This window comes from Streptomyces sp. NPDC058198 (genome assembly GCF_042882605.1).
In the GTDB taxonomy this organism is placed as follows: Bacteria; Actinomycetota; Actinomycetes; order Streptomycetales; family Streptomycetaceae; genus Streptomyces.
Window position 1 is genome coordinate 339,711 of record NZ_JBHVVP010000004.1, and the last position, 55,794, is coordinate 395,504.

The following is a 55,794-nucleotide window of genomic DNA, read 5'->3' on the forward strand; positions in this document are numbered from 1 at the left end:
TGGAAGGGGATGCCGTACGAGGCGGCCAGCTCGGCGAAGTCCGTGTGGTTCGAGACGACCGCCACGATCTCCACCGGCAGCGCGCCGGTGCCGGCCCGGAAGAGCAGATCGTTCAGGCAGTGGCCGAACTTGCTGACCAGCAGGACGATCCGCATGCGCTCCTCCGCGCGGTGGATCTCCCAGTCCATCCGGAAGGAGTCACCGATGGCGGCGAAGCTCGCCCGCAGCTTCTCCACGGTCACCGGAGCGTCCGCCGAGAAGTGCACCCGCATGAAGAAGAGACCCGTGTCGTGGTCCCCGAACTGCTGGCTGTCCTCGATATTGCAGCCGGTCATGAAGAGATAGCTCGACACGGCGTGCACGATGCCCTGTTTGTCCGGGCAGGACAGCGTCAGGACGTACTGGTCGGACGGGGCGGCGGCGGGCCGCCGTGAGGTCGGCTGCGGAGCGGTGCTCATGACCCCAGAGGATCCCACACCTGCCACGCGCGGCCCGGAATCCGCCGGGCTCACGCCGCCCGCGTCATGAGCTCACGCCGACCGCGTCATGATCCGCAGCGTATCCAGCGACGTCGGCACCACGTCCGGGTCGTCCCCGTCGCTCGCCGCCAGCCGTACGTGCGCCTCGCGAGCCGCACGTACCGCCTCCGGCCAGCCATGATGCTCCAGATAGGCCGAGACGGGGGCGTCCGCCCCGACCTGGTGCATGATGCGCAGCACCCGGAGCACGGCGAGGTCGACGAGGGCGGCCTCCCCGGAGTCACGGAAGATCGTGCCGACGTATTTCTCGGCGGACCAGTTGTCCAGCCAGGTGTCCTCGACCAGCCGGTACACGGCGTCGGTGACGTCGCCGTACCCCTCGCGGCCGGCCAGCCAGTACTCCTGGTGGAAGACGGGATCGGAAAGCATGTGCAGCGCCGAGCGCACATTGCTGCGCCAGCGCCACCACGGCATGTCATTGAGCGGCATGCCGCCCATGGTGGGGGAGCGACGGGCGCGACGGGAAGAGTTCTCGGAACCTTGCTGCACAGTCCTCGACTTTACGGTCCCCGCGGAGGCGACGGTCCGGGCCCCCGTAATTCACCTCCGCGTCACCCGCCGTTGAACCATGCTCACTCCCGCGTTACTCGGGAGCCGGAAGTCTTCAGGACTATGACCGTTCGGCGACGCTCCTCGTGCCCACGTCCTTTCCCGGCCGGTGCGATACGCGCCCTGTGTACGGCGGTGGCCGGAGCCTCGCTCCTCACCGGCTGCGGTGTCCTCCCCGGCACCACGGGGGGTTCCCGGGAACCGGTCACGGTCATGACCTGGGCGCCGTCCGGCACCAATGCCACGAATCTGCCGGGTATGCCGGCCATGGCCAAGGCGTACGCCCGCTGGGTCAACGCGTCCGGCGGTATCGACGGCCACGAGCTGCGCGTCCTCACCTGCAACGAGCACAACGACACCGCGGGCGCCGCCACCTGCGCACGCCGGGCGGTCAAGGAGAAGGCCGTCGCGGTCGTCGGCTCGTACAGCCAGCACAGCCGGGAGTTCATGGCGCCGCTGGAGGCCACGTCCATCCCCTATCTGGGCGGGTACGGGATCACCGAGGAGGAGTTCTCCAGCTTCCTCTCCTACCCCGTCAACGGCGGCCAGGCGACGCTGCTGGCGGGCAACGGCCGGCAGCTGGCGCGCGGCTGCGAGCGGACCGCGCTGGTACGGCCCGACACGATCACCGGCGACGACCTTCCCGGGCTGCTCAACTCCGGCCTGAAGCAAGGCCGTCGCGGTCCCGCCGCCGACCTCCGCGCGGCGGAGGACGCGACCGACTACACCGGTGCGGCCGAGCAGGCGCGCGAGCGCGCGCAGGACGGTGGCTGCGTCACCGCGGTGCTCGGCGACCGCACGGAGACCTTCTTCGACTCCTTCCGCCGGGTTCCGGACGACGGCCGGGAGATCAGGGTCTCCTCGGTACTCGGCAGCGTCGGCCAGTCGCTCGTCGACCGTACGGGCGGCAAGAGCGGTCCCTTCGAGGGCGCGTACCTCACCGGCTGGTATCCGGTGGCGAGCGATCCGGCCTGGAAGCCGATGCGGAACGTGATCGAGAAGCACGCCTTCGGGGATGACGACATCGACCCGGCCAACCCCGGGGTGCAGACCACCTGGATCGCGTACACCGCCCTCAAGAAGGTCGTGGAGTCGATCAACGACAGCGTGATCACGCCGGGGAAGATCATGGACGCGCTCGACCGCGGTGTACGGGTGGACACCGGCGGCCTCACACCACCACTGCGCTGGCGCTACGAAGACATGCTGGGAGCACCGGGCTTCCCGCGCATCGTCAACGCGGACGTGACCTTCCAAGTGGTGCGCGCGGGACGACTCGTGGCAGACAAGAAGGGATTCGTCGACGTGGGCGAAACCCTGGGCGACACGACACACACGCCATAGCCAACCGCACCGCCCCCGGCGTCCCCCGGGAGGGGACGCCGGACAGGGCCTAAAGCTGTGTCGGTGCCCGCTTTGTGAGGCCGTACTCCGTCGCGATGCCGTTCCAGAGTCCCGAGGCCTTGTTCTTCGCCGCTGTGGCCTCGCCGCTTGCCCGGTCGCCCTGGGCGGACTGCTGGGTCCTGCGTGCCTGGCCGTCCTTGCAGCCCTTCTTGCCCTTGACCTGATTGGCCCACTGGGCGTAGCGGTCGTCCGCCGTGGCGGATGCCTGCCAGGCCTCGGTGAGGGAGGACGCCAGCTCGCCGTTGTTCGGCAGCTTGTCGATCGACAGGTCCTTCAGCCGCGTCACCAGGCCGCGGCGCTGCTCGGCGGCGGCGTGCAGATCGGTTGCCGCCTGGTCGAGGTTCTCGCAGGACTTGATGCTGTTGACCGCGCTGATCACGGAGGCGCGGCTGTCGTTGCTGTCCGCGAGCAGCTTGTCGAGCGATTCGGCCTGCGGCTTCGCCGGGTCGGGGGCGGTCTGCGTGGCGGGTTCTGTGGCGGGTGAACTCGCCGACGCGACGGGCTGCTTGCTGTCGCCCTGCTTGCTGTCGTCCCCGCCGCTCATCAGCGCGCCCGCGCCCAGGCCGAGGACGGCGCAGCCGACGACGACGCCCGCGATCAGCGGGGTGCGCGACGACTTGCGGCGGCCCGCGCCGCGGCCCTGGGGCTCCTGCGCCGCCCGTCCCGGGGGGTCGTACGAGCCGCGCTGCTGCTGGCCGTACGGAGCCGCCGGCTGCTGACCGTACGGGGCGGCCTGCGGCCGGCCGTGCGGCTGGGGGCGGCGGCCCGCGTCGAACTGGGGCAGCTGCTGCGTCGAGTCCGCGCCCTGCCCGCCGCCGGGTCCGTCCGTACGGAAGAGGTTGTCGAACTCCGGGGGCGGCTGCCGGTCGCCGGGGGCGCCGGGCCGGATGCCGTACGGAGCGCCCGGGGGCGCCGCCGGGATGTCGTGCGCGGGTACGGGCGCGATGTACTGCGTGGCGTCCGCGTCCCCGCCCTGCGGGGCCGGCGGTGTCGGCGGCAGGAACTGGGTGGCCTCGGCCGCGCTCTCGGGCGGCAGCATGCCGGGACCGGGACCGGGACCGGGGCCCTGCGGGACCGGAGCGATGAACTGCGTGGCGTCCGCGTCGCCCATGGCGGGCACGGGCGGCAGATACTGCGTGGCGTCCGCGCTCCCCGGCAGCGGCGGCTGCGCGGGCAGCGGCAGCGGCTGTCCCTGCGCGTACTGCTGCGGATCCTGCTGGTACGGCCGGCCCTGCGGCAGCTCGTGGTACGGCTGGCCCTGCGGCAGCTGGTGCCCCGGCTGGTACGGCCGGCCCTGCGGCGGCTCGTATCCCTGGACCGGCGGCAGCGGAGCGCCGTACGAGGCGCCCTCCGGCGGTCCGTACGACTGGGCACCCTCCGGCGGTCCGTACGACTGAGCGCCCTCCTGGGAGCCGTACGGCTGCGGCGCGGCGTCCGGCGCCTGGCCGTACCCGGGCTGCTCCTGGCGGCCGTCCTGCGGGCCCCAGGGCTGTCCCCACGGCTGCCCGCCCGCCGGAGCGGGCTGCTCCGCGGGCGTGCCGGGGATCCAGGGCTCACTGCCGTCGCCGGGCAGCACGACGCCTTCGTGCGCGGGCCGAGCGGCGTGGTCGTGCCGCTCATCCCCTTGTCCGCTGTGCGTCACCGGGACTCCTACGTGTGGAACGTGTGGACCTACGGAACCGTCGGCTCACGCTACCGGGTGAATCGAGACCTCTGCCACGCGCCTCGATCCAGTAACAGCCTGCCCCCTCAAGGCGCTGTTATCGGAGCTGAATCCACCCGTCCCCACCCGTACTTGATCACGATCACACGGTCACCGCGATGCCCCCGTGGCGCCCCCACATCCTCCTCACTCCGCCCTCACGGGCCCCCGTACGCGGCCGCCCGCCCGCGCCCTCCCGATCCGTCGTGTCTCCGTCACGCCGTCATGTCTCCGTCACGCCGCCTGAAGCTCCAGCCGTGCGGCGAACTCGCGCACCGCGGGCTCGTTCCCATACGGCTCCAGCCGCTGCTGGAGATCGTCGAGATACTCCGCGCCCCGGCTGGAGCGCAGCGTCCCGAGCAGCTCCACCGCGCGGGTGCCGGTGTGGCACGCCTGCTCCACCTCGCGCTGCTGGACCTGGGCCGTGGCCAGCAGGACCAGGCCGATCGCCCGACGCCGCGCCCGGGTCTCGGGGTGGCCCTCCAGCGCGTCCGAGGCATGCCGGCCGGCCGCCTCCGGCTGCCCCAGGTCCCGGTAGCAGTGCGCCAGCTCGTCGGCGAGATAGGCGCGGTCGAAATGCCCGATCCAGTCCGGGTCGTCGCCCGACGCGTCGTCCGCGCGCTCCAGACTGGTGACCGCCTTGCCCGCCACCGCCTCGCAGGTGCGGGTGTCGCCCATCAGCGCATGGCCACGGGCCTCGGCCGCGTAGAACATCGCCTCCGCGCGCGGGGTCACCTGCCCGCGCGCGCCTTCCTGCGCCGCCCGCGCCAACTGGGCGATCTCGCGCGGGTTTCCGAGCTGCGCGGCGAGATGGCTCATGGACGCGGCCAGCACATACCCGCCGTAGCCACGGTCCCCCGACGCCTGCGCGAGCCGCAGCGCCTGGATGTAGTAGCGCTGGGCCAGACCGGGCTGGCCGGTGTCGACCGCCATATAGCCGGCCAGCTCGGTCAGCCGGGACACGGCGGCGAAGAGCCGGCGGCCGACCGCTTCCCGGTACGCCCCCGACAGCAGGCCGGACACCACGCTGTTCAGGTAGTGGACGACGACCGGCCGGACATGACCGCTGCCGAAGCGGTGGTCCAGTTCGATCAGCGCGCGGGTCATGGCCCGCACCGCCTCGACGTCCGCATCCCCCACCCGCGCGCCGGTGTTGCGCGCGACGGTCGAGTCGGTGGCCGTGATCAGCCAGTCCCTGCTGGGCTCCACGAGCGCGGAGGACGCGACCGAGGAACCTGACAGGAAGTCACGGCGGCCCACATCGCTGCGCCACAGCTCGCAGACCTGCTCGATCGCGCCGAGGACGGTCGGCGCGAACTGGAGGCCGACGCCCGAGGCCAGATTCTTTCCGTTGGCCATTCCGATCTCGTCGATCGTGACCGTACGGCCCAGTTTCCGGCCCAGCGCCTCGGCGATGATGCCCGGAGCGCGGCCGCGTGGCTGCTGTCCGCGCAGCCAGCGCGCCACCGATGTCTTGTCGTAGCGCAGATCGAGCCCGCGTTCCGCCCCGACCATGTTGACCCGCCGGGCGAGCCCGGCATTGGAACACCCGGCTTCCTGGATGAGCGTCTGAAGTCTTTCGTTCGGCTGGCGCGCGACGAGAGGCCTGGCTGCCAATGGATACCCCCTGGTGCCGCAGTGATCAACTCAGTGATAACTGCCCGGCTGATATGCAGAGAATGCGCACGTTCGGCGATAACGGAACTATTCGAGGATTTTTCCGAAACATCGGTGAAATACGGCCAGTTTCCGCGCCGTACTTCCCACATGTTGTCGGACCCCCGGGGGTCGCTACCCGGATACCGCGCCACCGCGTCGTGCGCGCCCCCGCCCATGCATCCGTGCGCCCCGCATGCGGGATCACTGTGGCGCGGCGGGGCACGGCGCCGCCCGTAACCCGTGGTGGTGGCGGGAGTTGTGTTGTTCGTGGAAGAGACCATCGGAGTGACGGACACCGGACACATCCCCAAGCAGCGGGGCACCCTGCTGCTCGACAGCGCGGTGCGGTACGCGGAAGAGCGGCACTGGGACGTGTTCCCCGGCGCCTGGCTGGAGCCGGTGGAGGGCGGGGAGGAGTGCTCGTGCGGCCGGTTCGACTGCGCCTCCCCGGGGGCGCACGCGACCAGGCCGGACTGGGCGACCCAGGCGACGGGCAGCGCCGTCGTGGCGCGCAGGCTGTGGACGATGCAGCCCAAGGCGTCGATCCTGCTGCCGACGGGACGCACCTTCGACGCGCTCGACGTACCGGAGTCGGCCGGCTTCCTGGCGCTGGCCCGGATGGAGCGGATGGCCGTGATGCTCGGCCCGGTGACCTGCACCCCGGACCGGCGGATGCTGTTCTTCGTGCTGCCCGGCGGTGCGCTCAAGGTGGACGGACTCGTGCGGAAGCTCGGCTGGGCGCCGGCGACAATCGATCTGGTCGCGCGGGGTGAAGGGCAGTACGTGGCGGCCCCGCCGACCCGGGTCGGCGGCAGCGGCGCGGTGCAGTGGGCCTGCCGGCCCACGCCCGCGAACCGCTGGCTGCCGGACGCGGCCGAGCTGATCTGCCAGCTGGCATACGCCTGCGGCCGGGACGCCGCCGCCAAACGGGCACGGCGTACATAAGGTGTCCCTGTAGATACGGACACCGAAAGGCAGTCGCCATGCCGGACCAGGCACGGGAACAGACACCGGACCGGGCGCCGGACGGAGCGCCGGACCGAGCACCGGCGCCGGCCGGGGCGCGGAGTGCGGCGCCGGCCGAGGCGGGCGGCGCGGCGCCGGCCGAGGCGGGCGGCGCGGCGCCGCCCGCCGTACGCGTCGAGGGGCTGTGGAAGCGCTTCGGCGAGCAGATCGCCGTCGCGGGCATCGATCTCGAACTGCCCGCGGGCCAGTTCATCGGCCTGGTCGGGCCGAACGGCGCGGGCAAGACCACGACCCTGTCGATGGTGACCGGCCTGCTCCGGCCCGACCAGGGACGGGTGTGGGTCGCCGGACAGGACGTATGGCGCGACCCCGTCGAGGTCAAGGCGCGGATCGGCGTCCTGCCGGAGGGTCTGCGGCTCTTCGAGCGGCTCTCCGGCCGTGAACTCCTCGGCTACACGGGCCGGTTGCGGGGGCTGCCGGGCGCCGAGGTCGACAAGCGGGCCACCCAGCTCCTCGACGTACTGGACCTGGCGGGCGCGCAGCACAAGCTCGTCGTCGACTACTCGACCGGGATGCGGAAGAAGATCGGCCTCGCCGCCGCCCTCCTCCACAACCCCGAAGTGCTCTTCCTGGACGAGCCGTTCGAAGGGGTCGACCCGGTGTCCGCGCAGACGATCCGCGGGGTCCTCGAGCGCTACACCGGCTCCGGCGCGACCGTGGTCTTCTCCAGCCATGTGATGGAGCTGGTCGAGTCGCTGTGCGACTGGGTCGCGGTGATGGTGGGCGGCCGTATCCGCGCGCAGGGCACGCTCGCGGAGGTACGGGGCGAGGCGGCATCCCTGCAGAACGCCTTCCTGGAACTGGTGGGCGCGCAGGGGCGCGACACCGGCGAAACCCTGGACTGGCTGGGCGGCGCCCGATGAGCGGTACGGCGGCGACCACCGCCACCGGCACCGAGGCGGGGACCACCGCGCGCGCCACGGCGGGCGCCCCGGCCGGCACGGCCACGCTGGCGCCCGTCTTCGTACGGCTGAAGCTGTCCCTGCTGCGCAACGGGCTGCGGCAGTCGTCGGGCCGGCGGGCCGCGTACATCATGTCCGTCGTCGTGACCCTGCTCGTCGCGGCGGCGCAGCTCCTCGGGCTGATCGTGCTGCGCGGAAACGATCACGCGGGCACGGTCGTCGTGATGCTGACCGCCGTGCTCGCCCTGGGCTGGGCCGTGATGCCGCTGTTCTTCTCCAGCGGCGACGAGACGCTGGACCCGACCCGGCTGGTGATGCTGCCGCTGCGGCCGCGCCCGCTGACCGCGGCGCTGCTCGCGGCGTCGCTGGTGGGCATCGGGCCGCTGTTCACGCTCTGTCTGGTGGTCGGCTCGGCGGTGGCGACGGCGCACAGCGCGGTGGCCGCGCTCGTCTCGGTCGTCGCCGTACCGCTGGTCCTGCTGCTGTGCGTGGCGCTGGCGCGGGCGGTCGCGACGGCCAACATCCGGCTGCTGACCTCGCGCAAGGGCCGCGATCTGGCGGTCCTGAGCGGTCTGCTGATCGCGGTGGGCATCCAGGTCGTGAACTTCGGCGCGCAGCGGCTCAGCGACGCGGGCGGGCTCGCGGCGCTCGCCCCGGTGGCCCGGTTCGTACGGTGGCTGCCGCCGGCGTCGGCGATCGGCGCGGTGGACTCGGCGAGCGAGGGCGCGTACGGCCGGGCCGTGCTGCAACTGCTGCTGTCCGGCGTCGCGCTGGTGGCGGTGATGTACGTGTGGCAGCGGTCGATGGTGAAGCTGATGACGGCCCCGGACGGCTCGACGCTCGCTGCGGCCGAGCCGTCCCGCAAGGAGTCGGGGCGAGGGCTGGGACCGGCGCTGGCCCGGCTGCTGCCGGGACGGCTGCGGGCGGAGGGGCGAACGGGCCCGGTGGTGCTGCGCAGTCTGCGGTACGTGTGGCGCGACCCGAAGACGAAGGCGGCGTGGGTGACCTCGCTGGCCATCGGTCTGATCGTGCCGCTGTTCAACGCGCTTCAGGGCACCGGCACGATCTACTTCGCGTGCTTCGCGGCCGGCATGCTCGGCGTCCAGATGTACAACCAGTTCGGCCAGGACACCTCCGCCTTCTGGATGGTGGCCCTGACGATCTCCTCGACGCGGGACGCCTACCTCGAACTGCGGGCGCGGGCCCTGGCGCTGCTGGTGATCACCCTGCCGTACTCGGCGCTGGTCACGGCGGCCACGGCGGGCCTGCTGGGCGACTGGCGGGCCCTGCCGGAAGCGCTCGGCCTGTCCTTCGCGCTGCTCGGCGCGATGCTGGCGACGGGCGCGGTGTCCTCGGCCCGCTTCCCGTACTCGATCCCGCAGGACAGCACCTACAAGAACGTGGCACCGGGGCAGGCGGGTCTGGCCTGGCTCTCCATCTTCGGCGGCATGCTCGGCGCGGCCCTGCTGTGCGCGCCGGTGATCGCGCTGACGATCTGGCTCCATGTCTCGGATGCGGACGACTGGACCTGGCTCCTGCTGCCTGTCGGCACGGTGTACGGCGCGCTGGTCACCGCGGGCGGTCTGCGCCTGGCGGCCCCCCGGACGGCGGCGCGGCTCCCGGAGATCCTGACGGCGGTCAGCAAGGGGTGACGGGGTGGGCGGGGAGGGGAAGCGGGCCGGCGCCCCGCACGTCCGCCCCGCCCGTCGCTCAAGGCGTCAGCACACCGTCCAGGAAAGGCTCGATCACCGCTCTCCAGGCCTCCGGCTGGTCGTAGTGGACCAGGTGGCCGGCGTCCGTCACGTCCGCGTACTGGCCGCGGGGGAGCACGCGGACCATTTCCTGGGCCTCCGCGCGGCCCAGATTCCCGTCGAGGCCGCGGACCACCAGGGTGGGGCACTGGACCTGGGCCAGTTCCTCCCAGTGCGCGTTGTAGAACCAGGCCTTCCGGGACATCAGCATCTGGCGGCGCGAGAAGACCGGGCGCCAGCCGTCGGCTCGCTCCACCATGATCTCGGCGAAGAACTCACCGCGCGCCGGCGTGGGGCGCTCCACCCAGGGGTCGTCCTCGGCGAACCACTTCCGTACGTCGGCGAGCGTCGCGAACGGGACCGGCCAGGCGCGGAACCAGTCCTCCCATTCCCGCTGGGACGCCGCGCCCAGCGCCGAGGCGCGCATGTCGCAGATGATCAGGGCCCGGACCAGATCGGGGCGCTTGGCGGCCAGCTGCCACGCGGTGAGGGCGCCCATCGAGTGGCCGATGAGCGTCACGGGCGCCAGCCCGAGCTGCTCGATCGCGGCCTCCGCGTCGGCGACGTACGCCTCGCGCGTGAACGGACCCTCCGCCGGTTTGTCGCTCCGGCCATGACCTCGCTGGTCGAGCGCGACCGCCCGGTGCCGCTCGGCCAGCCAGCGCGCCGTGGAGGCCCAGTGCGAGGCCTGGCCCATGAGTCCATGGAGCAGTAAGACACCTGAGGCCCGCTCCGGCTCGCCGCCCTGCGCGGGCGGGTCGGCAAACTCCTCCCAGGCAGCGAGACGTACGCCGTCCGCTCCGGTCACGTCGATGCGCTGCACCATGCGTTCCGGCACCCCCTTCGATCCTGAGTGGTCGGTCCTGAGTGGTCGGTCGGTCCTGAGATCGGTCCAGAGTCGTCGAGTCGGATTCCGGCCGCGGCCCGACTCGGTACGGCCAGCCACGCCAGACTATCGAACTCCTATTCGAAAACCTGGTTCCCACTCGCAACACCGCTCGTTCGAGTGACCCCGCTCAAGGATTGCCGGACGCCGCCGAGGGGAGATCTTCTCCGGGAGGCGGGCCGATCGGGGATGACGGCCCGAGGGGACTGACCCTGGGAGCTCGGGGCTCCGGGTCAGCGCAGGGGAGGACAGGCTCCGGTGCCGCGAGGTGCCGGAGCCTTCTCCGTACAGGGAATACAGGCCGTACCGCAGGCGCGACGCACAGTGCCCACACCCGTACAGGCGCATAACCCTGCTCCCCTCCCCTACCGTGGGGCCGAGCCCCCGGCCGGCGCCCTCAGGTCATATGCCTCAGCTATAAGCGTGGCATGCGATCCGCCCGGCCGCTGCCGTTCGGCGGAAGCGCTTTCATCCTCAGCCGGAAATCGCCTTCACGCCCGTCACCTTCACACCGGACCCCGCCGTGGACTCCCCCGCCCCGGCGGACCCGGGCGCCCCCCACGCCCCGGTCGTCAACCCCGTACCCCGCGCAGAGCGCTAAGCGGTCAGCGCTCAGCAGTCAGTGCTCAGCGCTCAGTGCTCAGCGCTTGGCCACGAAGACATGCGAGGCCACTTCGGCCTGCAGCTCCGCCGCCTCGCCGCTGCTCCCGACCAGCACGCCGCCCGGGGACTCCGTCACGCTCACCACGGACCCGGGCTGCACGCCCGCGCGCCGCAGCGTGTACATCAGCTGGGCATCGGTCTGGATCGGCTCGCCGATCCGCCGCACCACCACCGTCTTGCCCTCCGAGCCCGGATCCAGATCGGCCAGGCTCACCATCCCCGCGTCCAGGAACGGGTCGGCCTCCGCCTTCTCGCCCAGCTCCGCCAGGCCCGGGATCGGGTTGCCGTACGGCGACTCCGTCGGGTGACGCAGCAGCTCGAGCACCCGCCGCTCCACCGCCTCGCTCATCACATGCTCCCAGCGGCACGCCTCGGCATGCACCTGCTCCCACTCCAGGCCGATCACATCGACCAGCAGACACTCGGCGAGCCTGTGCTTGCGCATGACACGGGTCGCCAGTCGGCGCCCTTCCTCCGTCAGCTCCAGATGCCGGTCGCCCGCGACCTGCACCAGACCGTCGCGCTCCATACGGGCCACGGTCTGGCTGACCGTCGGCCCGCTCTGGTCGAGCCGCTCGGCGATCCGGGCGCGCATCGGGACCACACCTTCCTCTTCGAGCTCGAGGATGGTGCGGAGATACATCTCCGTCGTGTCGATCAGTCCGGACATTCGTGCCCCTCGAATAAATCGTGCGCTGGCCCTGACCCAATTCTGACGCATACCACCGACAACCGTGCCGTGCCGGAGGAAGCCGAAGCGGCGAGGCGTGCCGTAAAGCGTCGGGCAGGTGTCGAGTAGGTGTATTGACAGAGCAATGGTCCAGACCTCAACGTGATCCGCGGCACAGGCATTCCCCCACCCCTGGAAGGGTCTCCTCGATGAGCGAGTCCAAGCTGGCCGGCCGGTTCTTCGATGCCGCGATCGGCCTGCTGCAGCGCGTACGCGACGAGGAGTCGGCGAACATCGCCGCGGCCGGCACGGTGATCGCCGACACCGTCGCCGCCGGCGGGCGGCTGTTCGCCTTCGGCGCCGGGCACTCCTCGCTCGCCGCGCAGGACGTCGTCTACCGCGCCGGCGGGTTCGCCCTGATGAACCTGCTCGCCGTGCCCGGCGTGGTGGGCGTCGATGTCATGCCGGCCACCCTCGGCTCCGCGCTGGAGCGGGTCGACGGTCTGGCGAGCGCCGTGCTCGAGTCCAGCCCCGCCGCCGCCGGGGACGTGCTGGTGATCATCTCCCTCTCCGGGCGCAACGCGATGCCCGTCGAGATGGCGATGAAAGCCCGGTCGCTGGGGCTGAAGGTCATCGGCGTGACATCGGTGGCGTACGCGACGGAGACCACGTCCCGGCACCTGACGGGGACGTATCTCAAGGACCACTGCGATGTCGTCCTCGACAACAGGATCGCGGTCGGTGACGCGGAGCTGACCGCCGACGGCATCGAGGCCCCGTTCGCCCCCGCCTCCACGGTCGTCACCAGCGCCCTGATGCAGGCGATGATGGCCGCCGCCGCCGAGGAACTCGTCGAGCGCGGCATCGAGCCTCCGCTGCTGCGGTCTGGCAATGTCGACGGCGGGCCCGAGTGGAACAGCCGGGTGATGACCGAATACGCCGACCGGATTTTCTACCGCCAGTAAAGACGTACCCCGGAGCCGTCGAGGGCTCAACGGCGCGACAGACGTAACCAGAGCAACCGAAGTAACCAAAGCAACTCTCGTAACAGAAGCGCCAGAAGTAACTGAAGAGACGGCAGCGAACGGCCGAGGCCTGCGGGAACCGCTCCCCGCGGGCCTCGGCCTTGCCCACGCCCTCGACCCGCCACTTTGCGTCACCAAAGGACCACTTGGCGGAATTTTGATCTTTCACCTGGAAGTAATGTTCGGGCAAAGTAGACGAAGCTGCGGTGTCCCATCATCGGAGCAGACAAACTTTCGCGCACACGACAGCGCGATCATCACGGCAGCTGTCTGCCGGCCTCCCGCGACTGCCGAGACCCGGCAGCGCGTGACGCCCGTACGGCACTGGCGTTCACACCCCCACTGACCCGACCACACCGCGCCCCGGCACGTCCGCGGGTGCAGGAGGCAGGCCATCATGAAGTCACTCATCGACCACGCCCGTACCTTCTCCGTCCAGGTGGCGGAGCGCTCCGAGGAGTTCCGCGAACTCGCGGCGGGACAGACGCCACAAGCGCTGTTCATCACCTGCTCGGACTCCCGTGTCATCCCGTCCCTCATCACCGGCGCGCGTCCGGGTGAGCTGTTCGAGCTGCGTACGGCGGGCAATATCGTCCCCCGCTACGACGCGGAGCGGCCCAGCGGCGAAGCAGCCACCATCGAGTACGCGTTACGTGTCCTCAACGTCCGCGACATCGTCGTGTGCGGCCACTCCCACTGCGGCGCCGTCGGCGCCCTCGTACGCGGTGACGATCTGTCAGCGGTCCCGGCCGTCCGCGGCTGGCTCGACCTCGGCGTCCCCTCGCTGCCGGCCGCCCACGGCCTCGCCCACGCGGTACGCCACCACGCCGCGGCCCAGCTCGACACCCTCCGCGGCTATCCCGCCGTACGGGAACGCCTCGTGGAGGGGCGTCTCTCGCTGCACGCCTGGTACTACGAAGTGGACACCGGCGCGATCAGCGCCCACCAGCCCCACCTGGGCGGGGATTTCAGACCTCTGTGACGGCGCCCTCAGCACCGCTCACTTCCCGCCCCTCGTCCGCTCGCGGACCGCACAGCTAGGAACACCCTTCATGCTCACCCTGTTGAGGGACAAACGTGTCCTGAGGCGCGACCTGCTCGCGTCCCTCGTCGTCTTTCTCGTCGCCCTGCCCCTGTGTGTGGGGGTGGCGGTCGCCTCCGGAGTGCCCGCCGAACTCGGTCTGGTCACCGGCATCGTCGGCGGACTCGTCGTGGGCTTCCTTCCCGGCAGCTCGCTGCAGGTCAGCGGCCCGGCGGCGGGACTGACCGTGCTGGTGTACGAAGCCGTCAAGGAGTTCGGCGTCGGCGCTCTCGGCGCCATCGTGCTCGTCTCGGGACTGCTCCAACTCACCCTCGGCGCGCTGCGTTTCGGCCGCTGGTTCCGGGCGATCTCGGTCGCCGTGGTCCAGGGGATGCTGGCGGGCATCGGCCTGGTGCTCGTACTGGGCCAGGTGTACGCCATGGCGGACACCGCTCCGCCGTCCGGCGGCCCCGGCAAGATCGCCGGACTGCCGGGACTGGCCGGCGGGATCGTCTCGGACGGTACGACGCTGACCGCGTTCCTCATCGGCGCCGGGACCGTGGCCGTTCTTGTCCTGTGGTCCAGGCTGCCGGCCCGGGTCCGGGTGGTTCCCGGACCGCTGGCCGCGGTGGCGCTGGCCACCGGCGCAGCAGTCCTGCTGGATCTGCCCGTCGCCAAGGTCGAGGTGCACGGGCTGCTGGAATCGATCAAGCCCCCTGGCCTCGACGACTTCGGGCAGCTGGCGGGGGTGGCCGCGATCGGCACCGTGCTCGCCTTCACCCTGATCGCCTCGGCGGAGTCCCTGTTCAGCGCGGCGGCGATCGACCGCATGCATGACGGGCCGCGCACCGACTACAACAAGGAACTCATGGCGCAGGGCGTGGGGAACACGGTCTGCGGGGCGCTCGGCGCGCTGCCGATGACCGCGGTCATCGTGCGCAGCGCCGCCAATGTCCAGGCGGGGGCACGGACCTCGCTCTCCCGGATCCTGCACGGGCTGTGGCTCCTGCTGTTCGCCGCGCTGCTGCCGGCCGCGATCGGGGTCATCCCGCTCGCGGCGCTGGCGGGCGTCCTGGTGCACGCAGGCTGCAAGCTGGTGCCCGTCAGGGACCTGGTCCCGCTGTGGCGGGAGCACCGCGGCGAGGCCGTGATCCTGGCCATCACGGCGGTGGCGGTCCTGGTCACCAATCTCTTCGAGGGAGTGGTCCTCGGGCTGCTGCTCGCGGTGGTCAAGACGGCCTGGGAGATCTCCCATCTCCATGTCGACGTACGGGAACTGACCGGCGGCAGGCTGGTGGTGTCCGTCACCGGCAACGCGACGTTCCTGCGACTGCCGCGGATAATGGAACAGTTGGAGGAGCTGCCGAAGGACCGCCCCATCGAGCTGGATCTGTCCGGCCTGCGCCACCTCGACCACGCGTGCCGTATCTCCCTGGAGAACTGGGCGCTGCGCCACAACGACGCGGAAACGGAACCGGTCAGGCTGCTGCCGCCGAAGGCGGCGTCCGTCCCTGAACCCAGGGGTACGGGGACGGACAGGACGGCGGCGCCCTGACGGACCGGGCAAAAGTGACAAGGGCAGCAGGGCCTCGGCCCTGCTGCCCGGCCGCGGATCAGCCACCGGCCGGCCGCGCGTCAGTCCGACAAGGTCCGGGACAGGTCCAGGGACGCCGCCATCCGGACCGTCACATCCTCCGCGTACACCGCGTCCGGCCGTTCGAACGCGACACGGCTCGCTCCCCGGAGAAACGTCACCACACCCAGCGAGCGGCCCCGGCAGCGCAGCACCGTGCACAGCGCGTGCACCGCGTCCGCCGGCCACTGGCGGGAGGCGGCCCAGGTCGAGGAGGGCACACCACCCGACGGGGCGCTGGCGCGGACCGATCCGATGCGGTCCATCGCCTGCAGCGCCGGATGCCCAGGTGCGTACCGCACGGGTATCCCGCCCGCCTCCACCGGCATGCTCGGACCCGACCCGCCGCCGGAGGGCGTCGCCACCGCCCGCACCAGCCGTACGGGGGCTTCCGCGGCCGAGACGGCGAAGGAACCGGTCGGCCCCTCCCCCACCACCAGATCTATCAGCGCGTGATCCGCGAAACCCGCCAGCGCGAAGTCCAGATAGACCGTCGCCGCCTCCATCGGGTCCTCGCACTCCGCGGCCGCCCGCCCCGCCCGGTGCAGCTGGCTGGAGCGGAACCGCAGCCGGTCCGCGTCCTGCGCGGCCAGCTTGATGTCCGTCACGTCCTGGAACATCCACCCCACACCCAGCGGCACCGGCTCCTCCGCCAGCGGGGACGCCAGCTGCAGGAAACCGCTCCGCCAGCAGCGCCGCTGCTCGCCGTCGCCGGTACGGACCGTCACCCACAGCTCGGCGGGCGACCTCGGCGGCCCTTCGGCGAGCACATGGTGGAGCGCGGCCTCCAGCTCCTCGACGCCCCGGACGAGCAGCTCACCGAGCGGCCGCCCCAGCACTGACGTACGCCCGGAGCCGAGCGCCCGCGCCGCATATCCGTTGACCACCGTCGGCCGTAGATCGACATCGACGAGGACGACACCCCAGGACGCTCCCTCGAAGAGCGCCTCGCTGAGCGCGATGGTCCGCTCCAGATCTATCTGCGCGTGGACCTCGCTGAAGGCGGAGTACACCCCGGCGGCCTTGCCGTCGGCCCCGCGCACCCGGGCCGACTGGGTCCGTACGAGCACCCTGCCGCCGTCCTTGCGCAGCAGCGCGAACTCGTCCACCTGCCGGCCGGGTATGTCCATCACGGCCATCAGCCGCGCCTGCACGTCGTCCGCGTCGGCGCTCCGCGCCGCCCAGCCGGCGAAGCCGTGCCGCCCGACGGCCTCCTCGGCCGACCAGCCGAGCACCCGCTCCGCCTCGCGGTTCCAGTGCGTGATCACGCCGTCCGCGTCAAAGGCGCAGAGCGCCGCGTCCATACCGTCGAGCAGGGCCGCGAGCAGATCCGCGCCCGGCCCGTCCCGCTCCGGCTCGGACCCCGCGTCCGGCCCGGACCCGGACGCGGAATCAGGCTCGTCCGGCCCGGGCGCGTTGGTGGTCTCGCTCCGAGAAGCACTCATCTCCGCACCCCCTGCAGGACGCCTCCGCCTGGCTGATGCATGCACGTCCAATCATTGAACTCGAACGTGACCCAGCACACACAAGGTTCCCCGAAATCGTCACGCCCCACAATTCTCTGCCCAGCGCGTACCCACCGCTACCAGCGGGAAAATGCGTGTGATGTACAGCCAAATTCGTCGCATTAATTCACTTGAGTGCTCCCGGAGCCGCGCCTAACGTGTGACGCACACCGAAAGGAGGTGATCCGGAAGATGTACTCAGTCCGGACAAGTGAGGTGGCTGCGGGCTAACGGCTCGCTGTCGCACTCTCGTAGTGCTCGGCCGGTCGACGGTCGAAATCCCAAGCAGTCACCCGACCCGCGGGCCGCCGGTATGTCCGGCCGGCTCCCTCTCCGGAGGGACCATGGCCCGCGGGTCGTCTGCGTGTCCGACGGGCTCCTGAGGGCCTCTGCGGGCAGAGCCGCTCCCTACGGGCAGAGCCGCTCGACCCGCCAGCCGTGTTCCTCGCCGCCGCCCTCGCGGCCGTGCTCCTCGCAGACGTAGCGCAGCCGGTCGTGCAGCCTGTTCTCGTGGCCCTGCCAGAACTCGACCGTCTCCGGGGTGACCCGGAAGCCGCCCCACTGCGGGGGCACCGGGACCTGTTCGTCGTCCGGATAGCGGGCCGCCAGCTCTTCGTAGCGCTGGAGGAGCGCCTCGCGGGAGGCGATCGGAGTGGACTGGTCACTGGCCCAGGCGCCCAGCTGGGATCCGTGCGGGCGGGTGCGGAAGTACGCGGCTGTCTCGTCGCGCCCGACGCGGGCCGCCGTGCCGGTGACGAGGACCTGGCGGGACAGCGGATGCCAGGGGAAGAGCAGCGAGACGAAGGGGTTCGACTCGATCTCGCCGCCCTTGCGGGACGTGTAGTTCGTGAAAAAGACGAAGCCGCGGTCGTCGTACCGCTTCAGCAGCACCGTGCGCGAGGACGGACGGCCGTCGGGCGTGGCGGTCGAGACCACCATCGCGTTCGGCTCGTGCAGGTCGGAGACCGCGACATCCTTGAACCAGCGGGCGAACTGGTCCATCGGGGTGGCGGCGAGGTCCGCCTCCAGCAGCGGGGTCGTGCGGTACTGCTCGCGCATGACAGCGGGATCCGGATTCTCGGGAGGCACGGAGGTCATCCTGCCGCAGGGCCGAGTCTGCCCGGCCCGGAGCTTCGCCAACCCTCGATGGAGGAAGTGAGGCAGTGTGCCGGTTATCACGCTTCCGCGCATCAGAGGAACCCGCCAAAATCTTGGGGCGGGCCACTGTGGCCTTCGTACACCGGGGACTATGGTTCCTGCCTCGCGCACACCGGGATCGACCTGCCCGGCCACCCGCCGAAACCGTCGCACACATCATGAGGAGCCGCCTGATGTCTGATTCCGCCACCTCCTTCGTCCCTGGGCTCGAAGGAGTCGTCGCGTTCGAGACGGAGATCGCCGAACCGGACAAGGAGGGCGGCTCGCTCCGCTACCGGGGCGTCGACATCGAGGACCTGGTGGGGCAGGTGTCCTTCGGGAACGTGTGGGGACTGCTGGTCGACGGGGCGTTCAATCCCGGCCTGCCGCCCGCCGAGCCGTTCCCGATCCCGGTCCACTCCGGTGACATCCGTGTCGATGTGCAGTCGGCGCTGGCCATGCTCGCGCCCGTATGGGGTCTGAAACCGCTCCTCGACATCGACGAGCGCACGGCCCGTGACGATCTGGCGCGTGCCGCGGTGATGGCCCTGTCGTACGTTGCCCAGTCGGCGCGCGGCCAGGGGCTGCCGATGGTGCCGCAGCGGGAGATCGACAAGGCGGAGTCGGTCGTCGAGCGCTTCATGATCCGCTGGCGCGGGGAGCCCGACCCCCGGCATGTGAAGGCCGTCGACGCCTACTGGACGTCGGCCGCCGAGCACGGCATGAACGCGTCGACGTTCACGGCCCGGGTGATCGCCTCGACCGGGGCCGATGTGGCGGCCGCGCTGTCGGGAGCGGTCGGTGCGATGTCGGGGCCGCTGCACGGCGGTGCGCCCTCGCGGGTCCTCGGCATGATCGAGGAGATCGAGCGCACCGGCGACGCGACGGCGTACGTCAAGCGGACCCTGGACAAGGGCGAGCGGCTGATGGGCTTCGGGCACCGCGTCTACCGGGCCGAGGACCCGCGGGCGCGGGTGCTGCGGCGTACGGCGAAGGAGCTGGCCGCGCCGCGGTTCGAGGTGGCGGAGGCGCTGGAGAAGGCCGCGCTGGAGGAGCTGCACGCGCGCAGGCCCGACCGGGTGCTGGCGACGAACGTGGAGTTCTGGGCGGCGATCATGCTGGACTTCGCCGAGGTCCCGGCGCACATGTTCACGTCGATGTTCACCTGTGCCCGTACAGCCGGCTGGTCGGCGCACATCCTGGAGCAGAAGCGCACGGGCCGTCTGGTGCGTCCGTCGGCCCGCTATGTGGGTCCGGGGACGCGGGATCCGCGGGAGATCGAGGGGTACGACGAGATCACCCACTGATCCGCTCTCTCCACGGCCGGACGGCTGTGGGGAACGGCGCCGCGCCCGGCGGGAACGGGAGCGGCGCCGCCGTACGTCCACGTCCCGTGGAGCCGGGCGGGCGTCAGCCCAGCACGCCGTCCAGGATCCGCGACCACTCGGCCACCACCCGCTCCCGCCGCTGCGTGTCATCCGTCAGCAGGGTCGCCAGGCCCAGTCCGCGCGCCATGTCCAGCAGCCCCTGGACGGTCTCCCGTACGCCGGGGACGGATTCGTCGGCGCCCAGCAGTTCCACCGCGATCCGGTGGGACTCCCGCCCCACCCGGGCCTCCAGCTCGGTGACCCGGGGGCGCAGCTGGTCCTCGTCGGAGGCCGCGACCCACAGTTGCAGCGCGGCCCGGAACAGCGGCCCGGTGTAGAGGGCGACGATCCCCTCGACGGCCTCGCGGCGGTGCGCGGGCCCCGCCGGGACCAGGTCGCGCAGCGCGGAGGACCGTTCCTCCGCCACGTACTCGACGGCCGCGGTGAACAGATCCTCACGGGTCGGGAAGTGGTGCTGGGCCGCGCCGCGCGAGACACCGGCCCGCTCGGCGACGACGGAGACCGTGGAGCCCGCCCAGCCGTGTTCGGCGAGGCAGGTCACGGCGGCCTCCAGCAGCCGCCGGCGCGTGGCGCGGCTGCGGTCCTGCTTGGGCGCGGACCCGGGCAGGATCCGCCGCGCGGGCCCTGGACGAGTCATTCCGAAGTCCCGTCTGCCCGGCCGCGCTCCGGGCGGACGACGCTACTTCGGAACGACTCGTCTAGAGCACCCACGCGGCGTCCCGTCGTTCCATGAACGCCGCGATGCCTTCGCGCGCCTCCGCCGTCACGAAGAGCGAGGCGGAGCGCTGGACGAGATCCTCCGCGTACAGGTCGAAGGCGTCCAGCACGCCGACGGTGAGCAGCTTCTTCGACTCCGCGAGCCCCTGCGGCGACGCCCTGCGCAGCCCGTCCAGTACGGGCGCGAGCGCGGCGTCCACGTCGTCGGCCGCCTCGGTGATCAGTCCGGCGGCGGCCGCGCGGTCCGCGTCGAACAGCTCCCCCGTGAGGGAGTACCGGGCCGCGGCGCGCGGCTCGACGCGCGGCAGGAGCGGCAGCGAGATCACGGCGGGGGCGACTCCGATCCGTACCTCCGTGAACGCGAAGTCCGAGCCGCGGTCGGCGAGGGCGAGGTCGCAGGCGCCGAGCAGCCCGAGCCCGCCGGCCCGCACATGGCCGCTGACGCGCGCGACGACCGGCTTGGGCAGCTCGACGATCTGCCGCATCAGGGCGACGAAGGTGTACGGGTTCGCCGGCGCCTTGAGGTCGGCGCCCGCGCTGAAGGTGCTGCCGGTGTGGGTGAGCAGCACGGCCCGTACGGAGGGGTCCTTGCCGCAGGCGGTGAGGGCGTCGCCGAGTGCGTCGACGAGCCGCGCCGACAGGGCGTTGCGGTTCGCCGGCGAGTCCAGGGTCAGGGTGGCGATGCCTCGCTCGTGCGCGGTCACGACCAGCCTCGCGGGGTCCGTCACGTGTTCTCCCTTTCGCGGTTCCGCGGTTCGCGGTCCCTCTGTTCACGGTCCCTCAGCTCACGTCTGAGGATCTTGCCGGAGGCGGCGCGGGGCACGCCCCCGATGAATTCGACCCGGCGGACCTTCTTGTACGGGGCGACGCGCTCGGCGACGAACGCCATGACGTCGGTCTCGGTGAGCGCCTCGGAACCGGGCCGGCGAACAATGTAAGCCTTCGGCACCTCGTTGCCGTCCGCGTCGTAGACACCGATCACCGCCGCGTCCGCTATGGACGTGTGGGTGAGCAGCACGGCTTCGAGGTCGGCCGGGGCGACCTGGAAGCCCTTGTACTTGATGAGTTCCTTGACGCGGTCGACGACGAAGAGCCAGCCGTCGGCGTCGACCCGGCCGACATCTCCGGTGTGCACCCAGCCGTCGGCGTCGATCATCTCGGCGGTGGCGTCGGGGCGGCCGAGGTAGCCCTTCATGACCTGCGGGCCGCGCAGGAGGATCTCGCCCTCGGCGCCGGGGTCCACGTCCTTGCCGGGGTCGGCCAGGGCGACGACGCGCATCTCGGTGCTGGGCAGGAGCTTGCCGACGGCGCCCGGGGGCGGGTCGGCGGCGGACAGCGGTACGACATGGGTGCCGGGTGACAGTTCGGTCATGCCGTACGCCTGCCGTACGGGCGGGAGGTTCAGCCGGGCCGAACAGGCGGCGGCGAGCCGCGCGTCCAGCGGGGCGGCGGCGCTGAGGATGTAGTCGAGCGACGACAGGTCGTACTGCGCGACGGTCGGGTGCTTGGCCAGGGCGAGGACGATGGGCGGGGCGACGTACAGGCCGTTGATGCGGTGCTTCTCGATCGCTCCGAGGAACTGGTCGAGGTCGAAGCGCGGCAGGACGACGACGGTCGCGCCATGGCTGAGGGGCGCGTTCATCAGGGCGGTGAGCCCGTAGATGTGGAAGAACGGCAGGACGGCGAGGATCCGGTCGCCGGGGCCCATGGGGACGACCGGTTCGAGCTGCGCGAGGTTGGTGGCGATCGACCGGTGCGTGAGCATGACGCCCTTGGGGAGGCCGGTGGTGCCCGAGGAGTACGGCAGGGCCGCGATGTCCTCGCCGGGGTCGATGGCGATGTCGGGCTCGGGGGCCGTCGACCCCGCCATGTCGAGGATCGAGCGGTGCCCCTCGGCCCGGTCGCAGACGAAGATCTCCTCGATCCCGCCGACGAGTTCGGCGGAGCGGCGGGCCACGTCGAGCAGCGCCGCGACGGTGACGATCCAGCGGGCGGCGGAGTCGCGCAGCTGGGTGGCGAGCTCCTCCGGCGTGGCGAGGGGGTGGGCGGTGGTGACGGAGGCGCCGGCGCGGGTGGCGGCGTAGAAGACGGCCGGGTACGCGACGGTGTTCGGGCTGTGCAGGGCGAGGACGTCGCCCTTGCGTACGCCGGCGTCGGTGAGGGCGGCGGCGATGCGGCGGTGGAAGGTGTCGAGCTGCGTATAAGTGATGCTCGTGCCGGCCGCGCCGTCGATGAGCGCGACGGTGTCGCCGTACTCGGCGGCGCGGCCGAGCACGGCCTCGTGGATGGGCAGATCAACGGCCGGGACATCTGCGTACTCGCTACGGAAGACCATGACGACCCCTTACGACGCGATGTGGACGGCCAGAATCGCCTGTCTCAGTAGGACTTGGGGAGACCCAGGGACTGGTGGGATACGTAGTTCAGGATCATCTCCCGGCTGACCGGCGCGATCCGGGCCACGCGGGCGGCGGTGACAAGGGACGCGAGGCCGTACTCACGGGTGAGGCCGTTGCCGCCGAGGGTGTGTACGGACTGATCGACGGCCTTCACACAGGCCTCGGCGGCGGCGTACTTGGCCATGTTGGCGGCCTCGCCGGCGCCGATGTCGTCACCCGCGTCGTAGAGGTACGCGGCCTTCCGCATCATCAGCCGGGCCAGTTCGAGTTCGATGTGCGCCTGAGCGAGGGGGTGGGCGATGGCCTGGTGGGCGCCGATGGGCTCCTTCCACACCTGGCGGGTCTTGGCGTACTCGACGGCTTTGCCAAGGGCGTAGCGGCCCATGCCGATTGCGAAGGCGGCGGTCATGATGCGTTCGGGGTTGAGGCCGGCGAAGAGCTGGAGCAGCCCGGCGTCCTCGTCGCCGATGAGGGCGTCGGCGGGCAGCCGGACGTCGTCGAGGACCAGCTCGAACTGCTTCTCGACGGCTTGGAGTTCCATGTCGATCTGCGAGCGCCGGAAGCCTTCGGCGTCGCGGGGGACGATGAAGAGGCAGGGCTTGAGCGTGCCGGTCCTCGCGTCCTCGGTACGGCTGACGACGAGGGTGGCGTCGGCGATGTCGACGCCGGAGACGAACACCTTGCGGCCGTTGAGTATCCAGCCGCCCGCGTCCTTCCTGGCCGTGGTGGTGATCCGGTGGGAGTTGGAGCCGGCGTCGGGTTCGGTGATGCCGAAGGCCATGGTGAGAGAGCCGTCGGAGAGGCCGGGCAGCCACTGCCGCTTCTGGGCGTCCGTACCGAACCGGGCGATCACCGTGCCGCAGATGGCGGGCGACACGATCATCAGCAGCAGCGGGCAGCCTTCCGCGCCCAACTCCTCAAGTACGAGGGAGAGTTCGACCATGCCGCCGCCTCCGCCGCCGTACGCCTCGGGGAGGTTCACGCCGAGGTAGCCGAGCTTGCCCGCCTCGCGCCAGAGGGTCTCCCGGTCGTAGCCGCGGCCGTGCCGGCGGCCGAGGGCGGCGACGGCGGTTCGCAGCGCCGTGTGCTCTTCGGTCTCGATGAGAAAGCTGCTGCTCATGAGGGTTGTTCCTCCTGTGCATCGGTGACGACGGTGTCCGTGACGACGGCGGTGTCGGTGACGACGGCGAGCAGGGCGCCGACCTCGACCTGGCGGCCGGGGACGGCGTGGAGCGCGGTGAGGGTGCCGGAGGCGGGCGCGGTGACGCGGTGTTCCATCTTCATGGCCTCCAGCCAGATGAGCGGCTGTCCCGCGGTGACCTCCGCGCCTTCGGCCAGTCCGTCCGCGATCCGTACGACGGTCCCGGGCATGGGCGCGAGCAGCGACCCGGGCTCGGTCCGCAGGCTCGGATCGGTGAACCGGGGCCGGGCGGTGAGGCGGTACGAGCCGGCGGCGCTGTCGACATGGACCTCGTCGCCGTACGCGGTGACGTCGAAGTGCCTTACGACTCCTTCGACTTCGAGGCTGACGCGGTGCGGCGCGGTGGCGATGACGCGTACGCCGTCGGCCTCGACGTCGAATCCGTCCCGGGTGGCCCGGTAGCGGACCTCGTGCTCGCCGTACGTCCCGCTCTGCGTCCGCGCCCCCACATTGCGCCAGCCCCCGAGCCGCGCGGGCACCGTGTCCCGGGTGGCGCGGGCGGCCGCGGCGGCGAGCGCGGCGGCCAGGGCGGCGTGCTCCTCGCCGGGGGCGGGCGCGGTGAGGCCGTCGAGGTGCCGCTCGTAGAACCCGGTGTCGGCCCGCCCGGCGACGACGTCCGGATGGAGCAGCGACCGTACGAGCAGCTCCCGGTTGGTCACAGGACCGTGCACCCGGGCCCGCCGCAGGGCGTACCGGAGGCCGCGCACGGCTTCGGCGCGGGTGGGAGCCCAGACGATGACCTTCGCGAGCATGGCGTCGTAGTGCACGCCGATCGTGTCGCCGTGGGTGTACCCGGTGTCGACACGCAGCCGGGGCGCGAGGGGACGGTCCGCGGGGGCGCCCGCCACCTCCAGCAGGTGCAGCGTGCCCGTCTGGGGCGCCCAGTTCCTGGCAGGGTCCTCCGCGTAGAGGCGGGCCTCCATCGCGTGGCCGCGCGCGGGCGGGGGCTCGGGCGGGAGTTCGGCGCCCTCCGCGATGCCGAGTTGCAGGGCGACCAGGTCCAGGCCGAACACCTCCTCCGTCACCGGGTGTTCGACCTGGAGGCGGGTGTTCATCTCCAGGAAGTACGCGCGGCCCTGCGGCGAGATCAGGAACTCGACCGTGCCCGCGCCCCGGTAGCCGACCGTGCGGGCCGCGGCCACCGCCGCCTCGCGCAGGGTGGCGCGCAGCCCGTCCGGAAGACCCGGCGCCGGGGACTCCTCGATCACCTTCTGGTGGCGCCGTTGCAGCGAGCAGTCGCGGGTGCCCAGCGCCCACACCGTGCCGTGCGCGTCGGCGAGGATCTGCACCTCCACATGCCGGCCGCGCTCCACGTACGGCTCCGCGAAGACCTCCCCGTCCCCGAAGGCGGACCGCGCCTCGGCCGACGCCGCCGTCATCTCCTCGGCCAGTGACGGGAGTTCGCGGACGATCCGCATGCCCCGGCCGCCGCCCCCCGCCGCCGCCTTCAGCAGCAGTGGCAGGTCGGAGGCGGTGGCGGAGGCCGGATCCACCGGCGCGAGCAGCGGCACCCCCGCCGCGCCCATCAGCTCCTTCGCGCGCGTCTTCGACGCCATCGCCTCGATCGCGCCCGGCGGCGGTCCGATCCACACCAGGCCCGCGTCCAGCACCGCCCGCGCGAACTCCGCGTTCTCGGACAGGAATCCGTACCCGGGATGCACGGCGTCCGCGCCCGCCGCGAGCGCCGCCTTCACGATCAGGTCGCCGCGCAGATACGTGTCGGCGGGCGCGGCCCCCGGCAGCCGTACGGCGGTGTCCGCCTCCCGGACGTGCAGGGCGCCCGCGTCGGCGTCCGAGAACACCGCGACCGTCGCGATCCCCAGCTCACGGCAGGTACGGAAGACGCGGCAGGCGATTTCGCCGCGGTTCGCGACCAGCACACTCTCGATCATCTGGTGACCTCACATCCGGAAGACGCCGAAGCCGCCCCGCACACCCTCGACCGGGGCGGTGTGGAGGGCGGACAGGCACAGGCCGAGGACGGTGCGGGTGTCGCGCGGGTCGATGACCCCGTCGTCGTACAGCCGTCCTGACAGGAACATCGGCAGGGACTCGGACTCGATCTGCTGCTCCACCATCGCGCGCAGCGCCGCGTCCCCCTCGTCGTCGTACGGCTGTCCCTTCGCCGCCGCCGAGGCCCGCGCCACGATCGACAGGACGCCCGCGAGCTGCTGCGGCCCCATCACCGCGGACTTGGCGCTCGGCCAGGCGAAGAGGAAGCGCGGATCGTAGGCGCGGCCGCACATGCCGTAGTGCCCGGCGCCGTACGACGCGCCCATCAGCACCGACAGATGCGGGACGGTGGAGTTCGACACGGCGTTGATCATCATCGCGCCGTGCTTGATGATGCCGCCCTGCTCGTACTCCTTGCCGACCATGTAGCCGGTGGTGTTGTGCAGGAAGAGCAGCGGGATGTCGCGCTGGTTGGCGAGCTGGATGAACTGCGCGGCCTTCTGCGACTCGGCGGAGAACAGCACGCCCTGCGCGTTGGCCAGCACCCCCACCGGATATCCGTGCAGCTCCGCCCAGCCGGTCACCAGGCTCGGCCCGTACAGCGGTTTGAACTCGTCGAAGTCCGAGCCGTCCACGATCCTGGCGATGACCTCGCGCGGGTCGAAGGGGATCTTCAGATCGCCGGGGACGATGCCGAGAAGCTCCTCCTCGTCGTACGCGGGCGGCTCGGCCGGGCCGGGATCGGCATGCGCCTTGCGCCAGTTGAGGCGGGCGACGATCCGCCGCGCCTGCCGGATCGCGTCCTGCTCGTCCACCGCGAAGTGGTCCGCGAGACCCGACGTACGGGCGTGCATCGCGGCGCCGCCGAGGGACTCGTCGTCGCTCTCCTCGCCGGTGGCCATCTTCACCAGCGGCGGTCCGCCGAGGAAGACCTTCGACCTGTCCTTGATCATGACGGTGTGGTCGGACATGCCGGGGACGTACGCCCCGCCCGCCGTGGAGTTGCCGAAGACCACCGCGACGGTCGGGATGCCGGCGGCGGAGAGCCGGGTGAGGTCGCGGAACAGGGCCCCGCCGGGGATGAAGATCTCCTTCTGGGAGGGGAGATCGGCGCCGCCCGACTCGACGAGGCTGATGCACGGAAGGCGGTTGGCGTACGCGATCTCGTTGGCGCGCAGGGCCTTCCTCAGGGTCCACGGATTGCTGGCCCCGCCGCGCACGGTCGGGTCGTTCGCGGTGATCAGGCACTCGACGCCCTCGACCACCCCGATGCCGGTGACCATGGACGCGCCGACGGGGTAGTCACTGCCCCAGGCGGCGAGCGGTGACAGCTCAAGGAACGGGGTGTCGGGGTCGAGGAGCAGCTCGATCCGTTCGCGGGCGAGGAGCTTGCCGCGCGCGCGGTGGCGGGCGACGTACTTCTCACCGCCGCCGGCCAGGGCCTTGGCGTGTTCGGTGTCGAGCAGCGCGAGCTTGGCGAGCATGGTCGCGCGGTGCGAGGCGTAGTCGGGGGACGTGATGTCGAGGGCCGACGGGAGCACGGTCACAGCAGGACCTCCGGGGACAGCGGTACCTCCGGGGACAGCGGTACCTCGGCGGACAGCGGCGCCTCGGTCGGCAGCAGTGCCTCGGGGATGTCGGCGTACCGGGACCGCAGCCACTCGCCGAGCGCCTTGGCCTGCGGGTCGAACCGGGCCTGGGCGGCGACGCCTTCCCCGAGGAGCCCTTCGACGGTGAAGTTGAGGGCGCGTAGATGGGGCAGGGTGTGCCGGACGACGGTCAGGTCCCGGCTCTCGGGGATCAGCTGCCGGAATCTCTCGGCCGTCAGCTCATGGACCAGCCACCGCCAGGCGTCCTCGCTCCTCGTCCACACGCCGACGTTCGCGTCGCCGCCCTTGTCGCCGCTGCGGGCGCCCGCGATCAGTCCGAGGGGCGCGGAGCGGGTGGGCAGACCGGCGGGCAGCGGCTCGGGGAGCCCGTCCGCCGGCTCCGGGACCGGCTCAAGCACCTTCGTACGTACGGGGGACGGCACCGCCACCCGCTCGCCGTCCGGCAGCACCGCCGTGTGCGCGACCCGCGCCGCGTCGACGTACGCCGCCTCGAAGACCCCGTACGGCGTGCCCTTCCCCGGCGGGGCCGTCACATGGAAGCCCGGGTAGCTGCCGAGCGCCAGCTCGATCGCCGCCCCGCTGACCGCCCGCCCCACCGCCTGCGGATCGCTGTCGCGCACCACGAGCCGCAGCAGGGCGCTCGCGGTCTCCTCGGTGTCCGCGTCGGTCCTGTCCGTACGGGCCAGCTCCCAGCGGACCTCCGCCGGGCGGCGTTCGCCGAGCGCGTCCTCCACCTGCGCGCGCACCAGCCGGGCCTTGGCGTCGATGTCGAGGCCGGTGAGGACGAAGACGACCTCGTTGCGCAGGCCGCCGATCCGGTTCAGCCCGACCTTCAGCGTGGGGGGCGGCGCCTCGCCCCGTACGCCGGAGATCCTGACCCGGTCGGGTCCTTCCTGGGCCAGCCGTACGGTGTCGAGGCGAGCGGTCACGTCCGGTCCCGCGTACCGGGCGCCCCCGGTCTCGTACAGCAGCTGGGCGGTGACGGTGCCGAGGTCGACCACTCCGCCCGTGCCGTCGTGCTTGGTGATGACCGCGGAGCCGTCGGCGTGGATCTCGGCGAGGGGGAAGCCGGGACGGCGCACGTCGTGCGCACGGAAGAAGGAGTAGTTCCCGCCGGTCGCCTGGGTGCCGCACTCCAGCACATGCCCGGCGACGACCGCGCCCGCGAGCGCGTCGAGGTCGTCCGGGCCCCAGCCGAAGCGGGCGGCCGCCGGGCCGGTCACGAGCGCCGCGTCGGTGACGCGTCCGGTGACCACGACATCGGCGCCGGCGCGCAGGCAGGCGGCGATCCCGGCGCCGCCGAGGTAGGCGTGGGCGGTGAGGACTCCCTCGCCCCAGCCGCCGTGCGCCGACAGGTCTCCGCGTGCCAGCAGGTCGTCGCCCTCGACATGGGCGACCCGTACCGGCACGCCCACCCGCTCGGCCAGCGCGCGCACGGCGGCGGCGAGTCCGGCCGGGTTCAGTCCGCCCGCGTTGGCGACGATCTTCACGCCCCGCTCGTGCGCGAGGCCGAGCCCCTCCTCCAGCTGCCGCAGGAACGTCTTCGCGTAGCCGGCGCCCGGGTCCTTCAGCCGGTCCCTGCCGAGGATGAGCATGGTCAGCTCGGCGAGATAGTCCCCGGTGAGGACATCGAGCGGGCCGCCGGTGAGCATCTCGCGCAGCGCGTCGAAACGGTCGCCGTAGAAGCCGGAGGCGTTCCCGATCCGCAGCACGTCGGCCGACGTGTCGACGGTCATCAGGCCCCCTCGGCACGACCGGCGGGCGCGCGGCCCGCGCCGGCCGGTCCCGCGAAGGCCTGCGCGATGTCCAGCCAGTGATCGGCCGCCGCGCCCTCCGCCTGTACGGCGAGATCCGCGCGGTGCGCCCGCTGTGTCACCAGCAGACAGAAGTCCAGCGCGGGCCCGGTGACGCGCTGGCTCGCGCCCTCGGGGCCGTACGTCCACAACTCCCCCGCCGGGCCGGTCAGTTCGACGCGGAACGGGTCGGTGGGCGGCTCCTCACCCCGTACGAAGTAGGCGTAGTCACGGGCCCGTACGCCGATCCACGCGACATGCCGCAGCCGCGCGGTCGGCTCGCGTGGGACGCTGAGCGCGTCGGCGACGTCCTGGCCGTGCGCCCAGGTCTCCATCAGCCGCGCCGTCGCCATCGAGGCGGCGCTCATCGGCGGCCCGTACCAGGGGAAACGCGCGCCGGGCGGTGCGGCCCGCAGCGCCTGCTGGAGCCGCTCGCGGCCGTCGCGCCAGCGGGCGAGCAGGTCGGCGGGCGGGAGTACGGCGCCGGCCGCCGCCCCCTCGTCCACGAAGGAGTCAGCGGCCGCGAGAGCCTTCCGCGCGTCCGCCGCGAATGCGCCCGGGTCGGTGACGGCGAGCAGGGCGGCCGCGTCGGTCCAGGTCAGATGAGCGATCTGATGGGCCACGGACCAGCCGGGGGCCGGCGTCGCGAGGGCCCAGCGGCCGGGGCCGAGCGGGCCCACCAGCCGGTCGAGTTCCTCGCTCTCGCTGCGCAGATCGTCGAGCACTGCGGCAGAGTCGGACACGGGTGCGCTCCCCTCGGGACACGGCGGTGTGCGTGTCCCGGAGCATGGCAGCGCCCGGAGAAACAAGCAAGCATGCTTGCTTTGGACCGTGCGACGGGGCCGTCCGGCGACAGGGGCCCTACTTCTTCTCGGCCTGTCGCCCCACCTGGGTCCGTACCGCGCCCATGCTCGCCACGATGACCAGCGCGATGGCCAGCGCGTCGGTGGCCGAGAGCGCCTGGTCCAGCAGGAGGAATCCGGCGGTCGCCGCGATGGCCGGTTCCAGACTCATCAGCACGGCGAAGGTCGGGGCGGGCAGCCGCCGCAGGGCGAGGAGTTCGAGGGTGTACGGGAGTACGGAGGACATCAACGCCACCGCCAGAGCCAGCCCCAGCGTCGACGGCACCAGCAGCTTCGACCCCGACTCCAGGATCCCCAGCGGCAGGGCCAGCAGCGCGCCGACCGCCATCGCCAGCGCCAGCCCGTCGGCCTGCGGGAAGCGCCGGCCGGTACCCGCGCTGAAGACGATGTACGCCGCCCACATGGCGCCCGCCCCGAGCGCGAACGCCGCGCCCACCGGGTCGAGACGGTCGAAGCCGCCGCCGCTGAGCAGGAGCACACCGCCGAGCGCGAGAACGGCCCACAGGACGTTGATCAGCCGCCGGGAGACGATCACGGAGAGCGTGAGCGGGCCGAGGACTTCGAGGGTGACGGCCACGCCCAGCGGGATGCGGTCGACCGCCTGATAGAAGAGGCCGTTCATGGCGGCGAGGGCGACGCCGAAGGCGACCACCGTCCCCCAGTCGGCGCGCGAGTAGCCGCGCAGGGTGGGGCGGCAGACGGCGAGCAGGACGATCGCGGCGAGCCCGAGCCGCAGCGAGACGACGCCGACGGCGCCGGTGCGCGGCATCAGCAGGACGGCGATGGCGGCGCCGAACTGTACGGAGAGCCCGCCGGCGACGACGAGGGCGACGGGGCCGAGGGTGCGCCTGGAGGCGGCGGGCCGGTCGCCGGGCTGGGCGAGGCCGCCGTCCGCGACCCCGGCGGCCTCCGGCAGCGAGACAGCGGCCGCGGCGGTGGTGGCCGCGGCGGTGGTGGCCGCGGCGGTGGTGGCCGCGGCGGTGGTGGTACGCGGCTCTTCCACCGGAAACCTCTCCTAGTTCACTTCACTGGACTGGAGGTCCAACATACTGCACCTCAACCGTCGGCATCCGCCGACATCCACCGTCACGCTACGACTCCGGCGCTCACCCTGTGAAATGCCGATTGGGCTGCCGTTATGCTCCACGCGCATGAGCATCGAGCTGCGCCACCTCCGCTGCTTCCTCGCCATCGCCGAGGAGTCGAGCGTGACCAGGGCGGCGACCCGGCTGCATCTCACCCAGCCCGCCGTCTCCCGCGCCCTCGCCACGCTGGAGAAACATCTCGGCGTGCGGCTGGCGGAACGCTCCACCCACCATCTCGCCCTGACCGCCGAGGGCCGCGCCTTCCGCGACAAGGCGGCCGTGGCGGTCGCCGCGTTCGACGACGCCCTCGACGCGGGGCGGCTGCGCCGCCGGCCGCTGCGGCTCGGGCACCCGTGGTCGGCTTTCGGCCCGTACACTACGCCGCTGCTCCGGCGCTGGCATCAGGAATATCCGGAGACCCCGCTGGAGCTGCTCAGGATCGACGACCGTACGGCGGGGCTGACCAGGGGCGAGGTCGACGCGGCGCTGCTGCGCGGGCCGGTGGGGACGCCGGGGCTGGTCAAGGAGCTGCTGTTCACGGAGCCCCGCATCGCGGCGGTCCCGGCCGACGGGCCGCTGGCCGCGCGTACGTCACTGACGCTGGCGGACCTGGCGTCCGAAGTGGTGATCGTGAACACGGTCTCGGGTACGACGACCCCGGCCCTGTGGCCGCCGCAGGCCGGCCCGGCGATCACGCTGACGGTCGCCAACACGGACGACTGGCTGGCGGCCATCGCCGCGGCGCGGGGCATCGGCGTCACCGGCACCTCGACGGCGGCCATGCACCCCCACCCGGGCGTCGCCTACCGCCCGTTGCCCGATGCCCCGCCCCTCCATGTCTTCCTGGCCTGGCGCGAAGGCACCACCCACCCGGCGATCCCCCAGCTGGCGGCACTGGCCCACGAGTTGGCGTCAGGAGCCTGAGGCACGGGCGTACAGCCACCTCACAGTCCCTCCGCCAGCACCTCCGCCAGGTGCCGGGCCCGGTAGCCGCCCAGCTGGTCGAGCTGGGTACGGCAGGAGAAGCCGTCCGCCAGGACCTCCGGGCCCTGCGATCCCTCCGCCGCCGCCTCTGCCGCCCTTACCGACGGCAGCAGTTGGTCCTCCGCGCAGGCCACCGACACCTCGTAGTGGCCGCGTTCGAAGCCGAAGTTGCCTGCCAGACCGCAGCAGCCGCCGCTCAGATCCCCCGTCAGGCCCGCGCGTTCACGCAGCCGGCGGTCCGCCTCGTCGCCCAGGACCGCGTGCTGGTGGCAGTGCGTCTGACCGGCCACCGCGCGGTCGAGGCGGGGCGGCTGCCAGTCGGGGGCGCACTCCTCCAGCGCCTGGGCGAAGGTACGGACCGACGCCGCGAGCCGCGCCGCGCGCGGGTCGTCGGCGAGCAGTTCCGGCAGGTCCGTGGTCAGCGCCGCCGCGCAGCTCGGTTCCAGGACGACGACCGGCAGGCCCAGGTCCAGCAGCGGTTCCATCCGGTCCAGGGTGCGGCGCATGACCGTACGTGCCCGGTCGAGCTGACCCGTCGAGACATAGGTCAGCCCGCAGCACACCCGGCCGCCCTGCGGCGACACGATGCCGATGCCGGCCGCCTCCATCACCCGTACCGCCGCCTGTCCGACCGATGGCGAGAGATGCTCCGTGAAGGTGTCCGGCCACAGGACCGCCGTACGGCCCTGCGGGAAGACACCCGTCCTGGCCGCCATGTGCCGCCGCAGCCACCGCCCGAACGTCTCCGGGGCCAGCCGCGGGATCGCCCGCTCCGGAGCGATGCCCCCCAGCCGCTTCGCGACCGCCGCCAGCGGCCGCACCCGCGCGGCCGCGTTCAGCACCCGGGCGAACGGCGCCGCCGCCCGTAGCCACAGCGGCAGCCAGCCCATCGCGTAGTGCTCCGCCGGCCGCAGCCGCCCCGCGTAGTGGTGGTGCAGGAACTCCGCCTTGTACGTGGCCATGTCCACGCCCACCGGGCAGTCGCTGCGGCAGCCCTTGCAGGACAGGCACAGGTCCAGCGCGTCCCGTACCTCCGTCGAGCGCCAGCCGTCCGTCACGATCTCGCCCGCGAGCATTTCGTGCAGCAGCCGCGCGCGCCCGCGTGTGGAGTGCTGTTCCTCGCCCGTCGCGCGGAACGACGGGCACATCACACCCGCACCCGTACTCGGCCCGGCCACCCGGCACTTGGCGACGCCGACACACCGGCGTACGGCCCCGGCGAAGTCCCCGCCCTGCGGACCGTCGTGCGGATAGCTGAACGCGACATCGACGGGCTCGCGCGGCAGTACCGCGAAGCGCAGGTCCGCGTCGAGCCGGGCGGGACGGGCCAGGACGCCGGGGTTCATGCCGCCCGCCGGATCCCACACGTCCTTGAACCGGCCGAAGAGACCGACCAGTTCCGCTCCGTACATCTTCGGCAGCAGCTCCGCGCGCGCCAGCCCGTCGCCGTGCTCCCCGGACAGCGAGCCGCCGTGCGCGACCACCAGCCCGGCCACGTCCTCCGAGAAGCGCCGGAAGCGCCGTACGCCGTCCTCGCTCAGCAGGTCGAAGTCGATACGGACATGGATGCAGCCGTCCCCGAAGTGACCGTACGGCGTGCCACGCAGACCGTGCTCGGCCAGCAGGGCGCGGAAATCGCGCAGATACGCCCCGAGCCGGGCCGGCGGCACCGCGCAGTCCTCCCAGCCGGGCCAGGCCTCGCTGCCGTCGGGCATCCGGGTGGCGGTGCCCGACGCGTCCTCCCGTACCCGCCACAGCGCCCGCTGCCCGGCCGGATCGTCCACCACCGTCCCGTCCAGCGCGTCGGCCGCACGGAGCATCGCCGACGCGGCGGCCCGCGCCTCCGCGGGCGTCGCGCCGCCAGTCTCCACGAAGAGCCAGGCCCCGCCGCGCGGCAGGTCGTGCCCGCTCCGTACGAGATCCTCGGCCATGCCCTCGACGGTCAGCGGACCGTACGGAAGCAGCCCGGACGCGGCTTCGGCGGCCGCGCTCTCGTCCGGATACCCCAGGACCGCGAGGGCACGGGCCGCGGGCGCCTCGACCAGCCGTACGGACGCTTCCGTGACGATCCCGAGCGTGCCCTCGCTGCCGCAGAAGGCGCGGGCCAGATCGACGCCCGCCTCGGGGAGCAGCGCGTCCAGCGCGTATCCGGAGATCCGCCGTGGCAGCCCCTGGGGGAAGCCCGTACGCAGCAGCGCGAGGTGGCTGTCGACCAGCGCGCGCAGTCCGGCGGGGGCGCCGTCCCAGCCCTGGCCGAGGCGCAGCGTGTCACCGCCGTACGTGGTGACGGACAGCCCGCGGACGTTGTCGGCCGTCGTGCCCCAGGCCACCGAGTGGGATCCGCACGAGTTGTTGCCGATCATTCCGCCGATCGTGCAGCGATTGTGCGTGGAGGGATCGGGCCCGAAGGTCAGGCCGTACGGCCGCACGGCGTCGCGCAGGTCGTCCATGACGACGCCGGGCTGTACGACCGCCGTACGCGCCTCGGGGTCCACCGACACGATCGACCGCAGATGGCGGGTGAGATCGAACACCACGCCCACGCCCGTGGCCTGCCCGGCGATCGAGGTCCCGGCGCCGCGTGGCACCACTGGCACCCCGTGCCGCCGGCACACCTCCAGCGCCGCCGCCACGTCCGCCGCGTCACGCGGGGTGACGACGCCCACCGGCACCCGCCGGTAGTTGGACGCGTCCATCGTCATCAGCGCCCGCGCCGCCGCGCCGAAGTCGACCTCACCGCGCACGGCTGCCTTCAGCTCGCGCGCCAGTGCCGTCGACGCCGCCGCCGTGGCCGCTTTCGTTGCCGCTGCGGCCTCCGTCGCCGCTGCCGCTTCTGTCGTTTTCCGCTGCTCCGCCTGCTCAGCCATAAGCCCAGGATGCCTCTGTTATCACCTCAGCCCCAGCTTTTCCCTACCTGCCACACCAGCAGCACACAAGAAATCAAACAGGAATCTCCCAAACTGATCGTCAATTCTCCTATAGTGACCACCGTTTGAGCATGATTCAACAGATGGACGCCTCGCGGCATCTGCTCGAAGCGGCCCCACCCGTGTCCCGCCCTGCCCCACCCCTCCCGCCCCTTCCCCCGTCTACGAGGTAGCCGACTTTGCGCCCCCCACTCCGGCCGACCGCACCGGCCCTGCTGATATCGGCTGCCGTCAGCGCCCTTCTCTGTGTGTGGGCGGTGTCCGCGGCACCCGATTCGGTACAGACCCCGCTGGCCTGGGGCGCGGGCACGGCCGCCGTGGCACTGACCGCGGCCGTCACCTTCGCCGCGCACGCCGTGGCGACCGGCCGGCAGCTCCGTGAGCGGAACGCGGCTCTCTCCGCGCACGCGGACCAGCTCGCCGCCGACGCCCAGCAGGCCGCGGAAGACGTCCGGCGCACCGTCACGGAGGCACGGCGTGCCGCCGAGGAGGCCGCCCGCAGCGAGAACAACCGCGCGGCCGCCGTCTCCGCCTGCGCCAACGCCGCAGGACGCATGCAGGCCCTCGCGACGAGCATGCTCGCCGACCTCCGCGAGATGGAGCACCGGCACACGGACGAGGACGTACTCGGCGATCTGCTGCACCTGGACCACCGCACCGCCCAGGCGGGCCGTCTCGCCGACTCCATCGCGGTACTGACCGGCGCACGCTCCGGCCGGCGCTGGGCGAAGCCGATCGTGATGGAGTCCATCCTGCGCGGCGCGATGGGCCGGATCAGCGGATATCAGCGAGTGCGGCTCCATTCGACGAGTGAAGCGGCCATCGCGGGGCATGCGGCCGAGGGTGTCATGCACGCTCTCGCGGAGCTCCTCGACAACGCGGCGAACTTCTCGCCGCCGACCGCCGAAGTCCATGTGTACGTGGAGGAGGTCCCGGCCGGGATCGTCATCACGGTCGAGGACAGCGGGCTGGTGATGAGTGATGTCCAACTGCGCCGCGCCGAGCGGGCCGTCACGACGGAACAGTCGGACCTCAGCGGTCTGTCCGGCACCCGGCTCGGTCTCGCGGTGGTCGGCAAGCTGGCCCGCAAGCACGGGCTGACGGTCTCCTTCCGGCCGTCCGCGCGGGGTGGCACGGGTGCGCTGGTGCTGCTGCCGCACGAGCTGATCGCGCGGCTGCGTACGGAGGTCCCGGGGCAGCCGCCCGTACAGGCCGCCCCCGCGTCCGAACCTGACGCCGTACCCGACGCCGCCCTCACCGGCGAACCGGCTGCGGAAACCCCGGCCGACACCACCCCGGAGCCGGCCCCGGAACCGGCCCCGGAGCCGGCCCCCGAATCGGCCGCCGAGCCGGCACCCGCAGCAGCCCCCGAGCCGACGTCCCCCGAGCTGGGTGCGAGCGGCCTGCCCAAGCGCCGCCGTGGCCGTACCCTCGCCGCCACCCTGCGCCGTACCGGCGGTGAAGGCTCCCGGTCCCGTCACAGCGCGGCCGCCGCACCCACCGCCGAGGCCCCCTCCGCCGACACCTCCGCGCCCGCCACCGAGTCCACGGCCCCGCCCGCCACCTCGCAGGCGGCCCGGTTCAGCAGCTTCCTGAAGGCTGTACGCGCCACCCCACCGCGCCCGGCGAACTCCACGCACCCGGAAGGCAACCCCCGATGACCGGCACCTCCACCGACGAGAAGCTCAACTGGCTGCTGGAGAACCTGCTCCAGCGCACGCCCGGCGCGCGCCATGCGCTGGTCCTGTCCCGGGACGGCCTCAGGCTGTGCCGTACCCCCGAGCTCTCCGTCGACCAGGCCGACCAGCTCGCCGCCATCGCGGCCGGCATCCAGAGCCTGTCGCACGGCGCGTCCGTCGAGTTCGGCAACGGCGCCGGCGGCGTGCGGTCCGCCATGACCGAGTTCTACGGCGGCGTCCTGCTGATCGTGGAGGCCGGGGACGGCGCCCATCTCGCCGTCGTCGCCGCCGAGGACGCCGATGTCGGCCTGGTCGGGCACAACATGAGCGAACTCGTCGAACAGCTCGGGGAACACCTCAGCTCGCCCCCGCGCGATTCCACCGAAGGAAGCAGCACCGCCCAAGGCACCACCGCCCACAGCAGCACCGCCCAAGGCAGCGCCACCGGCCCGGGGCAAGGCGGCGTACGGGTATGAGCCGGCCCGGCCGGGACGACTCACCCGACCGGCTGTACACCCTCACCGGAGGGCGCAGCCGGTCCGACACGGGCAGGTTCGACCTGGTGACGCTCGTGGTCGCGGAGTGTGACCCGACCCCCGGCATGCAGTCGGAGCATGCCGCGATCCTGCGCATGTGCCATCGTCCGACGGCCGTCGTGGAGATCGCCGCCGAACTCCGGCTGCCCGGCAGCATCGTGCGGATCATGCTCGCCGACCTGCTCGACACCGGCCGGATCAGCGCCCGCCATCCCCGTACGGCCCGCGCAGCCGACCGACTTCCCGATCCCCACATCCTGGAGCAGGTGCTCGTTGGACTCCGCAACCTTTGAACGGACCACCGGCCCGGCCTCGGCCCGGCCGTCGCTGGCCAGTACCGCCGACAACGGTCTGAAGATCGTCATCGTTGGCGGCTTCGGTGTCGGCAAGACCACCATGGTCCGTTCCGTCAGTGAGATCCGTCCCCTGAACACCGAGGAGACGATGACCCGCGCGAGCGAGGGCATCGACGTACTCGCCGATCTCGAAGGGCTCCGCAGAAAGACCTCCACCACCGTCGCCTTCGACTTCGGCCGTATCTCCCTCGACGCGCGCTCGGTGCTCTACCTCTTCGGGGCGCCCGGGCAGGAACGTTTCTGGTTTCTGTGGGAGCGCCTCTTCTCCGGAACGCTCGGCGCGGTCGTGCTGGTCGACACCCGCCGTCTCTCCGACTCCTGGTACGCGATCGACCGTCTGGAGCACCACGGCACGCCGTTCATCGTGGCGTGCAACGACTTCGGCGGGCCCGTCCACACGGAGGAGCAGATACGGGAGGCGCTCGACCTGGCACCCGATGTGCCGCTGGTGGAGTGCGACGCGCGGGACCGCTCGTCCAGCAAGTACGTACTGATCACCCTGGTCGACTACCTCTACCGGCTGTCCGCGAAGAGAGAGGCCGACATGGCGGCGGACACCACCCCGGCCGCGTCCCCGGCCCCGTCCCCGTCCCCGTCCCCGTCCCCGGTGCCGGCCACGGCCTCGGCCCCGACCCCGGAGACCGCACCGTGACGACCCCGACCACCCCGTCCGGCCTGTCCGGCTGCCCCGCCCACGGCGGCCCCGCGCCCGTCCCCCTCAGCGGCCCGCTGTTCCAGGCCGAACCCGCCCGGCTCTACCGGGAGATGAGGCGCGACCACGGCTCCGTCGCCCCGGTCGTCCTCACCGGCGACATCCCGGCCTGGCTGGTCCTCGGCTACCGCGAGCTGCACCAGGTCACCGGCGACCCGGTGCTCTTCAGCCGTGACTCCGACCTGTGGAACCAGTGGGACAGCATCCCCGCGGACTGGCCGCTGCTGCCGATGATCGGCCGTAAGCAGCCGTCGATCCTCTACACGGTCGGCGAGCGGCACCGGCGGCGCGCGGCGATGATCAGCGATGTGCTGGAGGCGGTCGACCCGTTCGCGCTCAAGAGGTACGCGGAGCAGTACGCCGACGAGCTGATCGACGGCTTCTGCACCGAGGGCGGTACGGAGATCATCTCCCGGTACGCCTCGTTCCTGCCCGTCCGCGTCCTGCTGAAGATCTACGGCTTCCAGGACGACCGGGGCCCCGGCCTGGTCACCGCGCTCAAGAACATGATCGACGGCCGTGAGAACGCTCAGGCGGCCCAGCGCCTGCTCACCCGGTCCGTGGCGGAACTGCTCGTCGAGAAGCGCGAGACGCCGGGACCGGACGTCGCCTCCCGGCTGGTGCGCGGCGCGAGCGGCTTCACGGACGAGGAGATCGCCGAGGACCTGCGGGTGATGCTGGTCGTCGGCCACCAGCCGACCGCCGACTGGATCGGCAACTCGCTGCGGCTGATGCTCACGGACGACCGGTTCGCCGCGTCCCTCTCCGGCGGCCGGCACAGCGTCGCGGAGGCCATGAACGAGGTCCTCTGGGAGGACACTCCCACCCAGAACGTCGCCGGCCGCTGGGCCGCGCGCGACACCCGCCTCGGCGACCGCCGTATCCGGGCCGGCGACCTGCTCCTGCTCGGCCTCGCCGCCGCCAACCACGACCCGCAGATCCGCACCGACGGCTCCGCGTTCACCGGTGGCAACAGCGCCTTCTTCTCCTTCGGCCACGGCGAGCACCGCTGCCCGTTCCCGGCGCAGGAGATCGCCGAGGTCATCGCCCGTACGGCCATCGAGGTGCTGCTCGACCGGCTCCCCGACATCGACCTCGCGGTCCCGGCCGACACGCTCACCCGGCGGCCGTCCCCGTGGCTGCGGGGTCTGGCGGAACTGCCGGTGAGCTTCACTCCCACCTCTGCCGTCGGAGGCACGACATGACCTGTCCCCACGCGAACCGGCCGGTGGAAGCGACGGGGGCGGCCGCGGACCCGGGCGGCGTCATCGTCCTCGACCCGTTCGTCACCGACCTGGACGGCGAGAGCGCCACGCTGCGCGCGGCGGGTCCGCTCGCGCGCGTCGAGCTGCCGGGCGGGGTGGCCTGCTACGCGATCACCCACCACGCCGAGGCCCGTCAGCTCCTCACCGACGCCCGGCTGGTGAAGGACATCACGGTCTGGGGCGCCTGGCAGCGCGGCGAGATCCCGCTCGACTGGCCGCTGATCGGGCTGGCCAACCCCGGCCGTTCCATGCTGACCGTGGACGGCGCGGATCACCGGCGGCTGCGCACCCTGGTCGCGCAGGCCCTGACCGTACGGAGGGTGGAGCGGCTGCGGGCGCGTATCGAGGAGCTGACGGCGGATCTGCTGGACCGGCTGGCCGCACGTGAGCTCGCCGACCCGGCCGGTCGCGCCAGTCGGGCCGAACCGGCCGCGCGCGCCGATCGGGCCGAACCGGTCGATCTGAAGAAGGAGTTCGCCTACCCGCTGCCGATGAGCGTGGTCAGGGAGCTGATGGGGGTGGATCCGGCCGATCTCCCCCGGCTGAAGGGGCTCTACGACAAGTTCTTCTCGACGCAGACACCGCGCGAAGAGGTCCCCCAGGTCATAGCGGACCTCGCCGTCCTGTTCACCAGGACCCTCGAATCGAAGCGCGCGAACCCGGGCGACGACCTGACCAGCGCGCTGATCGCGGCGTCGGAGAACGGTGACCGCCTCACGGACGAGGAGATCGTCAACACCCTCCGGCTGATGATGACGGCAGGGCACGAGACGACGATCGGCCTGATCGTCAACGCCGTGGTGGCCCTGAGTACCCACCCCGAGCAGCGCGCGCTGGTGCTGTCGGGCGAGGTGCCGTGGGAGAACGTGATCGAGGAGACGCTGCGCTGGTCGACGCCGACCTCGCACGTCCTGTTCCGGTTCGCCACGGAGGACATCGAGGTCGGTGACGCCGTACTCCCTCAGGGTGAAGCTCTGATCGTGTCCTTCGGCGCGATCGGCCGCGACGAGCGGCAGTACGGACCGACGGCCGGCGATTTCGACATCACCCGCACCCCGAACCGTCATATCTCCTTCGGGCACGGCCCGCACGTCTGCCCGGGTGCGGCGCTGTCCCGGCTGGAGGCGGGGGTGGCGCTGCCGGCCCTGTTCGCGCGCTTCCCCGATCTGGACCTGGCGGTTCCGGCGTCGGAACTGCGCAACAAGCCGGTGGTGACGCAGAACGACCTGTTCGACCTGCCGGTCCGGCTCGGCCGCTGACCGGACACCACGGAGCGCAGTGGGTGTCTCACCCGACGGACACGGTTCTCGACGGTGCGGCGGGAGGACTACGCTCCTTCTTCGTGGCCGATATCGAGATTCCCGCTGACATCAAGCCCGCCGACGGCCGTTTCGGCGCAGGTCCCTCCAAGGTGCGGACGGAGGCGGTGGACGCGCTGGCCGCCACCGGCACGTCGCTCCTGGGTACGTCCCACCGCCAGGCCCCGGTCAAGAACCTGGTCGGCGCGGTGCGCGACGGAGTACGGAGCCTTTTCGAGCTTCCCGAGGGCTACGAGGTGATCCTCGGCAACGGCGGCTCCACCGCCTTCTGGGACATCGCGACGCACGGACTGATCGAGAACAAGTCGCAGCACCTCTCCTTCGGTGAGTTCTCCTCCAAGTTCGCGAAGGCGGCGAAGCTCGCGCCGTGGCTGGCCGATCCGACCGTCATCGCCGCCGACCCCGGCTCCCACCCGGACCCGGAGGCCGAGGAGGGCGTCGACGTCTACGCCTTCACCCACAACGAGACCTCCACCGGCGTCGCCGCTCCGATCAAGCGGGTCGCGGGTGCCGACGAGGGTTCGCTCGTCCTGGTCGACGCGACCTCGGGCGCCGGCGGCCTGCCGGTCGACATCACCGAGACGGACGTCTACTACTTCGCCCCGCAGAAGTCCTTCGCGGCCGACGGCGGCCTGTGGATCGGCGTCTTCTCGCCGGCCGCGCTGGAGCGCGCCGCGCGTGTCCACGGGTCGGGGCGCCATGTACCGGAGTTCTTCTCGCTGCCGACGGCGATCGACAACTCCCTGAAGAACCAGACGTACAACACCCCGGCGCTGGCCACGCTCTTCCTGCTCAACGAGCAGCTGAACTGGCTCAACTCCCAGGGCGGTCTGGACTGGGCGGTGCGCCGTACGGCCACCTCCTCGCGCACGCTGTACGGATGGGCCGAGGCGTCCAAGTACGCGACGCCGTTCGTGGTCGACCCGGCGAAGCGCTCGCAGGTCATCGGCACGATCGACTTCGCGGACGAGATCGACGCGACGGCCGTCGCCAAGGCGCTGCGCGCCAACGGCATCGTCGACACGGAGCCGTACCGCAAGCTGGGCCGCAACCAGCTGCGCGTGGCGATGTTCCCGGCGATCGACCCGTCGGACGTCACGGCGCTGACGGCCTGCATCGACTACGTGATCGAGCGCCTCTGACGCCGGTGCCTGATCAGGCGCTTGTTCCTGATCTGGCGCTTGTTCTTGATCTGGCACCTTCAGGTTGACGCTTCCGGGCCCTGGCGCACACCGCGCCGGGGCCCGCTGCGTCGGCCTCGGGCCCGTCGCGTCGGCCTCAGTCCTTCCGGCGCAGTCGCTTGACGCCGAAGACGAGCGCGGCCACGCCCGCGAGGACGACCGCCCCCAGCGTGGCGTTCCCCTGCGGACCGCCGCCGTCGCTGCTGCCGCTGCCGCCGGACGAGGAACTTCCATTCCCGGAGGGCAAGTTACCGCCAGAGTCCTTGTCCAGGTCCACCCGTACCACCCCGCTCTCCTTGCCCTCCGAGCCGAACATCAGCGCCTTGCCGTCCGCCGTGTACGTCACCGACTCGGCCTGCCCCTGGAACGGTGCGCGCACCGCGTGGTCCGCGCCCAGCCGGCCGTCCTTCCACACATAGGCGCGGGCGCTGAAGTACGAGCGCAGCACCAGTTCCTTGCCGTCCGGCGAGAACGCCCCGTCCGTCACCCACGGCACCTCGCCAATCCGCCGGAAGACATTCGTGCCGGACGACGTGAGCGTGGCCGGGCCCTCGTACAGCCCGCCGCCGCCCTCGACCTTCGAGGCGATGTAGACCCGCCCGGTCGTGGGGTGGACCATCAGCGCCTCGGCGTTACGCGGCCCGTCCGCGTACTGCACCGTGAACTGTGTCGCGCGTACGGTCGCGTCCTTGAGCTGCTCGGGCTCGGGGAAGCGGTAGATCCACACGTGGTCCCAGCTGCCACCCAGGTTGTCGCCGATGTCGCCGACATACACATTGCCGTCCGAGCCTACGGAGATGCCCTCCACATCCCTGGGTTCACCTATCCCCCGCAGGGAGATCGTCGCGACGGTCTTGCCGGTCCTGGAGTCCACGGCGTAGACGTACGGCCCGTCGTCGCTGTCGTTGTGCGTCCAGTAGATGCCGGGGTGGGCGCGGCTGGCGGCCAGCCCGCTCGACTCGGTGATCCGCGGATCCTTGATCGTGAAGCTCCGGTCGGGTGAACCGTCGTCGGCGGCCACGGAGGCGGCCGGGGCCGGGGCCGCGCCCGCGGTCGCCGGGGCGGCCGAGGCCAGCAGCCCGGCGGCGGCAAGGGCAACAGCGGCGGTGGCGGCAGCGGCAGCGGAACCGGAAAGACGCAGGCCGGGGTGGGGCGGAAGCGAACGCATGCCCCCAGCCTGCCACCCCATCACCCCCACGGCCCGTGGGTCCGGTCCACCGGGCGTACCGGGCGCCCGGCAGGCCGGGACGCGGTCAGCCGGCGGGGGCCGCCGCTCGGGCGATCTGGGGGTCGATCGGAGCCCGGGTGAGCCGGTTGGCGAGGGTCGACAACGTGTACGTACCGATCCCGAGGACGACTTCCAGGGCGTTCCGCTCCGTATAGCCGTGGGCCAGGAAGGCGCCGAGCGTCCGGTCGTCGACACCACCGGCGGTGGCGAGCACGGCGAGGGTGAACTGCCGTACGGCTTCGAGCCGTTCGTCCGCCAACGGCCGCTGCTCGCGCAGGGCGGCGATCAGCTCCTCGTCGGCGCCGAGGGCCACGAGTTTCCCCGTATGCATGGCAACACAGAGGTGGCATTCGTTGCGCACGACGACGACCATGACGATCACTTCGCGCGCCACCGGATCGAGCGTGGTGGCCTCGAACAGGCCGGTGAGCTTCTGAAAGCCGTCGAGCAGCTGCGGCGAGGCGGCAAGGCGCGCGACGGCGGACGGCAGATATCCCAGGTGGCGGGTGGTGGCCTCCATGGCGCGGCGGGAGTCGGCGGGGGCGGAGTCCAGGGTGTGGTCGGGAAAGGTGTGGTCGGGGAAGGGGGAAGACGGAGGCATGCGAGTCGCTCTCCTCGCTACGATGGACAACATGGTTGACGATAAAAAGGTAAACCAGGTTGTCGAGTTCTGCAATGACTGAGCCGCCGAGGGCCGGCGAAGGCCGGGACGCGCCCGGTTACGAGCTGCCCCTGCTCCTCTTCGCCGGATTCCGGTCCCTCATCGACCAGCTGCACGCCGAACTGGCCCGCCAGGGGCACCCGGACGTCCGCCCGGCGCATGGCTTCGCCCTACAGGCCATCGGGCTCGAAGGCGCCACGGCCGTCACCATCGGCCGCCGCCTGGGCGTCTCCAAACAGGCCGCCGGCAAGACGGTCGACCGCCTGGAGTCCCTCGGCTACGCGGCACGCACCGACGACCCCACCGACGCCCGCCGCAAACTGGTCCGGCTCACCCCACGAGGACTCGACGCCCTCGCCCGCTCGGCCGCGATCTTCGACCGGCTGCGCGGCGAGTGGGCCACGGCGCTCGGCGCGGACCGCCTGCGGGCCATGGAGTCCGACCTGCGCGCGGTCACCCCACCGGACTCCTTCGGCCTGGACGCGGCCGGCTGGCTGGCCGGCCCATGACACACGCGACCGCCGTCCACGTGGCCGCCACGGCATCCGCCCCCGCCCTGCTCCTGCGCCCCTGGGAGGAACGGGACATCGCGCCGCTGATCGAGGTCTACCGCGACCCCGTGATGCACCGGTGGACACGCATCCCGGTGGCGAACCACGAGGACGCCGTCCGGTGGCTGGAGATCCAGTCCCAGGGCTGGGCCACCGGCGACCGGCTGAGCTTCGCCGTCCTTGAGCAGGACCGGCTGGTGGCCAACGTAGTCATCAAGCGGAACGCCCCCACCGACCCCACCGGCCCGAGCGCCGATGTCGGCTACTGGACCGCAGCCACCGCCCGAGGCCGCGGCATCGCCCCGCGCGCCCTGGAAGCACTCACCGTATGGGCCTTCAGCACCTTCGCCGACGCCGACCTCGACCACCTGCGCCTGCTGCACCAGATCGACAACCCCGCCTCCTGCCGAGTCGCCGAAAAGACCGGCTACACCTACGAGAAGACCCTCCTGCCGTACCCCCCGTTCCCCAAGCCCGGCCACCTCCACACCAGACACCGCGGGGCCTGACGCCGGATAGACTGGTGCAAATAGCGATATACGGGACATCATGTCGACCCGTCGCTCTCACCCCCGCCTGCGCGCCCACCACATCCCGGCCCGGCGGGCAGGGGCGGGCCGCATGCGCGGTGGAAATCCGGCTGAGGCGGCAAGCCTCCTCCTCCGTTGTGGCCCAGTGCATTTGGTAGTCCAGCGGGTACCGCCATGGCTTGTCACGTTGCTTGGTACCGGACTCGGCGTGGTCGGAACATGGCTCGGGTTGCGCTAGCAGAAGTCGTTCACTGTCTTGGCCAAGTGGCATTCATGGCACAGGACTTGAACGTTCTGGTCTGTGTCCTCGCCACCACGGGCGAGGGGCCGCACGTGGTCCACGTCAACCGAGCCGGCGAGGGCAAGCGACCCGCACCGTGCGCAGCGGGCACCACCACGGGCACCGACCGGAGCACGGAGCCGAGCGGCCCCCGAGAACACCCGGACCAGCACCGCACGGCGGACCCGCCGAGCACGTACCGAAGCACGCCGTTCGTAGACCTGGTGGTGACCCTCGCAGCGGCCCCGGTGAGTCGCAGGTTCGGTGCAGTCAACACACCGCGTGCTCACCCCCTGGTCGTCGTTCTGGCCTGTCTGCGCGAGCGACCTGAAATCGCAGGTCTCGCCCCGCATCCCCGAGGCCGCGAAGATCGTTGGCAGGGCATGATCCGTACACGTCGTATTACAGCCGCCGTGCTGCTCACCCTTGCTGGTCTCGCATACTCAGCCCCGGCGCAGGCCGCCGAAGAGCCTCTGGCTTGCACTCAAGAGGGCTTCTTCCCCGACCCAACCGATCAGTCCAAGTTCTACCGTTGTGTTGACTTTGACGGTTCATTCACGCGCTTCGACTTCAAGTGCGGGCCGGGCACCCTCTTCCACCCCGAGCTTGTAACGTGCGTCCACCCGTGGCAGATGCCCCCGAAGTAAGGCACTGCTGAGACACATCACCCCGACCGCTATGCGCATCCGGCGCTGTTCCTGGCGTGCCCGCCCCCCGGACTCGAACCGGGGATCTCTGCCGATTGGTTACGGCGCACCTCTAGCCGCTGGGTCAGCAGGCGTGCGTCGCCCTAAGGCGTAGGTGGCAGTCAGTGACCCTGCGGACAACCACTCGTTACACGTGCATGCTTAAAAAAGTGGCCCTCGCACTGGGTCTTACCGTCGCGCTCTCCACTGCCAGCGCGCCCGTGTACGCGGACTCGGACGGCCTTCCGCCCATTCAGGTGAAGGTCTCGCAGGGCACGGATGCCTGCCCGTCCGGCTCGCTGTGCCTGTACGACCTCCCGAACTTCAACGCCGCCGGGGATGCCAGGGTGGTGGTTCTCCCCATTCTCGTGACCAACCTGCATGCCTATGGTGTCGGCGACGCCGCCGACTCGGTGTACTGCAACCGGGGCTCCAACTGCGACCTGTTCGACGCAACCGGGGCTCTTGGCACAAGGGTCTTCGTTCCCAGCGGTGAAGCGTTCAATACGCTCAGTTCCGCTGTCGCGGTGTCCCCCAACGGCGACCGCTACACCACGGATATGCGGAACAGGATCAGTTCAACCCGCTGATCCTCCGGAGCAGCATGAGTCCGTGGCTGCGAGTCGCAGCCACGGACGGGAGAGGCTGAATCGCTCAGGCTGCCAGGCTTCTCATCGGCTGAGTCCTGGAACGAGGATCCGCCGGACAAGTCCTCGCCGGCTCGGGCCGGTCCGGACACGATGGGGACCACACGGGCTTACAACCCCGTTCGGGCAGTGAGTTCCGGGCCGGGCGTTCAAGCGTGCCTGCGGACATGTCAAACCCTTTGTGACCTGCGGAAACGGTCCGCACCCGAGCAGGTCCCAGGGTGTTCGACCTACTCCGGCCGCCCCCTCAAAGAGTCACTTGCGGTGGAGGGACGGGAGTCAAGGGTGGAGCGCAGCGGAATCGGCGTAGCCGACGCGACGGAGGAGCGCCCTTGATGCCCGGCCCGCAACCGCGCCACTCAAACAGAAAGGGGCGGCCCCACCCGACATCAAACGACCCGGCCCGCCCCGGGTACCCCTCGGTCCCGACCCGCAGACAACAACCCCAGACGACCGCACGCTACGCCGCCGTCGTCTCCTCGTCGTACCGTTCCCTCGCCTCGTTGACCTGGTCGAAGTGCGTTTCCGCCCAGTCCTTCACCCCCGCCAGCAGCGTGCCCAAGCTGCTTCCCAGGCCGGTCAGTTCGTAGTCGACCCGCACCGGGACCGACGGGGTGACCGTGCGGGTGACGATGCCGTCGCGTTCCAGGGAGCGCAGCGACTGCGTGAGCATCTTCTGGCTCACACCCGGGATCTTCCGGCCCAGATCGCTGTAGCGCATCGGGCCGGGGCCGAGGGCGCAGACGATCAGGCTGACCCACTTGTCGCTGACGCAGGCGAGCAGTTGGTGCGTCGGGCATTCCTTGAGAAAGGCGTCGTACGCGAGACGGGCCTCGTCGCGGCGCTCAGCCGCCGTCTTCGTCGCCATGTCCTGTCCCGCCTCCGGGTGGTCCTACCTCGGGGTACCGAACGCACCTTCAGGTACGTACTTACGAAAAGAGAGTAACTCTTCCTAGGTTTGTTGCAGCGGGAATCGCCCGTCCCATCTTCGAACTGCCACTCACCCCCAGGAGAGCCGCCATGCGTGCTGTAGTGATCAAGTCCTTCGGTGGCCCCGAGGTCCTCGAACTCGTCGAGACCGCGACGCCCGAGCCGGGCCCCGGCCAGGTGCGGATCAAGGTGGCCGCCGCGGCGGTCAATCCGGTGGACGCGGCGTACCGCGCCGGATTCCTCGCGCCGCTGACCGAGCAGGGGCAGCTGGGTCTCGGCTGGGACGTGGCAGGGACCGTCGACGCGGCGGGACCGGGGACGGATGTCGCCCCCGGCACCGCCGTCGTCGGGATGTCGTACGGCCCCGCCGCGCTCAAGGCCCACGCCGACTACGTGGTGCTGGACGCCTCGGCCGTCGCGAACGCGCCGGCCACCGTCGATACGGTGCACGCGTCGACCGTGCCACTCAACGCCCTCACCGCCGCGCAGGCCCTGGACCTGCTGGCCCTGAACGCCGGGGACACTCTGCTGATCACCGGCGCGGCGGGGGCGGTCGGCGGGTTCGCCGTCCAGCTCGCCCGCCGCGCGGGCGTCACCGTCACCGCGCTCGCCGGTCCCGACGACGAGCGGCTCGTACGGTCGCTCGGCGCCGACCGCTTCGTACCGCGCGGCGGTCATGTCGAGCCGCACAGCGTGGACGCCGTGCTCGACGCGGCGGTGCTCGGCGCGACGGCCATGGAGTACGTACGCGACGGCGGTGCCCACGTGGGTGTCATCCCGGGGACCACCCCGGAGTCCGTGCGCTCCGTCCGGGTCGCGACGGTGGGGGTGCGCGCCGACGGCGAACGGCTCGCCGAACTAGTGGCGTTGGTCGACGCGAAGGTCCTGACGACGCGCGTCGCGGAGACCTATCCGCTGGCCGAGGCGGCCAAGGCGCACACCCGGCTGGCGGAAGGCGGAGTACGCGGCAGGCTCGTCCTCGTACCGTAAGCCGCGTACGCGACGCCACAGCGACCACGGCGCATCGCCGGTCAGGCGCCCCCACCCCCGGCCTGGTCGGCGATCCGCTGTCGCATCGACCGCCGGTCCAGGGCTTCCAGCGCCTCGCCGATCAGGCGGCTCAGCGAGTACGGCAGCTCCGCCTCGAACGCTGTCGCCGCGGCCGCCGTCGCCGTCCATTCGGCGTCCAGCGCGGGCAGCAGTTCCTCCGCCCCGGGGGTCAGCCGGACCATGCGGTGGCGCGCGTCCTCGCCCGCGGTCAGGGCGACCAGGCCGGCCTTGGCCATCCGCGCGACGGTCTGGCTCGCCGCGGAGTGCGTCACTCCGGTCGCCAGCGCCAGATCGCGGATGGAACACGGTCCCGGCGCGGCGGCCAGGGCACGGACGACGGGGGTGTAGCGGGGGCGGAAACCGTCCAGACCGAGTTCGGTGTAGCCGGCCGCGACATCGGCATCGAGGCGGTCGAGAAGATGCCGCAACCGCGTCCCGAGCAGCTCAGGGCCATGCCCGCCCAAGGCCGCACCACCCGCGGACGCATCGTCCGAGACCGCACCACCCGAGACCGGCCCCTCGCAGGCCGCAGAACCAGAGGTCATAAAACACAATGTAACAGCGCTGTTGTATCGGTAGGGTCGGCGCCGACCCTCCACCCGCCCGCGCCACCCCCAGGGAGCCCCCGCCATGGCCGACGACGACCCGCTGTACCCGCCCATCGAGCCGTACGAGCAGGGCATGCTCGACGTCGGGGACGGCAATCTCGTCCACTGGGAGATCTGCGGCAATCCGCGGGGCAAGCCCGCGCTCGTCGTACACGGCGGCCCCGGGTCCGGATGCACGCCGCGCGCGCGGCAGTTCTTCGATCCCGAGCGCTACCGCGTCGTCCTCTTCGACCAGCGCAACTGCGGACGCAGCACCCCGCACGCCAGCGACCCCGCCGCCGACATGCGCCACAACACCACCCGTCATCTGATCGCCGACATGGAGCGGTTGCGGACGCATCTGGGCATCGAGCGCTGGCTGCTGTACGGCGGGTCCTGGGGGTCGACGCTGATCCTCGCGTACGCCGAGAGCCATCCGGAGCGCGTCTCGGAGATCGTCATCGCCGGGGTCACGACCACCCGGCGCTCGGAGATCGACTGGCTGTACAAGGGCGCGGGGCGGCTCTTCCCCGAGGAGTGGGAACGGTTCCGCGCGGGCGTCCCTGAGGGCGAGCGCGACGGCGATCTCGTGGCGGCCTACGCCCGGCTGACGGAGAGTCACGATCCCGCGGTACGGGAACGGGCCACGGCCGACTGGTGCGCCTGGGAGGACGCCGTACTCTCCCAGGAGCCGAACGGCTCACCCGCTCCGTACAGCGACCGGCCGCCGGCCGCCCGGCAGGCCCTGGTCCGGATCTGCGCGCACTACTTCTCGCACGGCGCCTGGCTGGCGGAGGGCGCGCTGTTGCGCGACGCGGGGCGGCTGGAGGGGATCCCGGGCGTGCTGGTTCACGGCCGGTTCGATGTGGCCGCCGTGCTGGGCACCGCCTGGGAGCTGGCACGCGCCTGGCCGGACGCCCGGCTGGTCATCGTCGAGGACGCGGGGCACAAGGGCAGCCGCACCGAGCGCCGCGAAGTACGTGCCGCGCTCGATGCGTTCGCCGGGCGGTGAGTTCGCCGGCCAGTGAGTTCGCCGGGTGTTGAGTTCGCGGGTCGGCTTCGCGCGCTGACGGTCCGCCGACCGTCACCGCCGCTCGCGCCGGCTGACCGCGCCCTCGCCTCAGCCCGCCATCCTCAGCCCGCCATCAATCCGTGATGACACCCGCGGCGGTAACGGCGCCGTTCAGATCGCACCAGGTGGTCGACACGCCCCCGGAGACGGCCCGGTTGCCGTAGTGCCGGTAGATCAGGTTGCCCTTCTGGCAGTCGATCCACCCCGTGAACGCGCCACCGCGGCACGCGACGGAAGCCCCTCGGTGTCCGGCGGTGCCCGTCACTCTCCTGACCGGGTCACAGGTGAAGTTCCCGGCGTTCGCGGGTACGGCCAGGGGCAGCGCCGAGGTCGAGGTCGACGGCGAGGTCGACAGCGAAGGCGAGGACGCGGAAGGAGCCAAGGCCGGAGCCGGAGCCGGAGCCGGAGCCGAGGGCAGGGTCAGCGACGCGGACGAGGACGAGGCCTTGGCTGACGCCGAACCGTTCCCCAAGGACGCCGCGGAGGCGGTGTCGTCGGCCGAAGCAGACGACGCGCCGCTGAGAAGCCCCGCCGCCGCGAGGGCGAGTGCTGCGGCCGTAGCGGCGAAAGTACGTCGAGTACGCAAAGCGAACCTCCTGTAGGCGCGGGATGCCGATACATCCCGTCACACAGAGGAACCGTACGATCACAGAGCGGGGTCATAGCGCCCCATCTGGGCAACTTGGCCGGAAACCACAGTAGACGTCCGTTTTGTGTCCAATAGTGGCCCCTTGTGCACCGACAACCACACAAGATCGGCCGCCACATGACTGACGGCCACAAGACTGACGGCCACGAGACGCGCGCCCACAAGGCGGACCCGGGCTTGCCTTGAGTGCGCTCGAACGCGTTGGCTTGGGGCTCATGAAGTACACGCAGCTCGGACGCACCGGACTCAAGGTAAGCCGACTCGTCCTCGGGACGATGAACTTCGGACCTCTCACCAACGAGGTCGACAGTCACACCATCATGGACGCCGCGCTCGGCGAGGGCATCAATTTCTTCGACACCGCCAACGTCTACGGCTGGGGCGAGAACAAGGGCCGTACGGAGGAGATCCTCGGCACCTGGTTCGCCAAGGGCGGCGACCGCCGCGACAAGGTCGTCCTCGCCACCAAGGTGTACGGGAACATGGCCGCGGACGGCGACGCGTGGCCCAACCACGACAAGCTGTCGGCCCTCAACATCCGCCGCGCGGTCGACGCCAGCCTCAAGCGGCTGCAGACGGACCACATCGATCTCTACCAGTTCCACCACATCGACCGCGCCACCCCGGTCGAGGAGATCTGGCAGGCCATCGACACCCTGATCCAGCAGGGCAAGATCCTCTACGCCGGATCGTCCAACTTCCCCGGCTGGAAGATCGCCCAGACCAATGAGACCGCCCGCCGCCTCGGCTCGTACGGCCTGGTCAGCGAGCAGTGCCTGTACAACCTCGCCGAGCGCCGCGCCGAGATGGAGATCATCCCGGCCGCGCAGGAGTACGGGCTCGGCGTCATCCCCTGGTCGCCGCTGAACGGCGGTCTGCTGGGTGGCGCGATCCGCAAGGAGCGCGAGGGCGGCGGGTCGCGCACGAGCGACGGCCGGTCCGGGAGCGGGCTCGCCAATACGACGATCCGGGCGCAGATCCAGTCGTACGAGGACCTGCTCGACAAGCACGGCATCGACCCGGGCGAGGCGGCTCTGGCCTGGCTGCTCACCCGTCCCGGGGTGACGGGCCCGATCGTCGGCCCGCGGACCATCGAACAGCTGGAGTCGGCCGTACGGGCGGTCGACGTCGAGCTGTCGGAGGAGCTGTTGTCCTCGCTGGACGAGATCTTCCCGGGCCCTGGTCCTTCGCCGGAGGCCTTCGCCTGGTAGTTCCCGGCCGGCGGCCGGGGTCGGCGAACAGGTCCTGTCCGGACAGCACATATTGTCCGGGCAGGACCTGGGCCCTGCCCGGTGGCAGGGCCTAGCCGACCGCGGCCGCCACCGCGATGATCGCGAACATCAGCACAAGCACACCGGCCATGATCCGGTTCCGGGTTTTGGGATCCACAGGTCGAGGTTAACGGCCGGGGGCGGCGGGCCCGTCGTCCGGGTTCCCCGAACGGGCCTTGCCGAGCGGGCAGCGTACGACGGCTTCGTACCGCGGCCGCTCCCCCGGCACCCCGCTCACCGGCAGATTGCTGCGGACGAGCACCAACTCGGCCACCTCCCAGGGCGTCCCCTCGAAGCCGTCCAGTGCCTCGACGTACGGGCGCAGATCGCTGTCCGCGCGGCTGCGCGCGAGCGTGAGGTGCGGGTGGTAGCGGCGGTGCTCGTCCATCGGCACTCCGGCCCGGCGCGCGGCGGCGTCGGCTCGTTCCGCGAGGAGCCGCATCTCGTCGATCCCGCCGGCCACGCCGGCCCACAGCGCGCGGTCGCCGAAGTGCCCGCCGCCGTGGACGCGCAGGGAGAACGGCTCGGTACGGTGCGCGGCCCGCTCCAGCCGCTCGGTCAGCTCGGGCAGCAGCCGGTTCTCGACGTGCCCCATGAAGGCGAGCGTGAAGTGCCAGCCGTCCCCCCCGGTCCACCGCAGCCCATCGGCCCCCGGAAGCTCCCGCAGCCCACTCACGGCACGGGAAAGTTCCGCAACGGCATCGGCGGGCGGCAGCACGGCGGCGAACAGTCTCATACCGACGAGTCTCCCAGCCGCCCCGCGATCCGGGGCGTGACCCGGTCGCCGCGTGCGCGCGGCCGGGCCGCGTATACGCCGGTGGCCCGGGCCGGGGTTGCCGGGCCGGGCCGCCGGGCGCGTTACGCGGCTGTGGTCAGTTGCTCCTTCGGGACGAACTCCATGTGCGGGCGTCCGCCGCGCAGGTCGATCTTGAGGCGCACGCCGACCACCCGGGTCAGGATCAGGCCGATCGTGGCGGCCGCGAGCAGGGAGACCGCGCCGCCCGTGGCGAAGCCGACGCGGGCGCCGTAGGTGTCGGTGACCCAGCCGAGGAGCGGGCCGCCCACGGGGGTGCCGCCGACGAAGACCATCATGTAGAGGCTCATCACCCGGCCCCGCATCTTCGGGTCGGCCGCCATCTGCACGCTCGTATTCGCGCTGATGTTGGTGGTCAGGCCGATCATGCCGATCGGCAGGAGCAGCAGCGAGAACAGCCAGACGGACGGCGAGAAGGACACCGCGATCTCCAGGAGACCGAAGCCCATCGCCGCGAGGACGAGCAGCCGCAGGCGCGAGGAGCGGCGGCGGGCGGCGAGCAGGGCGCCGGCCAGGGAGCCCGCCGCCATCAGGATGTTGAAGAAGGCGTACAGCCCCGCCCCGCCCTTGTAGACCTCGTTCGCGAAGGCCGTCAGCCAGATCGGGAAGTTGAAGCCGAAGGTGCCGATGAAGCCGACGAGGACGATCGGCCAGATCAGCTCGGGCCGGCCGCGCACATACCGCAGGCCCTCTCTGAGCTGGCCCTTTCCACGCGGTACGCGGATGGACTTGTGCAGCTCGTGCGGGCGCATCAGGAGCAGGCCGATGAGCGGCGCCAGGAACGACAGGCCGTTCAGCATGAAGGCCCAGCCGCTGCCGACCGTGGTGATCAGTACGCCCGCGACGGCGGGGCCGACGAGCCGGGCGGACTGGAAGTTGGCCGAGTTGAGGCTGACGGCGTTGCGCAGCTGGTCGGGACCGACCATTTCGGAGACGAAGGCCTGGCGCGTCGGGTTGTCGACGACGGTCACCATGCCGAGCAGGAAGGCGATCAGATAGACGTGCCAGACCTGGACGTTTCCGGAGAGCGTGAGGACGGCGAGGGAGAGCCCGCACAGGCCCATCGCCGTCTGGGTGAAGAGCAGCAGCTGCCGCTTCGGATAGCGGTCGGCTATGACGCCGCCGTACAGGCCGAAGAGCAGCATCGGCAGGAACTGGAGAGCCGTCGTGATCCCGACGGCCGCTGACGAACCGGTGAGGCTGAGCACCAGCCAGTCCTGGGTGACCCGGGACATCCACGTACCGACGTTGGAGACGACGGCGCCCGTCGCGAACAGTCGGTAGTTACGGATCTTCAGCGACGAGAACGTCCCGCCACTGGTGGCGCTGATGGTGCTGTCGTGGGTGGATATCGGTGCGGGGGCGGAGTCTGCTCCGGATCCCGTACTCAAAGTGGGTTCGCCTCCTTACAGCGCGCGGATTACAGGTGAGCGAGCTTTTCCAGTACGGGGGCGGCAGCGCGCAGCTTCGCCCACTCGTCATCGTCCAGGCCCTCGGCGAGGGTCGCCAGCCAGACATTGCGCTTGCGGCGGCTCTCTTCGAGCATCGCCTCGGCTCGCTCGGTCTGGCTGACCACCTTCTGCCGACGGTCATCGGGGTGCGGCTCGAGCCTGACGAGACCCTTCGCTTCGAGCAGCGCCACGATGCGGGTCATCGACGGCGGCTGGACGTGCTCCTTGCGGGCCAGCTCGCCCGGGGTGGCTGAACCGCAGCGGGCAAGGGTGCCCAGCACCGACATCTCGGTGGGGCTCAGCGATTCATCGACACGTTGGTGCTTCAGTCGCCGGCCCAGCCGCATGACGGCGGAGCGAAGTGCGTTCACGGCGGCGTCGTTCTCGTCGCCGTGGGGTAGGTCAGGCATGTTCGTTAGCATAACTCATTACCCAATCTAAATACCAGCCGCGCGCACCCCGCGAGTCGCCCGTCCGGAGATCACCCATATGAGTGGGACCGCACCGGAAAGGGACCATGCCGCCGAACGGGTAATGAGCGTCCAGCCGCCGACGCCGCAGGCGGCGACCGGTATCCCGGCGCCCCGGCGGCCCCGCCCGGCCCCCCGCATAGACTGACGCCATGAGCGGTTCTTCGACGGGATCAGCGGGATCGACCGGATCTCCGCGGCGTGAGGCGCCCGAGCCCCTGGAGGGGCCGGTCGTCGGCACCATCGTGGGCGGCACCGTCATCTGGTTCGTCCTCTTCCTCGTACAGCTCCCGTTCTACGGCTGGTTCAGCGACCACGGACACACCTGGTGGATCTGGACCTGTCTGGCCGGAGCCGGGCTCGGTCTCATCGGCATCTGGTACGTACGGGGACGGGACGCGGCGCTCAAGCGCGCCGCCGCCACGGCGAACGAGACGGATCCGGGTCACCAGTAGGGGCCGCGCCCCCGCGCCGACCGGACAGGGCCTAGCGGAGCACCCCCTCTCGTCCCAGGGTCTGAACTTCGGTGCGGTCGGCGGGTGAAGGCGTCGGACCGGCCGTACCGTCGGAACCATGACTCAGCGGGCGAAGTCCGACACCGACGGCCTCGGCGGTCCCGAACCGCACGGCCGCGGCTCTCACGGCCCCACCATCGACGCGGGCACGGAGCTCGACCCCGTCCACCCCATGAAGCTCCCGCGATCGGCCCGCCACTCCGGTCTGACCACCGCGGAGGTCGCGGAACATGTCGCCCGGGGCGAGGTCAACGACGTCCCTGTCCGCAGCAGCCGCTCCACCGCGGAGATCGTCCGCGCCAATGTCTTCACCCGCTTCAACGCGATCATCGGCGTGCTCTGGGCGATCACGTTCTTCGTCG

The 55,794-nt window shown here is 71.5% G+C and carries 52 protein-coding genes and 1 pseudogene (2 of these 53 running past the window's edge); 26 read left to right on the forward strand and 27 right to left on the reverse strand.

What is annotated here, in order from left to right:
• A protein-coding gene (gene purU / locus ACFVWW_RS17620) for a formyltetrahydrofolate deformylase (protein WP_384178882.1) crosses the window boundary here: on the reverse strand, positions 1-458 show its 5' portion. It extends 439 nt beyond the left edge of the window; 458 of the gene's 897 nt are visible here — the first part of the coding sequence; the start codon lies at positions 456-458; its stop codon lies off the left edge, out of view.
• A gap of 72 nt (positions 459-530) precedes the next feature.
• The gene (locus ACFVWW_RS17625; RefSeq protein WP_384179079.1) at positions 531-977 is read right to left on the reverse strand and encodes a hypothetical protein; all 447 of its coding nucleotides are present in this window, start codon (positions 975-977) and stop codon (positions 531-533) included.
• A 174-nt stretch (positions 978-1,151) separates the two neighbouring features.
• Here ACFVWW_RS17625 and ACFVWW_RS17630 point away from each other — a divergent pair, with 174 nt between their 5' ends.
• Positions 1,152-2,432, forward strand: coding sequence for an ABC transporter substrate-binding protein (locus tag ACFVWW_RS17630; protein WP_386878653.1), 1,281 nt, complete (start codon positions 1,152-1,154; stop codon positions 2,430-2,432).
• A 49-nt stretch (positions 2,433-2,481) separates the two neighbouring features.
• Here ACFVWW_RS17630 and ACFVWW_RS17635 read toward each other — a convergent pair whose 3' ends face one another.
• Positions 2,482-4,134, reverse strand: a complete 1,653-nt coding sequence (locus tag ACFVWW_RS17635; protein WP_386878652.1) for a hypothetical protein — start codon at positions 4,132-4,134, stop codon at positions 2,482-2,484.
• A gap of 294 nt (positions 4,135-4,428) precedes the next feature.
• Positions 4,429-5,811, reverse strand: a complete 1,383-nt coding sequence (locus ACFVWW_RS17640; protein WP_384178876.1) for a transcriptional regulator — start codon at positions 5,809-5,811, stop codon at positions 4,429-4,431.
• Between the two features lie 300 nt (positions 5,812-6,111).
• On the opposite strand from ACFVWW_RS17640, the gene ACFVWW_RS17645 reads away from it, so the two are divergent.
• From ACFVWW_RS17645 to ACFVWW_RS17655, 3 genes and pseudogenes are all read left to right on the forward strand, one after another.
• Positions 6,112-6,798 carry a bifunctional DNA primase/polymerase gene (locus ACFVWW_RS17645; protein WP_384179077.1) on the forward strand — a complete coding sequence of 229 codons (687 nt, stop codon included), beginning with the start codon at positions 6,112-6,114 and terminating at the stop codon, positions 6,796-6,798.
• A 38-nt stretch (positions 6,799-6,836) separates the two neighbouring features.
• Positions 6,837-7,739 (forward strand): annotated as a pseudogene (locus tag ACFVWW_RS17650) (ABC transporter ATP-binding protein); the annotation flags it as partial.
• The gene (locus ACFVWW_RS17655; protein WP_386878650.1) at positions 7,739-9,433 is read left to right on the forward strand and encodes a transporter; all 1,695 of its coding nucleotides are present in this window, start codon (positions 7,739-7,741) and stop codon (positions 9,431-9,433) included. The pseudogene ACFVWW_RS17650 and the gene ACFVWW_RS17655, both read left to right, overlap by 1 nt.
• 58 nt (positions 9,434-9,491) lie before the next feature.
• Here ACFVWW_RS17655 and ACFVWW_RS17660 read toward each other — a convergent pair whose 3' ends face one another.
• Complete coding sequence (locus ACFVWW_RS17660) at positions 9,492-10,358, reverse strand: alpha/beta fold hydrolase (RefSeq protein WP_384179075.1); 867 nt, start codon at positions 10,356-10,358, stop codon at positions 9,492-9,494.
• Between the two features lie 700 nt (positions 10,359-11,058).
• Positions 11,059-11,751, reverse strand: a complete 693-nt coding sequence (locus tag ACFVWW_RS17665; RefSeq protein ID WP_384178871.1) for a metal-dependent transcriptional regulator — start codon at positions 11,749-11,751, stop codon at positions 11,059-11,061.
• A gap of 209 nt (positions 11,752-11,960) precedes the next feature.
• On the opposite strand from ACFVWW_RS17665, the gene ACFVWW_RS17670 reads away from it, so the two are divergent.
• From ACFVWW_RS17670 to ACFVWW_RS17680, 3 genes are all read left to right on the forward strand, one after another.
• Positions 11,961-12,716: an SIS domain-containing protein gene (locus tag ACFVWW_RS17670; RefSeq protein ID WP_384178869.1), complete on the forward strand. Its 756-nt coding sequence runs from the start codon at positions 11,961-11,963 to the stop codon at positions 12,714-12,716.
• 457 nt (positions 12,717-13,173) lie between these two features.
• A complete protein-coding gene (locus tag ACFVWW_RS17675) occupies positions 13,174-13,758 on the forward strand; it encodes a carbonic anhydrase (protein WP_386878649.1) in 585 nt (194 codons plus the stop codon).
• A 70-nt stretch (positions 13,759-13,828) separates the two neighbouring features.
• Positions 13,829-15,352: a SulP family inorganic anion transporter gene (locus ACFVWW_RS17680; protein WP_384332167.1), complete on the forward strand. Its 1,524-nt coding sequence runs from the start codon at positions 13,829-13,831 to the stop codon at positions 15,350-15,352.
• Between the two features lie 80 nt (positions 15,353-15,432).
• Here the strand turns inward: ACFVWW_RS17680 and ACFVWW_RS17685 are convergent, their stop codons facing one another.
• Positions 15,433-16,875: a PAS domain-containing protein gene (locus ACFVWW_RS17685; protein WP_386878648.1), complete on the reverse strand. Its 1,443-nt coding sequence runs from the start codon at positions 16,873-16,875 to the stop codon at positions 15,433-15,435.
• A gap of 468 nt (positions 16,876-17,343) precedes the next feature.
• Entirely contained in the window at positions 17,344-18,033 is a 690-nt protein-coding gene (gene pdxH / locus ACFVWW_RS17690; RefSeq protein ID WP_386878647.1) for a pyridoxamine 5'-phosphate oxidase, read from the reverse strand.
• Positions 18,034-18,266: 233 nt separating this feature from the next.
• Between pdxH and ACFVWW_RS17695 the strand changes: the two genes are divergently transcribed.
• A complete protein-coding gene (locus ACFVWW_RS17695; protein WP_386878646.1) occupies positions 18,267-19,379 on the forward strand; it encodes a citrate synthase 2 in 1,113 nt (370 codons plus the stop codon).
• 103 nt (positions 19,380-19,482) lie between these two features.
• Here the strand turns inward: ACFVWW_RS17695 and ACFVWW_RS17700 are convergent, their stop codons facing one another.
• The 9 genes from ACFVWW_RS17700 to ACFVWW_RS17740 all read right to left on the reverse strand — a co-directional run bounded on the left by ACFVWW_RS17700 (position 19,483) and on the right by ACFVWW_RS17740 (position 30,912).
• The gene (locus ACFVWW_RS17700; RefSeq protein ID WP_386878645.1) at positions 19,483-20,097 is read right to left on the reverse strand and encodes a TetR/AcrR family transcriptional regulator; all 615 of its coding nucleotides are present in this window, start codon (positions 20,095-20,097) and stop codon (positions 19,483-19,485) included.
• A 61-nt stretch (positions 20,098-20,158) separates the two neighbouring features.
• Entirely contained in the window at positions 20,159-20,905 is a 747-nt protein-coding gene (locus ACFVWW_RS17705; RefSeq protein ID WP_386878644.1) for an enoyl-CoA hydratase family protein, read from the reverse strand.
• Positions 20,902-22,512: a 4-coumarate--CoA ligase family protein gene (locus ACFVWW_RS17710; RefSeq protein ID WP_386878643.1), complete on the reverse strand. Its 1,611-nt coding sequence runs from the start codon at positions 22,510-22,512 to the stop codon at positions 20,902-20,904. Before ACFVWW_RS17710 ends, ACFVWW_RS17705 begins: the two co-directional genes overlap by 4 nt.
• A gap of 44 nt (positions 22,513-22,556) precedes the next feature.
• Positions 22,557-23,696: an acyl-CoA dehydrogenase family protein gene (locus ACFVWW_RS17715; protein WP_384332155.1), complete on the reverse strand. Its 1,140-nt coding sequence runs from the start codon at positions 23,694-23,696 to the stop codon at positions 22,557-22,559.
• Entirely contained in the window at positions 23,693-25,669 is a 1,977-nt protein-coding gene (locus ACFVWW_RS17720; RefSeq protein WP_386878642.1) for an acetyl/propionyl/methylcrotonyl-CoA carboxylase subunit alpha, read from the reverse strand. The genes ACFVWW_RS17715 and ACFVWW_RS17720 overlap by 4 nt, the downstream gene beginning before the upstream one ends.
• A gap of 9 nt (positions 25,670-25,678) precedes the next feature.
• Complete coding sequence (locus ACFVWW_RS17725; protein ID WP_386878641.1) at positions 25,679-27,277, reverse strand: acyl-CoA carboxylase subunit beta; 1,599 nt, start codon at positions 27,275-27,277, stop codon at positions 25,679-25,681.
• Positions 27,274-29,076 (reverse strand): acyclic terpene utilization AtuA family protein, encoded by a 1,803-nt coding sequence (locus ACFVWW_RS17730; RefSeq protein WP_386878640.1) that lies wholly within the window; start codon positions 29,074-29,076, stop codon positions 27,274-27,276. Before ACFVWW_RS17730 ends, ACFVWW_RS17725 begins: the two co-directional genes overlap by 4 nt.
• Positions 29,076-29,876 (reverse strand): TIGR03084 family metal-binding protein, encoded by an 801-nt coding sequence (locus ACFVWW_RS17735; RefSeq protein WP_386878639.1) that lies wholly within the window; start codon positions 29,874-29,876, stop codon positions 29,076-29,078. The genes ACFVWW_RS17730 and ACFVWW_RS17735 overlap by 1 nt, the downstream gene beginning before the upstream one ends.
• A 118-nt stretch (positions 29,877-29,994) precedes the next feature.
• Complete coding sequence (locus ACFVWW_RS17740; protein WP_386878709.1) at positions 29,995-30,912, reverse strand: DMT family transporter; 918 nt, start codon at positions 30,910-30,912, stop codon at positions 29,995-29,997.
• 235 nt (positions 30,913-31,147) lie between these two features.
• Here ACFVWW_RS17740 and ACFVWW_RS17745 point away from each other — a divergent pair, with 235 nt between their 5' ends.
• Positions 31,148-32,005, forward strand: a complete 858-nt coding sequence (locus tag ACFVWW_RS17745) for a LysR family transcriptional regulator (RefSeq protein ID WP_384178843.1) — start codon at positions 31,148-31,150, stop codon at positions 32,003-32,005.
• A 20-nt stretch (positions 32,006-32,025) separates the two neighbouring features.
• Here ACFVWW_RS17745 and ACFVWW_RS17750 read toward each other — a convergent pair whose 3' ends face one another.
• The gene (locus tag ACFVWW_RS17750; protein WP_386878638.1) at positions 32,026-34,932 is read right to left on the reverse strand and encodes an FAD-binding and (Fe-S)-binding domain-containing protein; all 2,907 of its coding nucleotides are present in this window, start codon (positions 34,930-34,932) and stop codon (positions 32,026-32,028) included.
• Between the two features lie 239 nt (positions 34,933-35,171).
• Here ACFVWW_RS17750 and ACFVWW_RS17755 point away from each other — a divergent pair, with 239 nt between their 5' ends.
• The 7 genes from ACFVWW_RS17755 (at position 35,172) to serC (ending at position 42,001) form a co-directional block, all read left to right on the forward strand.
• Positions 35,172-36,653, forward strand: a complete 1,482-nt coding sequence (locus tag ACFVWW_RS17755; RefSeq protein WP_386878637.1) for a sensor histidine kinase — start codon at positions 35,172-35,174, stop codon at positions 36,651-36,653.
• Positions 36,650-37,147 carry a roadblock/LC7 domain-containing protein gene (locus ACFVWW_RS17760; RefSeq protein ID WP_384332134.1) on the forward strand — a complete coding sequence of 166 codons (498 nt, stop codon included), beginning with the start codon at positions 36,650-36,652 and terminating at the stop codon, positions 37,145-37,147. The genes ACFVWW_RS17755 and ACFVWW_RS17760 overlap by 4 nt, the downstream gene beginning before the upstream one ends.
• Positions 37,144-37,500, forward strand: a complete 357-nt coding sequence (locus ACFVWW_RS17765) for a DUF742 domain-containing protein (protein ID WP_384332131.1) — start codon at positions 37,144-37,146, stop codon at positions 37,498-37,500. Before ACFVWW_RS17760 ends, ACFVWW_RS17765 begins: the two co-directional genes overlap by 4 nt.
• Positions 37,481-38,215 carry an ATP/GTP-binding protein gene (locus ACFVWW_RS17770; protein WP_386878636.1) on the forward strand — a complete coding sequence of 245 codons (735 nt, stop codon included), beginning with the start codon at positions 37,481-37,483 and terminating at the stop codon, positions 38,213-38,215. Before ACFVWW_RS17765 ends, ACFVWW_RS17770 begins: the two co-directional genes overlap by 20 nt.
• The gene (locus ACFVWW_RS17775) at positions 38,212-39,480 is read left to right on the forward strand and encodes a cytochrome P450 (protein ID WP_386878635.1); all 1,269 of its coding nucleotides are present in this window, start codon (positions 38,212-38,214) and stop codon (positions 39,478-39,480) included. The genes ACFVWW_RS17770 and ACFVWW_RS17775 overlap by 4 nt, the downstream gene beginning before the upstream one ends.
• Positions 39,477-40,799 (forward strand): cytochrome P450, encoded by a 1,323-nt coding sequence (locus tag ACFVWW_RS17780; protein WP_384178829.1) that lies wholly within the window; start codon positions 39,477-39,479, stop codon positions 40,797-40,799. The genes ACFVWW_RS17775 and ACFVWW_RS17780 overlap by 4 nt, the downstream gene beginning before the upstream one ends.
• Positions 40,800-40,882: 83 nt before the next feature.
• Positions 40,883-42,001: a phosphoserine transaminase gene (serC, locus tag ACFVWW_RS17785; RefSeq protein WP_384178827.1), complete on the forward strand. Its 1,119-nt coding sequence runs from the start codon at positions 40,883-40,885 to the stop codon at positions 41,999-42,001.
• A gap of 136 nt (positions 42,002-42,137) precedes the next feature.
• Here the strand turns inward: serC and ACFVWW_RS17790 are convergent, their stop codons facing one another.
• Positions 42,138-43,208: a WD40 repeat domain-containing protein gene (locus tag ACFVWW_RS17790; RefSeq protein ID WP_386878634.1), complete on the reverse strand. Its 1,071-nt coding sequence runs from the start codon at positions 43,206-43,208 to the stop codon at positions 42,138-42,140.
• A gap of 85 nt (positions 43,209-43,293) precedes the next feature.
• The gene (locus tag ACFVWW_RS17795) at positions 43,294-43,869 is read right to left on the reverse strand and encodes a carboxymuconolactone decarboxylase family protein (RefSeq protein WP_386878633.1); all 576 of its coding nucleotides are present in this window, start codon (positions 43,867-43,869) and stop codon (positions 43,294-43,296) included.
• Positions 43,870-43,943: 74 nt separating this feature from the next.
• Between ACFVWW_RS17795 and ACFVWW_RS17800 the strand changes: the two genes are divergently transcribed.
• Positions 43,944-44,438, forward strand: a complete 495-nt coding sequence (locus ACFVWW_RS17800; RefSeq protein ID WP_386878632.1) for a MarR family winged helix-turn-helix transcriptional regulator — start codon at positions 43,944-43,946, stop codon at positions 44,436-44,438.
• On the forward strand, positions 44,435-44,989 hold the full coding sequence (locus ACFVWW_RS17805) for a GNAT family N-acetyltransferase (protein WP_384332113.1): 555 nt from the start codon (positions 44,435-44,437) through the stop codon (positions 44,987-44,989). The genes ACFVWW_RS17800 and ACFVWW_RS17805 overlap by 4 nt, the downstream gene beginning before the upstream one ends.
• A 255-nt stretch (positions 44,990-45,244) precedes the next feature.
• On the opposite strand, the gene ACFVWW_RS17810 is transcribed toward ACFVWW_RS17805, so the two are convergent.
• A complete protein-coding gene (locus ACFVWW_RS17810) occupies positions 45,245-45,643 on the reverse strand; it encodes an HNH endonuclease (protein ID WP_386878631.1) in 399 nt (132 codons plus the stop codon).
• Between the two features lie 30 nt (positions 45,644-45,673).
• Here ACFVWW_RS17810 and ACFVWW_RS17815 point away from each other — a divergent pair, with 30 nt between their 5' ends.
• Positions 45,674-45,937 carry a chitin binding peritrophin-A domain-containing protein gene (locus ACFVWW_RS17815; protein WP_384178815.1) on the forward strand — a complete coding sequence of 88 codons (264 nt, stop codon included), beginning with the start codon at positions 45,674-45,676 and terminating at the stop codon, positions 45,935-45,937.
• A gap of 209 nt (positions 45,938-46,146) precedes the next feature.
• Entirely contained in the window at positions 46,147-46,566 is a 420-nt protein-coding gene (locus tag ACFVWW_RS17820) for a hypothetical protein (RefSeq protein ID WP_384178813.1), read from the forward strand.
• Between the two features lie 517 nt (positions 46,567-47,083).
• On the opposite strand, the gene ACFVWW_RS17825 is transcribed toward ACFVWW_RS17820, so the two are convergent.
• Positions 47,084-47,491, reverse strand: a complete 408-nt coding sequence (locus ACFVWW_RS17825; RefSeq protein ID WP_386878630.1) for a winged helix-turn-helix transcriptional regulator — start codon at positions 47,489-47,491, stop codon at positions 47,084-47,086.
• Between the two features lie 152 nt (positions 47,492-47,643).
• On the opposite strand from ACFVWW_RS17825, the gene ACFVWW_RS17830 reads away from it, so the two are divergent.
• Entirely contained in the window at positions 47,644-48,543 is a 900-nt protein-coding gene (locus tag ACFVWW_RS17830) for an NADP-dependent oxidoreductase (protein WP_384178809.1), read from the forward strand.
• A gap of 41 nt (positions 48,544-48,584) precedes the next feature.
• Here the strand turns inward: ACFVWW_RS17830 and ACFVWW_RS17835 are convergent, their stop codons facing one another.
• The gene (locus ACFVWW_RS17835; RefSeq protein WP_386878629.1) at positions 48,585-49,148 is read right to left on the reverse strand and encodes a MarR family winged helix-turn-helix transcriptional regulator; all 564 of its coding nucleotides are present in this window, start codon (positions 49,146-49,148) and stop codon (positions 48,585-48,587) included.
• Between the two features lie 85 nt (positions 49,149-49,233).
• Here ACFVWW_RS17835 and pip point away from each other — a divergent pair, with 85 nt between their 5' ends.
• The gene (gene pip, locus ACFVWW_RS17840) at positions 49,234-50,202 is read left to right on the forward strand and encodes a prolyl aminopeptidase (RefSeq protein WP_386878628.1); all 969 of its coding nucleotides are present in this window, start codon (positions 49,234-49,236) and stop codon (positions 50,200-50,202) included.
• A 133-nt stretch (positions 50,203-50,335) separates the two neighbouring features.
• On the opposite strand, the gene ACFVWW_RS17845 is transcribed toward pip, so the two are convergent.
• Positions 50,336-50,527 carry a hypothetical protein gene (locus ACFVWW_RS17845; protein WP_384178803.1) on the reverse strand — a complete coding sequence of 64 codons (192 nt, stop codon included), beginning with the start codon at positions 50,525-50,527 and terminating at the stop codon, positions 50,336-50,338.
• Here ACFVWW_RS17845 and ACFVWW_RS17850 point away from each other — a divergent pair.
• Together ACFVWW_RS17850 and ACFVWW_RS17855 are read left to right on the forward strand one after the other, a co-directional pair.
• Positions 50,517-50,864, forward strand: coding sequence for a hypothetical protein (locus ACFVWW_RS17850; RefSeq protein WP_384178801.1), 348 nt, complete (start codon positions 50,517-50,519; stop codon positions 50,862-50,864). The two genes, ACFVWW_RS17845 and ACFVWW_RS17850, sit on opposite strands and share 11 nt — an antisense overlap.
• Before the next feature lie 262 nt (positions 50,865-51,126).
• Positions 51,127-52,122, forward strand: coding sequence for an aldo/keto reductase (locus tag ACFVWW_RS17855; protein WP_384178799.1), 996 nt, complete (start codon positions 51,127-51,129; stop codon positions 52,120-52,122).
• Positions 52,123-52,309: 187 nt separating this feature from the next.
• Here the strand turns inward: ACFVWW_RS17855 and thpR are convergent, their stop codons facing one another.
• The 3 genes from thpR to ACFVWW_RS17870 all read right to left on the reverse strand — a co-directional run bounded on the left by thpR (position 52,310) and on the right by ACFVWW_RS17870 (position 54,857).
• Positions 52,310-52,918, reverse strand: a complete 609-nt coding sequence (thpR, locus tag ACFVWW_RS17860; RefSeq protein ID WP_386878627.1) for an RNA 2',3'-cyclic phosphodiesterase — start codon at positions 52,916-52,918, stop codon at positions 52,310-52,312.
• A gap of 122 nt (positions 52,919-53,040) precedes the next feature.
• On the reverse strand, positions 53,041-54,387 hold the full coding sequence (locus ACFVWW_RS17865; protein WP_384178795.1) for an MFS transporter: 1,347 nt from the start codon (positions 54,385-54,387) through the stop codon (positions 53,041-53,043).
• Between the two features lie 29 nt (positions 54,388-54,416).
• Positions 54,417-54,857, reverse strand: coding sequence for a MarR family winged helix-turn-helix transcriptional regulator (locus tag ACFVWW_RS17870; protein WP_384178793.1), 441 nt, complete (start codon positions 54,855-54,857; stop codon positions 54,417-54,419).
• Positions 54,858-55,069: 212 nt separating this feature from the next.
• On the opposite strand from ACFVWW_RS17870, the gene ACFVWW_RS17875 reads away from it, so the two are divergent.
• Entirely contained in the window at positions 55,070-55,372 is a 303-nt protein-coding gene (locus tag ACFVWW_RS17875) for a DUF2530 domain-containing protein (protein WP_386878626.1), read from the forward strand.
• A 118-nt stretch (positions 55,373-55,490) separates the two neighbouring features.
• A protein-coding gene (locus tag ACFVWW_RS17880) for an HAD-IC family P-type ATPase (RefSeq protein WP_386878625.1) crosses the window boundary here: on the forward strand, positions 55,491-55,794 show its start. 2,231 nt of this gene lie beyond the right edge of the window; 304 of the gene's 2,535 nt are visible here — the first part of the coding sequence; its start codon is at positions 55,491-55,493; the stop codon falls past the right edge of the window.

Coding starts and splice junctions, on each gene's coding strand:
- ACFVWW_RS17625 (WP_384179079.1), bottom strand. CDS start 977: ATGGGCGGCATGCCGCTCAATGACATGCCGTGGTGGCGCTGGCGCAGC.
- ACFVWW_RS17630 (WP_386878653.1), top strand. CDS start 1,152: ATGACCGTTCGGCGACGCTCCTCGTGCCCACGTCCTTTCCCGGCCGGT.
- ACFVWW_RS17655 (WP_386878650.1), top strand. CDS start 7,739: ATGAGCGGTACGGCGGCGACCACCGCCACCGGCACCGAGGCGGGGACC.
- ACFVWW_RS17660 (WP_384179075.1), bottom strand. CDS start 10,358: ATGGTGCAGCGCATCGACGTGACCGGAGCGGACGGCGTACGTCTCGCT.
- ACFVWW_RS17665 (WP_384178871.1), bottom strand. CDS start 11,751: ATGTCCGGACTGATCGACACGACGGAGATGTATCTCCGCACCATCCTC.
- ACFVWW_RS17670 (WP_384178869.1), top strand. CDS start 11,961: ATGAGCGAGTCCAAGCTGGCCGGCCGGTTCTTCGATGCCGCGATCGGC.
- ACFVWW_RS17675 (WP_386878649.1), top strand. CDS start 13,174: ATGAAGTCACTCATCGACCACGCCCGTACCTTCTCCGTCCAGGTGGCG.
- ACFVWW_RS17680 (WP_384332167.1), top strand. CDS start 13,829: ATGCTCACCCTGTTGAGGGACAAACGTGTCCTGAGGCGCGACCTGCTC.
- ACFVWW_RS17685 (WP_386878648.1), bottom strand. CDS start 16,875: ATGAGTGCTTCTCGGAGCGAGACCACCAACGCGCCCGGGCCGGACGAG.
- pdxH (WP_386878647.1), bottom strand. CDS start 18,033: ATGACCTCCGTGCCTCCCGAGAATCCGGATCCCGCTGTCATGCGCGAG.
- ACFVWW_RS17695 (WP_386878646.1), top strand. CDS start 18,267: ATGTCTGATTCCGCCACCTCCTTCGTCCCTGGGCTCGAAGGAGTCGTC.
- ACFVWW_RS17700 (WP_386878645.1), bottom strand. CDS start 20,097: ATGACTCGTCCAGGGCCCGCGCGGCGGATCCTGCCCGGGTCCGCGCCC.
- ACFVWW_RS17710 (WP_386878643.1), bottom strand. CDS start 22,512: ATGGTCTTCCGTAGCGAGTACGCAGATGTCCCGGCCGTTGATCTGCCC.
- ACFVWW_RS17715 (WP_384332155.1), bottom strand. CDS start 23,696: ATGAGCAGCAGCTTTCTCATCGAGACCGAAGAGCACACGGCGCTGCGA.
- ACFVWW_RS17720 (WP_386878642.1), bottom strand. CDS start 25,669: ATGATCGAGAGTGTGCTGGTCGCGAACCGCGGCGAAATCGCCTGCCGC.
- ACFVWW_RS17730 (WP_386878640.1), bottom strand. CDS start 29,076: ATGACCGTCGACACGTCGGCCGACGTGCTGCGGATCGGGAACGCCTCC.
- ACFVWW_RS17745 (WP_384178843.1), top strand. CDS start 31,148: ATGAGCATCGAGCTGCGCCACCTCCGCTGCTTCCTCGCCATCGCCGAG.
- ACFVWW_RS17750 (WP_386878638.1), bottom strand. CDS start 34,932: ATGGCTGAGCAGGCGGAGCAGCGGAAAACGACAGAAGCGGCAGCGGCG.
- ACFVWW_RS17760 (WP_384332134.1), top strand. CDS start 36,650: ATGACCGGCACCTCCACCGACGAGAAGCTCAACTGGCTGCTGGAGAAC.
- ACFVWW_RS17765 (WP_384332131.1), top strand. CDS start 37,144: ATGAGCCGGCCCGGCCGGGACGACTCACCCGACCGGCTGTACACCCTC.
- ACFVWW_RS17780 (WP_384178829.1), top strand. CDS start 39,477: ATGACCTGTCCCCACGCGAACCGGCCGGTGGAAGCGACGGGGGCGGCC.
- ACFVWW_RS17790 (WP_386878634.1), bottom strand. CDS start 43,208: ATGCGTTCGCTTCCGCCCCACCCCGGCCTGCGTCTTTCCGGTTCCGCT.
- ACFVWW_RS17795 (WP_386878633.1), bottom strand. CDS start 43,869: ATGCCTCCGTCTTCCCCCTTCCCCGACCACACCTTTCCCGACCACACC.
- ACFVWW_RS17800 (WP_386878632.1), top strand. CDS start 43,944: ATGACTGAGCCGCCGAGGGCCGGCGAAGGCCGGGACGCGCCCGGTTAC.
- ACFVWW_RS17805 (WP_384332113.1), top strand. CDS start 44,435: ATGACACACGCGACCGCCGTCCACGTGGCCGCCACGGCATCCGCCCCC.
- ACFVWW_RS17810 (WP_386878631.1), bottom strand. CDS start 45,643: ATGCGGGGCGAGACCTGCGATTTCAGGTCGCTCGCGCAGACAGGCCAG.
- ACFVWW_RS17815 (WP_384178815.1), top strand. CDS start 45,674: ATGATCCGTACACGTCGTATTACAGCCGCCGTGCTGCTCACCCTTGCT.
- ACFVWW_RS17825 (WP_386878630.1), bottom strand. CDS start 47,491: ATGGCGACGAAGACGGCGGCTGAGCGCCGCGACGAGGCCCGTCTCGCG.
- ACFVWW_RS17830 (WP_384178809.1), top strand. CDS start 47,644: ATGCGTGCTGTAGTGATCAAGTCCTTCGGTGGCCCCGAGGTCCTCGAA.
- ACFVWW_RS17835 (WP_386878629.1), bottom strand. CDS start 49,148: ATGACCTCTGGTTCTGCGGCCTGCGAGGGGCCGGTCTCGGGTGGTGCG.
- pip (WP_386878628.1), top strand. CDS start 49,234: ATGGCCGACGACGACCCGCTGTACCCGCCCATCGAGCCGTACGAGCAG.
- ACFVWW_RS17855 (WP_384178799.1), top strand. CDS start 51,127: ATGAAGTACACGCAGCTCGGACGCACCGGACTCAAGGTAAGCCGACTC.
- thpR (WP_386878627.1), bottom strand. CDS start 52,918: ATGAGACTGTTCGCCGCCGTGCTGCCGCCCGCCGATGCCGTTGCGGAA.
- ACFVWW_RS17870 (WP_384178793.1), bottom strand. CDS start 54,857: ATGCCTGACCTACCCCACGGCGACGAGAACGACGCCGCCGTGAACGCA.
- ACFVWW_RS17875 (WP_386878626.1), top strand. CDS start 55,070: ATGAGCGGTTCTTCGACGGGATCAGCGGGATCGACCGGATCTCCGCGG.